Source organism: Kosakonia pseudosacchari, assembly GCF_900184035.1.
In the GTDB taxonomy this organism is placed as follows: Bacteria; Pseudomonadota; Gammaproteobacteria; order Enterobacterales; family Enterobacteriaceae; genus Kosakonia; species Kosakonia pseudosacchari.
Window position 1 is genome coordinate 57,672 of the sequence record NZ_FXWP01000023.1, and the last position, 55,289, is coordinate 112,960.

Genomic DNA, 55,289 nt, shown 5'->3' on the forward strand with positions numbered 1-55,289 from the left:
CCGCGCATCGCTGTTACCCGCATCTTCCTGCTGGCTGCTTTTACGCAATAACACCAGCAACTGCATAAACAGGATCTCACGGTTGGCAATGTCATGGGTTGCCACTTCACTGCCCATCTCTTCCATCTGGCTAATGATGCCGCGCACCTGCCCCAGCGTGTGCTGGCTTACCCGCCAGTGCGACGGGTAATGCCCGTCCTGCTCCTGCGGCAGCAACTGGTTCAACCCGGCAAGGAACTGGAACGCATCCGGCGAGCGGTACAGCACATTGGTCAAACAGAGATTATCGGTATGTTCATACAAATGGCGGTCATGATCGCGCACAAAACAGACCGTGCCGCCGCTGATGGTATAAGGCTGGCCATTAAATACATGAATCCCCGTTCCGTGTTCGACAATCACGATTTCATGAAAATCATGGTGATGTTCCGGAAACGCGGCCTGGGGCAATCGCGGTTCAATGGCAACGGGTGATTTACCTGTCGGAAAAAAATCCACGCTATGCAGTACGGTCATGATTGCCCCGGTCTTGAGAAATGTTCTCAAAATAGTAATTAAGGGTTTTCGACCTCACCTTAAATTTTCGACGCCAATTCGCGCATAGCCTGCCGTTTTTTCAAGAAACGCCCGGAAAGATCGGGAAATGTGGTGAGGGTCACAATGGCCGAAAACCGCGCGATTACTGGAAACTGTGAACTCTCTCACGTTCACCTTTGCTTTCTTGCCAGCGCGAAATCGCCGCTGTCAGTAGCAAGAAGGTACGGCTGTCGCGCCCTTTTTAGACTGTCCGCAATGACTCTAAGAAGGACCCGATCATGACTTTTCGCCATTGTGTTGCGGTGGATTTAGGCGCCTCCAGCGGACGCGTCATGCTGGCGCGCTATGACCGCCAGAACCGCACGCTTTCGCTTCGCGAAATTCACCGTTTTGTGAACTGTCTGCAAAAAGTGGACGGCTTTGATTGCTGGGATATCGACGGCCTGGAAGCTGAAATCCGCCTTGGACTGAACAAGGTTTGCGCCGAAGGTATACAGCCAGACAGCATCGGTATTGATACCTGGGGTGTTGATTACATCCTGATTAACCGCGAAGGCCAGCGCGTCGGGTTGCCGATAGCCTACCGCGACAATCGCACCGATGGCGTGATGCACCGGGCGCTGCAAAATCCTGGCAAAGCCGATATCTATCGTCGTAGCGGTATTCAGTTTTTACCCTTCAACACCCTGTACCAGTTGCGCGCACTGGCAGAACAGCAACCGCACTTGCTGGAACAGGCCGATCACGCGCTGCTGATCCCGGATTACTTCAGCTACCGCCTGACCGGCAATCTCAACTGGGAATACACCAACGCCACTACTACCCAACTGGTCAATATCAATACCGATACCTGGGATGAATCATTGCTGGGCTGGGCTGGCGTTCCGTCTCGCTGGTTTGGCACGCCAACCCATCCGGGCAATGTTATCGGCAACTGGATCTGCCCGCAGGGTAATGCCATTCCGGTCGTCGCCGTCGCCAGCCACGATACCGCCAGCGCGGTGATCGCCGCACCGCTGGAAAATCACGACGCGGCCTATCTCTCTTCCGGCACCTGGTCACTGATGGGCTTTGAGAGCAAAACCCCGCACACCAGCGATGAGGCGCTCGCTGCCAACATCACCAATGAAGGCGGTGCCGAAGGCCGTTACCGGGTACTGAAAAACATCATGGGGTTGTGGCTGCTGCAGCGCGTGCTGAAAGAGCAAAACATCTCCGACTTACCGGCGTTAATCGCACTCACCGAGCAACTTCCTGTCTGCCGTTTTGTGATTAACCCGAACGATGATCGCTTTATCAACCCGGACAACATGAGCGCCGAGATCCAGGCCGCCTGCCGGGACGCGGGCCAACCCGTACCGCAGAACGCCGCCGAACTGGCGCGCTGCATCTTCGATAGCCTCGCGCTGCTGTATGCCGATGTGCTGAGCGAACTGGCGTTCCTGCGCGGTAAGCCGTTTACCAGCCTGCATATTGTCGGCGGCGGCTGCCAGAACCAATTACTGAACCAGCTCTGCGCCGATGCCTGCGGGCTGCCAGTGGTCGCCGGGCCGGTGGAGGCCTCGACGCTGGGCAATATTGGCGTGCAACTGATGACGCTGGATGAGTTAAGCAACGTCGATGACTTTCGCCAGCTGATCACGGCTAACCACTCACTGATTACGTTTACCCCTAATCCTGATAATGAAATCGCCCGCTATGTCGCGCGCTTTCAGCCAAAACGACAGACAAAGGAGCTTTGCGCATGACCACTCAACTTGAACAAGCCTGGGACATAGCTAAACAGCGTTTCGCCGCTGTGGGGATTGATGTCGAGGAGGCGCTGCGCCAGCTCGACAGGCTGCCGGTTTCCATGCACTGCTGGCAGGGCGATGACGTTGCCGGTTTCGAAAACCCGCAAGGCAGCCTGACCGGCGGCATTCAGGCTACCGGTAATTATCCGGGCAAAGCGCGTAACGCCACGGAACTGCGCGCCGATCTGGAACAAGCGCTAAGCCTGATCCCAGGTCCAAAACGCCTGAACCTGCATGCGATTTATCACGAAGCCGAAACGCCGGTCGCGCGGAATGAAATCAAACCCGAGCACTTCAAAAACTGGGTGCAGTGGGCAAAAGCCAATAACCTGGGGCTGGACTTCAACCCGTCCTGCTTCTCGCACCCGCTGAGCGCCGATGGCTTCACGCTTTCCCACGCTAACGACGAGATCCGTCAGTTCTGGATCGACCACGTGAAAGCCAGCCGCCGCGTTTCTGCATATTTTGGCGAGCAACTGGGTACGCCGTCAGTAATGAATATCTGGATCCCGGACGGCATGAAAGATGTCACCGTTGACCGTCTCGCGCCGCGCCAGCGTCTGCTCGACGCGCTCGATGAGGTGATCAGCGAAAAACTGAATCCGGCGCACCATATCGACGCGGTGGAAAGTAAGTTATTCGGCATCGGCGCTGAGAGCTACACCGTCGGCTCCAACGAGTTCTATATGGGGTACGCCACCAGCCGCCAGACCGCGCTGTGCCTTGATGCCGGCCACTTCCATCCTACGGAGGTTATCTCCGACAAAATCTCTGCCGCCATGCTTTATGTGCCGCGTCTGCTGCTGCACGTCAGCCGTCCGGTACGCTGGGACAGCGACCACGTTGTGCTGCTCGATGACGAAACCCAGGCCATCGCCAGTGAAATTATCCGCCACAAACTGTTCGACCGCGTCCACATCGGGCTCGACTTCTTCGACGCCTCCATCAACCGCATCGCCGCGTGGGTGATTGGCACGCGCAACATGAAAAAAGCGCTGCTGCGCGCGCTGCTCGAACCGGTTGAACAACTGCGCCAACTGGAAGCGGACGGTGATTACACCGCGCGTCTGGCGCTGCTCGAAGAGCAGAAATCCCTGCCGTGGCAGGCGGTGTGGGAAATGTACTGCCAGCGCCACGATACGCCAGCCGGTAGCCAGTGGCTGGAAAGCGTGCGTGCCTATGAGAAAGACGTATTAAGCAAACGTGGCTAATCGCTGCGCATTCATCAGACCCGGTAAGCGCAGCGCTACCGGGCAATAAACGGGAAACAGAAGACTATGCAGACCATTACCGATTCCTGGTTCGTCCAGGGGATGATCAAAGCCACCTCGGACGCCTGGCTGAAAGGCTGGGATGAACGCAACGGCGGCAACCTGACGCTGCGCCTGGATGAAGCCGATATCACATCGTTCGCCGCCGATTTTCACCAGAAACCGCGCTATATCGCCCTGAGCCAGCCAATGCCGCTGCTGGCCAATACGCCGTTTATCGTCACCGGCTCCGGTAAATTTTTCCGTAACGTGCAGCTCGATCCGGCAGCAAATTTAGGCGTAGTGAAAGTCGACAGCGACGGCGCGGGCTACCACATTCTGTGGGGGCTGGAGCATGACGCGGTTCCGACGTCAGAGCTACCGGCGCACTTCCTGTCGCACTGCGAACGCATCAAAGCCACCGGCGGGAAAGACCGCGTGATTATGCACTGCCATGCCACCAATCTGATTGCGCTGACCTACGTGCTGGAAAACTCCGCCGATTTGATTACCCGCAAACTGTGGGAAGGCAGTACCGAGTGCCTGGTGGTGTTCCCGGATGGCGTTGGCATTCTGCCGTGGATGGTGCCAGGCACGGATGAAATCGGCCAGGCGACCGCCAAAGATATGCAGAAACATTCGCTGGTGCTGTGGCCCTTCCACGGTGTGTTCGGCAGCGGGCCGACGCTCGACGAAGCCTTTGGCCTGATCGACACCGCCGAGAAATCTGCCGAGGTGCTGGTAAAAATCTATTCGATGGGCGGTATGAAACAGACCATCACGCAGCAAGAGTTGATTGCGCTGGGTAAACGCTTTGGCGTGACGCCGCTGCAATCGGCATTAGATCTGTACCCATAACAACATCGCGCCCCGCTCATTGAGACGGGGCGAATCCTCACCTGCAAGCCCTACAAACACTAACTCTCGTGGAGTAAAAGCAATGAAAACAAAAGCAAGCTTAATCCTCACCGTTGCCATGCTGGCGTTGTCCGGTTCCGCTTTAGCTGAAGTAAAAATCGCCCTTGTGGCGAAATCTTTAGGTAATGGCTTTTTTGAAGCAGCAAACACCGGCGCACAGGAGGCAGCCAAAGAGCTAGGTGATGTCCAAGTGATCTACACCGGTCCCACCACCACCACGGCCGAAGCGCAGATCGAAGTGCTTAACGGGTTGATCGCCCAGGGGGTGGATGCGATCGCCATCTCCGCCAACGATCCCGATGCCGTGGTGCCGGTGCTGAAAAAAGCGATGCAGCGCGGCATCAAAGTGGTGTCGTGGGATTCCGGCGTGGCAAAAGCCGGACGCCAGATCCACCTCAACCCCTCGAATAACGCGCTGATTGGCGAAACCAACGTCAAACTGGCCGCCGATGCGCTAAAAGCGCTGAACGTTGAAAAAGGCGATGTGGCGATTCTTAGCGCCACGCCCACCTCCACCAACCAGAACATCTGGATTGCGGAGATGAAAAAGGTGCTGCCGAAGTACCCGTCGATTAACCTGGTGACCGTCGCTTATGGCGACGATCTCTCCGATAAAAGCTACCGCGAAGCGGTCGGCCTGCTGAAATCGTACCCGGACCTGAAAGTGATCGTCTCGCCGTCGTCGGTCGGCATTGTCGCGGCGGCGCAAGCGGTAAAAGACCAGGGCAAGATTGGCAAAGTGTATGTCACCGGTTTAGGGCTGCCGTCTGAAATGGCGGGCGCGATTAAGTCCGGCGCGAGCAAAAGTTTCGCCATCTGGAACCCGATCGACCTCGGTTATGCCGCCACCTATTTAGCGGATGATCTGGTGAAAGGTACGGCGACCAAAGACGAAGCCAGCATGGGCAAACTCGGCAAAGTGAAACTGGATGCCGACGGTAACGGCGCAATGGCGGAACCGTTCGTCTACGACGCCAGCAACATTGATAAGTTCTCGAAGATTTTCTGATCCCTTCCTGCCCTCTTTTGCGGGAGAGGGCAAAAACTGGAGAACTATCATGACGGCATCCACCCCTCTGCTGTCGCTCAAGGGCATCACCAAGGTCTTTCCCGGTGTGCGCGCCCTTGAGAACGTGCAGCTCGATCTCTGGCCCGGCAAAGTCACCGCGTTGATCGGTGAAAACGGCGCGGGAAAATCCACGCTGGTCAAAGTGATGACCGGTATTTACCAGCCTGAAGAGGGCGAAATTCTCTATAAAGCGATCCCGATTTCACTGCCTACGCCCGAATCGGCGCATAAAGTGGGGATCACCGCCATTCACCAGGAAACAGTGCTGTTCGACGAACTCTCGGTCACCGAAAACATCTTTGTCGGGCAGTATTTATATAAAGGGCTGTTGAAAAAACTCGACTGGCCCGCCATGCACCAGCAAGCGCAGGCGATCCTTACCCGGCTGGAAGTGCAAATTGACCCGCGCGCGACGCTGAAAACATTGAGTATCGCCCAGCGCCACATGGTGGCGATTGCCCGTGCGCTCTCCTTTGAAGCGCAGGTGGTGATTCTGGACGAACCGACAGCCGCGCTCTCGCAGCATGAAATTCTGGAGTTCTACCAAATCGTTGAGCGCCTGAAGCAGGAAGGCAAAGCGATCCTGTTTATCTCGCACAAGTTTGATGAAATTTTCGAGCTGGCGGATCACTACACCATTTTGCGCGACGGGGTGTATGTCGATTCCGGCGCCATCAATGACATCAGCGAAGAGCGAATGGTGGCGATGATGGTCGGGCGCGCCATTAACCAGAGCTGGCCGAAAGTGGCCTGCACACTCGGCGAAACCGTGCTTGAAGTGCGCGATTTATGCCATCCCACCGAATTTGCCCATATCAACTTTTCGCTGCGCAAAGGCGAGATCCTCGGCTTTTACGGCCTGGTCGGTGCCGGTCGCACGGAACTGATGCAGGCGCTTTCTGGCGTGTCGCGCCCCGCTTCGGGCGACATCATCCTTAACGGGCGAACGATGCATTTCCGCCAGCCTGCGGATGCCATCAACGCCGGGATTGTCTGTGTGCCGGAAGAGCGGCAAAAGCAGGGCGCGATTATCGAACTGTCGATTGCCCAGAACATCAGCCTGCCGCAGCTCAGCAAACTCAATAGCAACGGCGTGCTCAACGAGGCCAAAGAGTGGGCGCTGGCGGATGAGTACGCCCGGCGTTTGCAGGTGAAAGCCTTTAGCTGGAAACAGGCGGTAGAAACCCTCTCCGGCGGCAATCAGCAAAAAGTGGTGATCGGCAAATGGCTCGCCACCCATCCGGAAGTGATCATTCTTGATGAGCCAACGAAAGGCATCGATATCGGCTCCAAAGCCGCCGTACACCAGTTTATGTCTGAACTGGTGGCACAGGGGCTGGCGGTGATTATGGTCTCTTCCGAACTGCCGGAAGTGATGGGCATGGCCGATCGGGTGATCGTTATGCACGAAGGGCTGATGGTCGCCGAATACCAGGCCGGTGAAGCGACGGCGGAAACCATCGTCAGCGCCGCCAGCGGTGCCGGGGAGGAGGCAGCATAATGTGGCAACAACTGCTTAAACATCGCGAAGCGCTGCTCGGCGGCGTGATTGTGCTGCTGGTGCTGGCTATCGGCAGCCGTGTCCCTTCGTTTATCAGTCCCGGTAACCTGGTGGAGATGTTCAACGATACCGCCATTCTGATAATCCTCGCCCTCGGACAAATGATGGTGCTCCTGACCAAAGGTATCGACCTGTCGATGGCGGCCAACCTGGCGCTGACCGGCATGATTGTCGCGTTGATCAACTTCCATCACCCGGATGTGCCGGTCTGGTCGTTGCTGCTGCTGGCAACAGTGCTCGGACTGGTGATGGGCATCATCAATGGTCTGCTGGTATGGAAACTCGGTATCCCGGCGATTGTCGTCACGCTTGGCACCATGAGTATTTATCGCGGGATGATCTTTTTGCTCTCCGGCGGCGGCTGGGTGAACTCGAACCAGATGGGCGCAGATTTTCTCGGCCTGCCGCGTGCCTCGGTGCTGGGTTTGCCAGTACTGAGCTGGTGCGCCATCGCCGTATTGCTGCTGGTGGGCTACTTCCTGCGTTATAGCCGCACCGGGCGAGCGCTCTATACCGCGGGCGGCAACGCCACGGCGGCGTATTACACCGGTATCAACGCCGGGAAAATGCAGTTTGTCAGCTTCTGCCTTTCTGGCGCACTGGCAGGTTTTTGCGGCTATTTGTGGATTTCACGTTTTGCCGTGGCCTATGTCGACGTGGCTAACGGGTTCGAACTGCAAGTGGTTGCCGCCTGTGTGATTGGCGGCATCAGCACCATGGGCGGCACCGGGCGCGTGCTCGGCTGTTTGTTCGGCGCACTGTTCCTTGGCGTTATCAATAACGCGTTGCCGATAATTGGCATTTCGCCGTTCTGGCAGATGGCGATTTCCGGCACGGTGATCGTCATCGCGGTGCTGCTCAACGAGCGCGGTAACAAACGCAAAGGCCGCCTGATCCTGCGTGACGCGGCGCTGGCGCGACAAAAACAGGCGGTGAAACCATGAGCAAAATATTGACTTCTGAGCCCGTGAAAAATACCCCTGCCGCAACACCACTCTTTAAGCGCTTGTTGTGCTGGGAAGGTTTTTTACTGGCGGTGACGCTGGCGGTGTTTGTGGTAAACGCCCTCGCGTCGCCCTATTTCCTCAATATCTGGAATCTTTCCGACGCGACGTTCAACTTCACCGAAAAAGCGATCATCGTGTTGCCGATGGCGATGCTGATCATTGCCCGCGAAATTGACCTTTCTGTCGCCGCCACCATCGCGCTCAGCTCAACGGCGATGGGCTTTTGCGCCCAGGCGGGTATGGATACGCCGCTGCTGGTGGGCGTCGGTTTGGGCGTTGGACTGCTGTGCGGATTGTTCAACGGCATTCTGGTCACGCGCTTTAACCTCTCTTCGATTGTGATCACCATCGGCACCATGAGCCTGTATCGCGGCATTACCTACATTCTGCTGGGCGATCAGGCGCTTAATACCTGGCCTGCGAGTTTTGCGTGGTTTGGTCAGGGTTACGTGTGGGGCGCGCTGTCATTTGAGTTTGCCTTGTTCATCGTGCTGGCGCTGCTGTTCGCTTTTCTGTTGCACAAAACCAACTTTGGCCGCCGCACGTACGCCATCGGCAATAACCCGACCGGCGCGTGGTATTCCGGCATCAATGTGAAACGCCATAACCTGCTCCTCTTCGCGCTGGTGGGGCTGATGGCGGGCCTGGCCTCGGTGCTGCTGACGTCGCGTTTGGGCAGCACACGCCCGACGATTGCGCTCGGTTGGGAACTGTCGGTAGTGACGATGGCGGTGCTCGGCGGCGTCAATATTCTCGGCGGTTCCGGCAGCATGGTCGGCGTGATTATCGCCGCCTTCCTGATGGGGCTGGTGACCTTTGGCCTGAGCCTGCTCAATGTGCCGGGCATTGTGATGTCGATTATCGTCGGCGCGATGCTGATTGTGGTGATTTCGCTGCCAATCATTACCCGCCGCATGATGCAGCGCAGGCGTTTATGAATCCCTCCGGCGACAGGGCGTTTCGTCGCCGGTAAAAATCAAACAAAATAAAGGAGTGATGTATGAGCTTTATGTTAGCACTACCCAAAATCAGCCTGCACGGTGCGGGCGCTATCGGCGATATGGTCACTATGGTGGCGAACAAACAGTGGGGAAAAGCGCTGATTGTCACCGACGGGCAACTGGTCAAACTGGGTCTGCTGGACAGCCTGTTTGCCGCGCTGAAAGCGCATAACATGCCGTATCACCTGTTTGATGAGGTATTCCCGAACCCAACGGAAGCGTTGGTGCAACAAGGCTATGCGGCGTTTCAAAACGCCGCCTGCGATTACATTATCGCTTTCGGCGGCGGCAGCCCGATCGATACCGCCAAAGGGGTGAAAATCCTCACCGCCAACCCCGGCCCGTCGACCGCCTATTCCGGCGTCGGCAAAGTGAAAAACCCCGGCGTACCGCTGGTCGCCATCAATACTACCGCCGGTACGGCGGCGGAGATGACCAGTAACGCGGTGATCATTGATTCCGCGCGTCAGGTGAAAGAAGTGATTATCGACCCGAACATTATTCCTGATATCGCCGTCGATGATGCCAGCGTGATGCTGGCGATCCCCGCTTCTGTTACCGCCGCAACCGGCATGGATGCGCTGACCCACGCCGTTGAAGCGTATGTCTCGGTGGGCGCGCACCCGTTGACCGACGCCAATGCGCTGGAAGCGATTCGCTTAATTAACCTGTGGCTGCCAAAAGCGGTTGATAACGGTCACAACCTTGAAGCGCGTGAGCAAATGGCGTATGGCCAGTATCTTGCCGGTATGGCCTTTAACAGCGCCGGTTTGGGTCTGGTGCATGCGTTAGCGCACCAGCCGGGCGCCACGCATAATCTGCCGCATGGCGTGTGCAATGCCATCCTGTTGCCAGTTATCGAAAACTTTAACCGCCCGAACGCCGTTGCCCGCTTTGCCCGCGTGGCGCAGGCGATGGGCCTGAATACCCGCGGGATGAGCGATGAAGCCGCCAGCATGGAAGCCATCAATGCCATCCGCACCCTGAGCGCGCGTGTTGGTATTCCTTCTGGTTTCAGCAAACTCGGCGTTACCAAAGCGGATATCGAAGGCTGGCTGGATAAAGCGCTCGCCGATCCGTGCGCACCGTGCAACCCGCGTACCGCCAGCCGTGATGAAGTTCGCGAGCTGTATCTGGAGGCATTATGATCCGCAAAGCCTTTGTGATGCAGGTAAATCCCGATGCGCACGAAGAGTATGAACGCCGCCACAATCCGATCTGGCCGGAGCTGGAAGCGGCGCTGAAAGCCGGTGGTGCGCACCATTACGCCATTTTTCTCGATAAACAGCGCAATCTGCTGTTCGCCACCGTTGAGATTGAATCGGAAGCACGCTGGAACGCCGTCGCGAAGACAGAGGTGTGCCAGCGCTGGTGGAAACATATGCGTGATGTGATGCCGGCCAACCCGGACAACAGCCCGGTCAGCGCGGAATTAAAAGAAGTGTTCTACCTGGAGTAAGCGGTTCCCCCCTTCGCAAAGAAGGGGGGGATTAACGGACGGGAAATGTCTGTTCGGCAACCAGGCCGCTGTCATTAATCAGTTTGGCCTGGATACGCAGCGGTAAAACCGTGGGCTGCAGAACTTTTGCAACCACGGTGTATCGCTTCTCACCGTAGGGCGCCACCATCATGTCCGGCTGCTGCTCCACAGCGTAGTTTTTTTCGCCGTAGCGTAACGATAATCCGCCAAATGAGAGATGCCACGGCGATGCGTTATGGCAGACGATCTCCATATTTTTGCCGCTGTTGACCACACTGAAACGGATTTTTTTCGCTATATCCACCGGCGCGCCAATTTTTTTTGGTCGCCAGAAGATTTTCATTTGCGTATTCATCGTCAGGATCACGCTGCGCGCGTCTGGCGCGGAAGCGGTTGATTTTGGCGGCATTTCGTACAGATTGAGCCAAAAGACCGACTCCCGATCCTGTGGCAGCGTTTGCTGGTTATACAGCAGCCGCAACCCCTGCATCCCTTTGGGTTCGAGTGAAAACAGCGTCGGAACCGCCACAAACGGCGCTTTAAAACGGGCTGGCGCATCGACATCCGCTTCGCCGTTATCGACCCAGGTTTGCACCATCACCGGCCAGTTGTTGGTGTTGACCAGCATCAGGCTTTGCTGGGTCTGCCCTTCGTTAAAAATCACCCGCGTCGAGGCGGCGATAAGCCCGGCGCGGGTGGAAAAGGCGGTCATCAACAAAGAGGTAAGCATCGCGAGGGCAAGGCGGGATCTCATTGGACTTTCACCAGCACTTCAGCACTGGCATCAACCTTACCCGCCGTGACCGTTTCGCCCGCGATACGGGTCAGATAAGCATTGAAATTAACCACATATTCGTTGATCGCGGTTGAACCGTTATTTGTCACTTGCGTCGCGCCATCACGCACCGCGTACCAGCCGCCGTTACCGCCGGGTTGGCAAGTTGCGGCCAGGCAGCGAGACCAGCCAATAAAATTACGCAGCACACCGTCATTGCTGTTGGCTATCTGAATACCGACTCCGCTGGCGTAACCCGGTTGACCATATTTTTCGGAAAGCAGATGGCTCACCCCGCCTGACGCATTCACCAGGTTGAGTTGCTGCGCCGTCAGGTAACTTTCATAGGGCACCTGTAGCCCCATCGCCGTCATCCCCTGCGTTTCACCGCTTGTCGACTGCCCTTCACAGAGGATATGCACGTTAAAGCTACTTTGAGCGGTTTGGCCATTGTTCAGATCGTTAATGGAAATGGTGGGGAAAAAGACCATCGGTGTGACGCTTTTCGCGACGCAGGTAGGTATCGATACCAGGTTGGCAGGATAGCCCGTGGAAATGCCCATATTAATGGCCATCCAGTTATCGTAATACCAGCCATCAAAGGTGAAAGCGGAGTCGCCGGAATCACAATAGGCATCCGGGCTGCCGGGTGAGCAGAAAGAGACATAACCGTTGGGCTGATTGCAGCTATAACTGCCAGATGTTAACTGCGACGCGCGGGCGCAATAGTTAAATGGCGCTCCGGTAGTCGGCGTTGTCGAACTCACCCGAATCAGATCCGCGCGGATAGGGCTAAAATCTTTCACCCGAATGTAGATTTGGCTGCCATCCGGTGAAACCTGGTAATTCTTCATCGGGATACGCTGGTATTGGCGCGTAAACACCGTGCCCGAATTCATGTGTGTCAGACGTAACGCAACATGCTCAAACAACGTGCCGTAGAATTCGGGGTAACCATCCGTTTTCCCCAAATCGAAAAAACCGCTGTTACGGTCATCACCATTGGTGGCGATGATTTCAAAGATGTTGTTCTGATCCGCAATATCGCACACCCACAACACGCTATCCGGGCCTTTGTAACGCGGGTTCTGCGAGAAGGTCACGATATTCGAACCCAGCGGGGAACCTATCGGTTGGATCTCAAGGCTGGAAACGTTGACGGTTCCCATCGCCAGGCTAAGGCCATAGTCATCTAACTCGGTACGAACGAAATCTGGCCCTTTTTTGCACAGCGCGCTCGCAGACAGGCTGGTTAATAAAACAATATTCAGCAAAATAATGCGTATAAGTGACATACAAAAACTCCGTCGATTAACGACATGGCAAGCTCATCAGAAGCAGAGGTTTGCGCGGCGGCGTAATACGCCATGAGATATGGCAGATTTCCTGGGCGTTATTTCCCCACTGAACGCGCAACGTTCCGTTGTCGTCACTCGAACGCAGGTAAATTTGGTTGGCCTGGCCGACCATGCCGACGTAATTGCCGTAGCTGTCATAGACGGCGGAACCCATCGGGATGGGCGTATTGTTCTGCGGTTGCGCGGTGATCAGCATGGCCTGGCCGCTTAGCGTGTTAAAACGAACCCGCACCGTCGCGCCCGCATAAGGTGCAACACGCTGAAGTGACGTTTGCAGTTCAACATCTTCGCTCATATTGCGGGGATCCAGACCGATGTTGTTGAACTGATAAGCCCCCAGCGACGGCGCAATCGCATAGCCAAAGGCGTCAATGCGCGCCCCTTGGCCACCAATCACTTCCGCACCTTTGGCTCCGGGTGCATCGACCAGTACAAAGCTGTCGCCCACCCAGTGACCGAGCGTTACGCCACCTTTATGCGCCACCAGGGCGCCCTGAAGCGAACCAGACGCTTGCCAGTAATTTTTCGAAGAGGACCATGAGAGACCAGCATTGGCATACGGGAAACTGCGCTGGAGCCCGCCGCCCCAAACGGATTGTTCACCTTTGCTGTCGGTCGAGTAATTCAGGTTGTAGTTCAGCGGGTTCTGCTCGCCATACACCCCGCTCAGCGTCGACTGGTAGCCACCATCGCGGCTATTGCTGCCGTTTGATCTGTTCGCGCTGGCCGACAAAACCGGGGCATAGCGCGTCCTGCCAAGCGGCACGGATACAGAGAGCGACCACATGGTTTGTATGCGATCACGCAGGAAAATCGTATGTTCGTTACCGCTGCTTTGCCATGGCGTACTGTTCATGCCAGGCACGACGTTGTACGTCCTCGCCACGCCCAGATTCAGCGAGATGCCATGGCTGAAGGTTTTACTCCAGTTGAACTGAAGCTGTTTGTCGCGCTTTTTACCGTCACGGTAATCCTGTGATGACGCAGAGAGGGTGATATCCCCCAGTACGCCAATGCGCTGACCGGCGGAAATCTCAATGCGGCTACGTTGTTTCCAGCTCAACGACTGCCATTTTTGCCCATGATTGCGCGCTTCACGCGAACCCAGGGCGTCGTAAAGTTCTGAATAACCTTCCGTTGAATACCGATAACCCGCCAGCGTAAATGAGGTGCCGGTACGCGGAATAAATTTGCTGTAGTTCGCGCGCAGCGTCCAACCGCTCTTGTTACCTTCGCTGCCCATGTTTGCGCGTGAAAACATACTGTTCAGGCCAAACGCTCCGGCCGCGCTGCTGTAAACAGCCCCCAATGAATAGCTCATATAACCCGCGGCGAGCTGATTACCGAGGTTGAGGGTGAGGGCGTTCGTCAGCCCCTGACGCCAGACCGCTTCGCTAAAGACATTGTTATCGCCAACGTCGCGCGCTCGCCCGACGGTGAAAACATAGTCGGAAGCGCCTGGACGCATAGATTCCGCCAGCGCGGAGAAAGGCACGCTAAAGGTGTTTTCACTGCCGTCAGCCTCGCTGACAACAACGGTTAAATCCCCGGCAAAATTGGTGGGATAGAGATCATTTATGGTGAACGGGCCGGGGGCAACGGTTGTTTCGTATAGCGTGGTTTTGCCTTGCAGGATGGTCACTTTGGCGTTGGTTTTGGCAATCCCACGCACGACCGGCGCATAGCCTCGTTGGGAATTAGGCAGCATTCGCGTATCCGATGAGATCTGGAAGCCGCGAAAACTCATGCCGGAGAAGAATTGCCCGTTGGTGTAGCCTTCGCCGATCAATACTTCGCTACGTAAAGGATAAATCGCGCGCTGGATATAACGGCGGCTGGTGCTCCAGCGGCTGCCGTTATATTTGCTGTAACTGAAGTTGGATTGCTGGCGATAACGCCATAGCCCCAAATTAATTCCACCATTGAAACTCAGCCAGGTGGAATCCATGCCACCAGCGCTACCCTGCCGCGACTCAACATGGTACTGGTTAGCCATATAATTGAGAAATAGCATACTTTCCCCGGCGCTGAGACTTGCTTCGCTTACGCTGCCACGGGGAACCGATTTCAATAACGCCTGCGGCGCGGTGAAATCCATTCGCAATTGCGCCATGTCATCTTTACGGGTGATACCGTTCAACGCCTTATCGTCTGGCCAATAACATGATGGCGCAGCGTCGTCAGACAATGCGTTAAAACCCAACGTTGTTAATAAATCATGGGGCAGACAAGGCTCGACTTTTTTACCCCGGCGGGAAAACTCAACCTCGCGGTGGGTAGTAAATTTCCCATTGAGATAAATATCAAGAGAATGTCGACCGGGCGTAATTAATTCATCCTTATTTAAGCGCTGAAGATCTTCATTAGATAATCCACTATTTCGTAGCAATGATGAGTCAAAATAAAATTCATTATCTTTCGCTGATGCTGTCAACGATACAACAGAAATAAACCCTATGAGAATACGAAAGCATGAGGAGCGCAGATGCATCAGTACCATCCGAGTTGAATAATGTTTTATATTTCCGGGCGGAAGATTTATTTAACTAAAGAATACGACTTACTAAATACTCCACCATAATCATTTATTGCATTAATCGTTAATTTATCCCCGCCTTGCGTCGGGAGAGTCCACTGCGTAGTGGATCGTGGCGCAATCATTCCCTTGAATTTTATTGGATGCTTCTTTTCCCGTTCTTCAGTGAACGCGCTAATCACAGAAATATGGTAAGCACTCGTATTATTCACTTCGACAATTTGACCATGTAATGTCACTTTTACATTGTCCAGAGAATGGTTAGCATCTCCTGTAATACCGTCGGGGCGGTAAAAAATTTTTAGTCGGCTTTTTATCAGCATGGTTAAACTATTCTGCCCACGTTCAGACGTTTTCTTTGCCGGATATTGTAAAAAATTCAACCAAAAAAGAGATTCCCGATCCTGAGGAAGTTGTGCCCCGGTAAATTTCAGCCGTAATGTGTGCTCAGTAGCTGGATTAATACGGAAAATCGATGGCATCAAAAGAAATGGCGCATCAGCCGTTTCCGGTGTTGACTGTGGATTATTTTTATCCGCCCAAACTTGCACTAAAACAGGTTCATTGCCCGTATTAGTAAAAGCTAATCCCTTTTCTTTTATGTCAGCAGGATAAATAATTCGCGTCCCGACCATCGTCACACTGGCGCAAACATTTCCGACAATAAAAAATAATAATGCTGTCAGTGATATATATTTCGACATACTGATATAAGCCGCATAGAAGCGCTGCATAATGCAGCGCTTTAAGAAAGATTATTGATAAGTCACAGCAAATTGCGCTTGTGCTTCAACTGCGCCAGGCGTTGCCTGCCCGGTCGCGTAATAACGTGCTGCCAGGTCATAAGTTACGGTAGTGTTGGCTCCGCCGACAGATTGCGTCGCGGTTTGGGCTTTATTTCCCGTAAAGTCCAGCGCACTCGCCCCTTCCATCAGCTGAATCGCAACGTTTGTTGCCGGTGAAGTGCTCGCGGTATTTTTCAAATTCGTACCATCAATATCGTTGGCAACAAAAACAATACCGGCATTGGATGCTTGTGCGCCGCCACAGCCAGAAAGCGTCACGGTGAACGGCGTATCACCTGTTGTTGAACCGGAAGACGCTAATTGACTGTCACTGACGGTAGGTAAAAGTACAATCGGCGATGTACTACTACCATTAATATTAATATCACAGGTCTGTTCGCTAACTTCACCCATAAAACGCACGGTGTTATTTGATGTCGCTGCAAAAGCAGAACTGCTTAACGAAAAAATAGCCGTCGCTGCAAACACATTTATCAACTTATTCATAAACTCGCCTCACTATTAATATTAACAACCCCAAAACACTTGATTGATATATATTCAATCAATTTAATATCGCGAGTAAATTACACTGGCTTAATATTGATGTAAAGGTATTAAGAGAGGGCGTTTAATGGAACTAATCTATAACATAAAAATAATAAATAACACTCAAACAACCATTCGTAAGAACTATAAAAAACAAATTAAAAACCTAATTAAAACAGCAATATAGTTTAATATGGATTTAAGTAACTCGATGATTTAATTCATTAAAATCAGTGTTTAATCAGAATATTCACAAAGAAAAATAAAATGAAGAATCTTAAAAATATTAAAACATGTAAAGGGAACAATTAAATTGTTCCACTCTCTGTTATCTTTATCCGTTTTTATTATTGTTGGGTGGAATTAAAGCGGATTAATTTTGTTCAGCCACCAGAATGGCCTGTGTATCTGCTTCCAGCGCTTTAAAGATATGTTCCCTGTCCGCCGGATAACAAATGTAATCCCCTTCACCTAACTCTTCCGGTGCTTCCGTCAGCCCTACCAGCGCGCGCCCTTGTGTCACAATAATGTGCTCCACTGAACCTGTCGGATGTGGATTCGAGATCCGATCGGCGCCAGGTTGCGTGAACAATAAATAGATATCGCGTCGTGCGCCGGGCGGGCAGGCGGCAAGCAATATCGCCTGGTAATTTGCCCCTTCGGCGGTCACTTTTGTGCCTTCGCCACGACGGATAACCTGCGTGGTTGGTTTCTGCGGTTCCAGCAGGCGAGCAAAGGGAATATCCAGCGCGACGCAGAGCGCCCAAAGCGTTTCCAGACTAGGATTACCGTTACCCGCTTCCAGTTGTGAAAGCGTGGATTTGGCGATACCCGCCCGGCGGGCAATCTCCGCCAACGAAAGCCCGGTTCGCAGTCGCTCACGCACCAGACTTTTGGCAATGATGCTAATTGGCTGTGTCATAAACACCCCACTGTTCATTTAATCGAACGAATCGTTCTTGTTGAAAAACGATTCTGGTGTGTTCATTATAATGGATAAACGTTCGATATGGGTAAAGAGAGATGTTCACCAGACACTTCGCCTCGCTGAAAGGCGACACCGTAAAAGCTATCTTCCTGGTCTGCCTGGCAGTGGGCGTCGTCGGCGTCTCTTACGGATCGCTGGCCATGGCTTACGGCTTTCCTTTATGGGTGCCGCTGGCGCTCTCCACCCTGGTGCTGGCTGGCGCATCCGAGTTTATGTTTATCGGTATTGTCGCCAGCGGCGGCAATCCACTGGCTGCGGCTCTGGCGGGTCTGCTCGTTAACGCCCGCCATATCCCATTTGGCGTCACGGTGCGTGAACTGGTAGGTCAACGTGCGGCCAGTTTTCTCGGCTGCCACATCATGAATGATGAAAGCGTCGTGTTCGGCTTATCACAGCCCACCGCCGAGCAACGTAAAGCCGCTTACTGGCTATGTGGTTTAGGGGTAGCGCTATTGTGGCCCGCTGGCGTACTGGTGGGTGCGGCGGTGGGTAAATTGCTGCCCGCACCGGAAACCATCGGTCTGGATGCGGTTTTCCCGGCAATTTTGCTGGCGCTGGTATTGCCGGCGCTGAAAAAGCGCACCACGCTGATCCGCGCCTCGAGCGGCGCGGTATTGTCGCTCGCCGCCGTTCCCTTTGCGCCAGTGGGATTACCGGTGCTGCTCTCTTTACTTGGCTTACTGACGAGGAAGAAATAATGGCCAGCGTTGCGCTCATTATCGGCGGTATCGCCATCCTTTCTATCGGCACCTATTTGATGCGCCTTGGTGGCGCAAAACTCGGCAGCCGGCTGGCGCTTTCCGAGCACTCTCAGGCACTGCTGTCGGATGCGGCAACCACCCTGCTTTTCGCGGTCGCGCTGGCATCGATGCTCTATGAAGGCGGGCATTTCGCTGGCATGGCGCGCGTACTGGGTGTGCTTTTCGCGTTGTTTCTCGCCTGGCGCAAAATGCCGCTGATTGTGGTGATCCTCTCCGCAGCGGTCGTCACCGCGCTGCTGCGCCTTGCCGGAATCGCATAAGGAACGGGCGCGTTAATGGATACTCACGGAAACCGGGTTAGCCGAACCGCCCTGCGCGCCCATTTCAACGCGCACTTCCCCCGCGTCAATCCCGTGGATTTCCACCCCCTGCGCCACCGTCTGCCCGGTGGTAACCACCACTTTGCGCGGTGTCGCACCGGACGAGGCTCGCCAGAGCACCCAACGCGAACCCGATTGCGGATCGACATGTAACGCCTGAGCAGGCACCGCGAATCCGTGTTCGTTCTGCCAGGTGATCACCGCCAGCCGGGCGCTCATCCCCAGCCGAATATCTTGCTGTAAATCCGCCAGCGGCGTGTTTACCGACACCGTGACATCGTAATAAGCGCCCTGCGTCTCTGCCGCGCTGCTCTGAACGCCAATTTCGCGGATCTGCCCGCTGAGCGTTTTGCCAGCAAACCCTTCACCGGTGATGTTAACCGGCATCCCCTCTTTTAACTGGTGGAGATCCGATTCCTCGACGCGAGTCACTACCTGTATCGTGTCCAGCCCTGTCACCGTTAACAACGCCGCACCCTGGCTCACTGACAAACCCGGCTGAAGAGTCACCGGTTTACCGCTATCCGGCGCGACCGGGCGCACGATAAAACCGGCATAGGGCGCACGTATTGTTTGTCGCTCCACCTGCGCTTTCAGTGTTGCGTAGCGAGCCTGCGCATTTGCCAGTTCCATATCGGCAATTTTGCTGTCCTCGCCTTTACCCCGCGCTTCCATCGTGTGTAACTCTTCCTGCGCGGCCGCCAGATCCTGCTGCTGCGTTTGTGCCTGCTGCGTCAGCGCATCGACTTCCATACGGGCGACAATCCCGCGCTTAAAAAGCGCAGTGGTATCGCGAAGATTGGCCTGCGTATTGGAAAGCGTCGCGCGTGCGGTCTGCACCACGCGCCTGGCACGTGAAACATCCGGGCTGCTGCTCCAGTTGCGAAACAGCGCCACCTCTTTTTGCGCTTTCAAAAGATCCGCCTGCGCCTGGCGAAGTTGGATCTCAATCTGTCCGGGATCAAGCACTACCAGCACTTGCCCCTTTTCAACGCGCTGCCCTTCGTGAACCGCGATTTCACGGATCACCCCGTCAAACGGCGCGGCAAGGGTTTGCTGGCGAGCCGCCTGAATACGCCCCACCAGCCCCAACTGGTTTTCAAGCCGCTGTGGCTGAACCGACAGCCAGACTTCCTGCGCAGCGCGACTTTCCGGTTCGCGTGAGACTACCCACCATAAGAGCGAGCCGCCAACCACTACCGCAAGTGTCAGCAGTAAAAGCAGGCGTTGCTTGTGCGTAAGAAACTTAATCATTGAGCGAAATATCCCAACTTTGCAGCGTGGTTCCCAGCGTTTGATCTAGCCCGGCCTGCGCATTCAAATAGCTGATAAGCGCATTTAGCCTGGCGTTTTCCGCGTTGCGAAGATCGTTTTCAAAGCTCAGTACCTGGAAGTTGCTGGAGCGGCCAGCGGTGAGTTTTTCCCGTTCAATTTCCAGTTTGCGGCGTGACAAATCCCGTGCGCGTTGGGCTATCTCAAACTGCCGCCAGCGGGTGCCCATATCGCGCACGGCGTTGGTGACATCACGGTCAAGCTGCTGGTGCGCTTCCGCCAGCTGGATTTGCTGATTTTGCACATTAACCTGCGCTTGCACTTCCGCCTGCCGGGCGGTCATGTCGCCGATGGGGATCTCCACCTGAACCCCAACATAGTTATCCCAGTTGCGCGCGCCATCGCCTCGCGCCGCACGGTTACGCTGCTGCGTTGCGCCGCCGACCAGCGAAACATCCCACAACCGGTCATTACGGGCGACGGCGAGGTTAATCGCAGCCTGTTCACCAACAAGCAACTGCGCCAGATAAGCGGGCTGCGACGCCTCCGCCTGTTTCAACGCGCGATCGGCCTGCACCTCGACAGGCTTTGCCTGTAGCGCTTCGGTCGCGACAATTGGCGCATGCAGATCCAACGCCAGCAGTTGCAACAGCGCCAGCCGCGCCATATCCACCCGATTTCGCGCCTCTTCATGCGCCAGTTCTTGTGAGGCCACTTCGGCCTCGGTTTGCACAATTTCAAACTCCGCCATGCGCCCGGCGCTGATCATCGCCTGGTTCACTTCCACCAACTGGCGCGCCCGCGCCAGCGAATCCTGAGCAATCTTTAACTGCTCCTGCGCCAGCAACAAATCGCGATAAGCGGTGATAATTTGGGTGATCGTCTGCGAAACGGTGGACTTCAAATTCAAGCGGTTGATTTGCTCAGTCATCTGCGCAAGGCGAACCGGCGCGGTGGCAATATCTTTACCCGCACCGCGCAACAGCGGCTGAATAACAGAAAAGTTCGCGCCATCGTTGTGGGATAACCCCGCCACATTGGCGTCGGTGTGTTGATATGTCCAGCCGAGGCTAACGCGCGTGCCGTAAGGGGTGAGCAGCGTGGAGGTCGGCGTCAGGTTTCCCTGCCGGTAGCGGTCATCCTGGTTGCGCGTGGAGAGATAATTACCGGAGAGTACCAGTTTTGGCGTGAAGCGATCTTCGGCCACGCGCAGGTCAAATTTCTGCGCAACCCTGTCGAGATACGCGCTACGAATGGCGCGGTTATCACGCAGTCCAAGATAGATGGCATCACTCAGGGTGAGATCGATACTGTCGCCTTTCAGCGCAATACGCGCTGTCTCGCCGTCTCGCGTGGCGTGGGAAGGGTTCACCGGCATTTCCGCACGCGCCGGGCAAACGCTCAGGCTTGCCAGGAATATCAGCCAGACATTTTTACGCATCGCGCAACGCCTCCACCGGCTCCAGCCGGGACGCCGCCAGTGCGGGAGATAAGCCAAAAAACAGCCCAATAACAATGGCGCTGCCAATGCCCAACGGCAACGCCGCGGCGGATAAGGCAAAATCAGACCAGCCAGAAAACCAGACAAACAGCCACGCCACCGCGAAACCCGCCGCCGCGCCAAGCAGCGCGCCTGCCGTCGCTAGCACAATGGCTTCCAGCAAAAAGAGCATCGCGATATCGCGCGGACGCGCGCCCAGCGCCATGCGCACACCAATTTCCCGGCGGCGCTCCGACACATTCATCACCATCACATTCATCACGCCCACCCCGCCAACCAACAGCGAGATGCCGCCAAGCCCGGCGAGCAACCCTGAAAACAGGCGCGACTGCTGCTCAATGCCTTCCAGCAGCTGCTGAGGAACCTGCACATTGACCTCGAAGCCGGGCATCTTTTCGTTGAGCCACGCCTGTAGCCTGGGCGCGATGTGCTCCAGTTGTTCACCGCTGCGGCTACGCGCCGCGACGCCAGTGATTTGCGGAAAATCGATCACCCGGCGCATACCGGTTATCGGCAGCAAAATGGCATCATCTATGGAGACAGGAATGATCGGGTTTGGTCCTTGCGCGCGCAGAATGCCAACTATCTCAAAGAGATAACCACCAATCTGAATGCGGTCGCCCAGCAGGACGGGGCGGTCGGGCTGGGCCCATTGTGCGGCGACATTGGCCCCGAGAACGGCGTAGGTGCTCTGCGCATCAAAGCGGCTCAAAAAGCGGCCTTGCTCCAGTTGCAGTCGCAACACAGAAGGCAGTTCAGCGCCGCTACCGACCAGCGTTGCCGCTGCCGTTCGGCCATTAAAACGCGCTTGTGTGTTACTGGGAACGAGCGCAGAGGCCGCGTCAATCTCCGGTATCTGTTGATGCAAGGCATCAATATCCAGATCGGCGGGCGCGACCAGCGGTTTTCTGCCGGAACCGACAGGCTGCTGAATATTGGCAACCAGTAACTCACTACCCATACCGCGAAAAATGCTCATCGCCTCACGTTCGGCGTTGTAGCCAATGTTCAGCAACGCCACCACCGCCGCGCAGCCCACTGCGATGCCCAACAGCGCCAGCACCGCGCGGCGACCTAACAGCCGCAGGTTATCCAGCGACTCCAGCAAAAGTTGCAGCCACGGCATTCCGTAGCGTGAAGACAGAGAAACACGGATTGCGGCGGGCAGACGAAGATCAGACATGCGTTGCCTCGTTGATCCGTCCGTCAGCCACCTGAATGCAGCGCGACATGCGGCGGGCAATGGCATCGTCATGCGTTACCAGCACCAGCGTGGTACCACTGTCGCGATTCAGGGCCAGCAGTAAGTCGATGATGTCAGCGGCGTTTTGGCTATCAAGGTTACCGGTGGGTTCATCGGCGAGCAGCAACGCCGGTTCGCCAACCAGCGCGCGGGCAATGGCCACACGCTGGCGCTGCCCGCCGGACAAATCCGCAGGGCGGTGGTGCGCGCGTTCACTTAACCCCACGCGCTGAAGCTGTTTGCGGGCAGCGTCCTGTGCTTCATGACGCAGTACGCCTCGATAGAGCAGCGGCAAAGCAACATTGTCCAGCGCGGTAAGCCGGGGCAGTAAATTGAAACTCTGAAAGACAAAACCAATGATGTGATTACGCGCCGTCGCGCGAGCGTCTGCGCCGCAGCGGGACATATCTTCGCCATGAAACATCACGCGCCCGGAGGTGGGCGTATCAAGCAATCCCAGCAGATTAAGCAGCGTGCTTTTCCCCGAGCCAGACGCGCCAACAATGGCGCAACTTTGCCCGGAGGGGATAGATAACGAAATGTTGTGCAGGATAGTCTGCCGCGCGGCACCAGCGGCGTAGGAATAAGTCACCGAATCCAGGCGTATCAAATCAGCGCCAGATGTCGTGTGGTGAGTTTCGCTTATCCCTGAGTCGTGCAACCGTTCCATGTTTGCCAATCATTCATCCTGAAGAACACGGATATGGTGTGAACTACATATCAATATTAACGGCCAGAAAAACGAAACCTTTAGTGTTTTTGCCGTGAATGCATTTCAACAAAACCTACCAAAATTGATATCTAAAGAATTAACCGCAATCGCCGATAGGTATTTGGCACACTTTACCCAACATATTTAAATATTAAACAGCAATTAAGCCACACTTAATTAAAACAATAAGCATTGACAAAAATAAATATATTATCTAGCTTTCCACGGGCAAACGGAAATTAGAGCTGGCAAATAAGAATTATTGAGTTACCTTGTGTTCACGCAGGGCAACTCAATAATTCCCATGATTTAAGGTAAATATCATGGATATAAGTTAGCTTACTCTTTAATGAGGCTTTAAATGAAACGGAAATCGATCCTGCTGGCTTTATCAGGTTTAATGTTTATCTCTTCAAGCGCATTCGCAACGGGTGGCACTTCAGTCGGCTCAATGCTTGCACCCTCAGTTTCAGTAAAAAACCAATGGTATAACAAAGCCTTCCCGGTTACAGCCGGAACGCCGTCAACCGGTAAAGTCGGCATGGTTTATTACACATGGACTTACAGCTATTACCCGGCGGGTATGCAGGTTTATTTATGCTATAACAACGGTAATACTTGCATGGACGTTTCTAATGCACGTTCAGGCAACGTTGACTTCACGCCTTATAATATCGCACCGAACCAACCAATCAGTCTATATGCTCGCGTAAATGGCACCGGTAAAATGCTGACGGCAAATGGGCAATCAAGCCAGGTTATTGTTAACTACACATTTAATCAATAATTCACTTACCGCGTAATTTTATTATTACTGATAACGCATGGTAATAATAAGGATGTGAATTTAATTCGCCCATAATAATAATGCCCGACGACATTTTTATATGTCATTGGGCATTTCAGTCATCTATGGATCTTTTAAAAACACTTCAGGTAATTACTGCACACACCTACGTCCCCGGTAATACGCTATTATCCCATCGCAGAAATAAAAAAAGCGCCCGCAGGCGCTCTTTCGACAGGACAACATTACTTATTTGCTCAGTTCAGCGGTCATGTGAACCTGGTTGCCGGTATAGGCTTCAGTGATCTGGTAAGAAGATGCACCAGCCTGTTGAGCCTGCGCAGCAATTTTCGCTTCGGCGCCGGCAAGTGTGGTGTCCGTTGCGGTCACAGACTGTGCAGCGAAAGAACCAAAAGAGGTAGCCAGAACGATAACTGCGACAAAAGTTTTGATGCTTTTCATGATATAAACCCTTACGTTAATTTGTTTGAGTGAGGCGTTCTGCCTCAATGAAATAAATAATAGGCCTGTTTGCTCACAACAAAAAGCGGAAGTATTTGCCGTTAAAATTCAAAATTACTGAACAAACGAGTTTCCGATGATAGCGACTGAATTAGCACCGCTGCTGGCGGGTCGAAAAACGATACAGGTCAGCCCGACAACAACCCTGCTCAGGCAGGGTGACAGGCAACAAAACATGTTTGTCTTGCAGGAGGGTATTGCCAGGGCGGTCTGGCATTCACCGGAGGGGAACGAACGGATCAAAGAGTTTTATTTCCCCGGCGAGTGCTGCTTTCTCTATCTCAGTTGGCTAACCGGGAGCGTGGCGGATTACAGCCTGCAAATGCTGACGTCAGGCGCGCTCTGCGAAGTACCGCTGCGTTTACTGGAACAAGAAGAACATCAGGCCGCCAAAATAGCGCTCCTGCGCCAGCAACTGATCTTTAAAGAGAAGAAGGAGCAGATGTTTTTGCTCAATAACCCGGAGCAACGCTATCGCTATGTGCAGACCCATTTCCCGGCATGGGAGGCACAATTAACGCAAAAAGATCTCGCCAGTTATATCGGGATCTCGCCGGTGAGCTTGTCGCGCATCCGCGCGCGTCTTAACAAAGGTTAACGAAAGCCTGCCGCCGGGTCGCTACTATCGCCGTCATCTCGCACCCGAGGAGACGATGATGAGCGCTTTTTGGTTATCACAAATGCTGGCTGGCTTTTCTTTCATTTTTGATTTGTTGGCGTTTCAGTTTGCCCGCCGGCGGATCACCCTGGCGATACTTGCCGCCTCCACCAGCCTGCTGGCGATACATTTTTGCTTGCTGAACGCACCTGTAGCCGCGAGTTTGATGGCGCTGGCCGCATGCCGTTATCTGACCGCCATCATGACGACCGCGCGGAAAATGAAGATTGGATTTATTGTCGCAACCTGCTTGTGCAGCGCGCTAAGCTGGCAGCAACCCACCGATGTTTTACCGCTACTCGGTAGCCTGCTGATGACCAGCGCCGCTTTTCACCCGGCGGCAAAAAATATGCGGCGGCTCACCCTCTGCGGGAGCGGCTGCTGGCTGGTGAATAATATGGTGATCGGATCGCCCGTGGCTGTTGCCATGGAGAGCGCCTTCATTCTCAGTACGCTGGTGTCGTGCTGGCGGCTCACCCGGCAGGCGGAATAACAGGCAAAAAAAAAGCGCCCGCAGGCGCTCTTTCGACAATACAGCGTGACTTATTTGTTCAGTTCGGCGGTCATATGAACCTGGTTGCCGGTATACGCTTCAGTGATCTGGTAAGAAGATGCGCCAGCCTGCTGAGCCTGCGCGGCGATTTTCGATTCTGCGCCACTCAGGGTTAAATCAGTTGCGGTCACAGACTGTGCAGCGAAAGAACCAAAAGAGGTAGCCAGAGCGATAACTGCGACAAAAGTTTTGATGCTTTTCATGATATAAACCCTTACGTTAATTTGTTTGAGTGAGGCGCCGTGCCTCGATGAAATAAATAGTAGACCTGTTTACTCACAACAAAAAGCGGAAGGATTTGTTCTCAATATTCAATTTTTTTGACCAATTTACACGCCAATTAATCGCTGCGGATGGGTATAAATTGTCGCTCTGCCCGGCTTGCAAAAACCCACCAACGTCAGGTTATAGCGCTGCGCCACTTCTACCGCCAGCGTTGTCGCGGCAGAGACGGCAAACAGGATCTCAACGCCGCACATGGCGGACTTTTGTACCATCTCATAACTGGCACGGCTGGAAACCAGCACCGCACCGCGCGCCCAGACTTGCGCTTCGCGGGCGCGATGACCAAGCAGCTTATCCAGCGCAACATGACGCCCGACATCTTCATGTCCCCCCGCTAACTCACCGGATGGCAGCATCCAGGCAGCGGCATGTGTGCAACCAGTTAGCTGACCAACAGGTTGAAAATCGGTTAAATGCGCCAGCCCGGCATCCAGCGCCTGCAAATCAAATGTCTGGGTAAAAGGCAGTGGCGCAACGGGTTTACCGATATCATTAAGCTGCTCGACGCCACAAACACCGCAACCGGTGCGCCCGGCCAACGCGCGTCGCCGCTCTTTTAACCCCATAAAACGGCGGCTGGAGAGCTCAATTTGCACTTCAAGGCCGTTACAGGAGTGGACCACATCCATCCCGTAAATGTCTGATGCGTTTTCGATAATCCCTTCGGATAAGGAGAAGCCGATTGCGAAGAGTTCAAGATCTTTTGGCGACGCCATCATCACCACATGCGAAATACCGTTGTACACCAGCGCGACAGGCACTTCCTCCGCCAGCATGTCCGGCACGGCGTGCTGCAAATCAGCACGTTTCCACAGGCTAACCTCGCGGGCTCCTGTGACTGATGTTGCATTTTTGTGCTTTTTTGTCTGTAAATCGTTCACTTTGTCTTAACCGTTATCGAACAAGCGTATCAACATTATGGTATTCTCCGCGCATATCCCTTGGGGAAAAGAGGGAATAGCAACAGTTCTGAACCTTCCACGGCAGAATGAGCATACCTACATTGTGGTATTCTTCGTTGCTAATCCCCCTGGATATGAGGGATTAACAGCAATTCTGAACCTTTGCGAAAAGCACCGCAAAGAAAAAAAACGATAAGAGTAATGTCGAACCAGGAGCAAACCATGCAGGTCAGCAGAAGGCAGTTCTTTAAGATCTGCGCTGGCGGTATGGCAGGAACCACGGCAGCGGCGCTGGGCTTTGCCCCGAGTGTTGCGCTCGCGGAAACACGGCAGTATAAGCTGCTGCGTACCCGCGAAACCCGTAATACCTGCACATATTGTTCCGTCGGCTGTGGGCTGTTGATGTACAGCCTCGGCGATGGAGCAAAAAACGCCAAAGCGTCAATCTTCCATATCGAGGGTGACCCCGATCATCCGGTAAACCGTGGGGCGCTGTGCCCGAAAGGCGCAGGTCTGGTGGATTTCATCCACTCAGAAAGCCGCCTGAAATACCCGGAATACCGCGCGCCAGGCTCAGATAAGTGGCAACAAATTTCGTGGGATGAAGCCTTTACCCGCATTGCCAAACTGATGAAAGCGGATCGTGACGCCAACTATATCGCGCAAAACGCGGAAGGGACGACCGTCAACCGCTGGCTGAGCACCGGTATGCTGTGCGCATCCGCATCCAGTAATGAAACCGGCTATTTAACGCAAAAATTCACCCGCGCACTCGGCATGTTAGCCGTCGACAACCAGGCGCGTGTCTGACACGGACCAACGGTAGCAAGTCTTGCTCCATCTTTTGGTCGCGGTGCGATGACCAACCACTGGGTCGACATGAAAAACGCCAACCTTATCGTTGTGATGGGGGGGAACGCGGCAGAAGCGCATCCGGTGGGATTCCGCTGGGCGATGGAAGCCAAGATCCACAATGGCGCGAAGCTGATTGTTATCGATCCGCGCTTTACGCGTACCGCCTCTGTGGCGGATTTCTATGCGCCGATTCGTTCCGGTACTGACATTGCCTTCCTGTCAGGCGTGTTGCTGTACCTGATGACCAACGAAAAATATCAGCGCGAATACACCGAGGCCTACACCAACGCCACGCTTATTGTGCGTGAAGATTTTGGCTTCGAAGATGGCCTGTTCACCGGCTATGACGCGGAAAAACGTAAATACGACAAAACCAGCTGGAACTACGAACTGGATGAGAAAGGTTTCGCCAAACGCGATACCACGCTCACCCATCCGCGTTGCGTGTGGAACCTGCTGAAAGCGCACGTCTCCCGCTATACGCCGGACGTGGTGGAAGACATCTGCGGGACGCCAAAAGCGGACTTCCTGAAGGTGTGCGAATACATCGCCGAAACCAGCGCCCGTGATAAAACCGCGTCGTTCCTGTATGCACTTGGCTGGACGCAGCACTCCGTTGGCGCGCAGAACATCCGCACCATGGCGATGATTCAGTTGCTGCTCGGCAACATGGGGATGGCGGGCGGCGGCGTGAACGCCCTGCGCGGTCACTCCAACATTCAGGGGCTGACGGATCTTGGCCTGTTGTCACAAAGCCTGCCGGGCTATATGACGCTGCCAAATGAAAAACAGACCGATCTCCAGACCTATCTGACCGCCAACACGCCAAAACCGCTGCTGGAAGGCCAGGTAAACTACTGGGGCAACTACCCGAAATTCTTCGTTTCGATGATGAAATCCTTCTTTGGCGACAAAGCGACAGCGGAAAATAGCTGGGGCTTTGACTGGCTGCCGAAGTGGGACAAGGGTTACGACGTCCTGCAGTACTTCGAGATGATGAACCAGGGCAAGGTCAACGGCTATATCTGCCAGGGCTTTAACCCGGTAGCGTCGTTCCCGAACAAAAATAAAGTGGTCGCCTCACTGTCAAAACTGAAGTTCCTGGTAACGATTGACCCGCTCAATACGGAAACCTCGAACTTCTGGCAGAACCACGGCGAATTTAACGACGTCGATCCGTCGAAAATTCAGACCGAGGTGTTCCGTCTGCCGTCGACCTGCTTCGCAGAAGAGAACGGTTCTATCGTTAACTCAGGCCGCTGGTTGCAATGGCACTGGAAAGGCGCGGACGCCCCGGGCGATGCGCTGAACGACGGCGAGATCCTGGCGGGCATCTTCCTGCGCATGCGTAAAATGTATGCGGCAGAAGGCGGAGCCAACCCGGAACAGGTGCTGAACATGACCTGGAACTACTCGACGCCGGAAAACCCGTCGCCTGAAGAAGTGGCCATGGAAAGCAACGGTAAAGCGCTGGCGGATATTATCGATCCGGCAACCGGCACCGTGCTGGCGAAGAAAGGCGAGCAACTGAGCACCTTCGCTCACCTGCGCGATGACGGCACAACCGCAAGCGGTTGCTGGATTTTCGCCGGGAGCTGGACGCCGAAAGGCAACCAGATGGCGAACCGCGATAACGCTGATCCGTCGGGCCTCGGCAATACGCTGGGTTGGGCATGGGCATGGCCGCTTAACCGTCGCATTCTCTACAACCGCGCCTCCGCTGATCCGCAGGGCAACCCGTGGGATCCGAAGCGTCAGTTGCTGAAATGGGACGGCGCGAAGTGGGGTGGCGTGGATATTCCGGACTACAGCGCAGCCGCACCTGGCAGCAATGTCGGGCCGTTTATCATGCAGCAGGAAGGCATGGGCCGCCTGTTCGCACTCGATAAGATGGCTGAAGGGCCGTTCCCGGAACACTACGAGCCGTTTGAAACGCCGCTGGGCACCAACCCGCTGCACCCGAAAGTGGTTTCCAACCCGGCCGCCCGCGTGTTTAAAGGCGATCTGGAAGCGATGGGTAAAGCGGATAAGTTCCCGTATGTCGGTACGACTTACCGTTTAACCGAGCACTTCCACTACTGGACCAAGCACGCGCTGCTTAACGCAATCGCGCAGCCGGAGCAGTTTGTGGAAATTGGCGAAAAACTGGCGAACAAGCTGGGCATCACGCAGGGCGATACGGTGCGCGTCTCCTCCAACCGTGGCTATATCAAAGCCAAGGCGGTGGTGACCAAACGTATTCGCACGCTCAACGTGCACGGTAAGGAAGTCGATACCATCGGTATTCCGATCCACTGGGGTTATGAAGGTGTGGCGAAGAAAGGCTTTATCGCTAATACGTTAACGCCGTTTGTCGGCGATGCGAACACCCAAACGCCGGAGTTTAAGGCGTTCCTGGTGAATGTGGAAAAGGTGTAACGGAGACGACTTATGGCTTATCAATCGCAAGACATCATCCGTCGTTCCGCGACTAACGGTTTCACTCCCGCGCCGCAGGCGCGGGATCACCAGCAGGAAGTGGCGAAGCTTATCGACGTCACCACCTGTATTGGCTGTAAAGCCTGTCAGGTGGCCTGTTCCGAGTGGAACGACATTCGTGATGAGGTGGGACATAACGTCGGGGTGTATGACAACCCGGCGGATTTGACCGCCAAGTCGTGGACGGTCATGCGCTTCTCGGAAGTGGAGCAGAACGACAAACTGGAGTGGCTGATCCGTAAAGATGGCTGCATGCACTGCGCCGATCCTGGCTGTCTGAAAGCATGTCCGTCAGAAGGGGCTATCATTCAGTATGCTAACGGTATTGTCGACTTCCAGTCCGAGCAGTGCATCGGTTGCGGTTACTGTATCGCCGGCTGTCCGTTCGACGTGCCGCGCATGAACCCGGAAGACAACCGCGTCTATAAATGTACGCTGTGTGTTGACCGCGTGACCGTGGGTCAGGAACCGGCGTGTGTGAAAACCTGCCCGACCGGCGCTATCCACTTTGGCTCTAAAGAGGATATGAAAACGCTGGCCGGCGAGCGCGTGGCGGAACTGAAAACCCGTGGTTACGACAACGCGGGCCTGTACGATCCGGCGGGCGTTGGCGGTACGCACGTGATGTATGTGCTGCACCACGCCGACAAGCCGAATCTGTATCACGGCCTGCCGGAGAACCCGGAAATCAGCTCTACCGTGAAGTTCTGGAAAGGTATCTGGAAACCTCTTGCGGCGGTCGGCTTTGCCGCGACCTTCGCTGCCAGCATCTTCCACTATGTCGGTGTCGGTCCGAACCGCGCAGAAGAGGAAGACGATAACCTGCATGAAGAGAAAGACGAGGTGCGCAAATGAAAAAACGTGACACCATCGTGCGCTACACGGCGCCAGAGCGCATCAACCACTGGGTCACCGCCTTCTGCTTCGTGCTGGCGGCGGTGAGCGGGCTGGGGTTTTTCTTCCCCTCCTTCAATTGGTTGATGGGGATTCTGGGTACGCCGCAGCTGGCGCGCATTCTCCATCCGTTTGTCGGTGTGGTGATGTTCGCGTCGTTTATAATCATGTTTTTCCGCTACTGGCACCATAACCTCATCAATAGGGATGATATCTTTTGGGCGAAGAATATTCGTAAGATCGTCGTCAATGAGGAAGTGGGTGACACCGGGCGCTATAATTTCGGTCAGAAATGTGTTTTCTGGGCGGCGATTATTTTCCTGGTGTTGCTACTGGTAAGCGGCGTGGTTATCTGGCGCCCTTACTTCGCGCCAGCGTTTCCCATTCCGGTGATCCGATTAGCGTTGATGGTGCATTCATTTGCCGCGGTCGCGTTAATTGTGGTTATTATGGTGCATATTTACGCCGCCCTGTGGGTGAAAGGCACGATAACCGCAATGGTGGAAGGCTGGGTTACCAGCTCGTGGGCGAAGAAACATCACCCGCGCTGGTACCGGGAAGTTCGCAAGACAACGGAAAAATCGACTGAATGAGTATTCGCATAATCCCGCAAGATGAGCTGGAGAAGAGCGATAAACGCACGGCGGAAGTGATTCCGCCGTTATTATTCCCCAGACTGAAAAATCTCTATAACCGCCGCGCAGAGCGTTTGCGTGAGCTGGCAGAGAGTAACCCGCTGGGTGATTATCTGCGTTTTGCTGCGCTTATCGCCCATGCCCAGGAAGTGGTGCTTTACGACCACCCTCTGCACCTTGACCTGACTGCGCGCATTAAAGAAGCCGCTGAACAGGGCAAACCGCCGCTGGACATTCATGTGCTGCCGCGTGATACGCACTGGCACAAGCTGCTGCATTCGCTGATCGCCGAGCTGAAGCCGGAGATGAGCGGCCCGGCGCTGGCGGTCATTGAGAACCTGGAAAAAGCCTCAGCCCAGGAACTGGAGGCAATGGCCAGCGCGCTGTTTGCCGCTGATTTCGCCTCCGTAAGCAGTGATAAAGCGCCTTTTATCTGGGCTGCGCTATCGCTCTACTGGGCGCAAATGGCCAGCCTTATTCCTGGCAAAGCGCGCGCGGAATATGGTGAACAGCGCCAGTTCTGCCCGGTGTGCGGCGCAATGCCGGTCTCCAGCATGGTGCATATTGGCACGACGCAAGGGTTGCGCTATCTGCACTGCAATCTGTGCGAAACCGAGTGGCATGTGGTGCGCGTCAAATGCAGCAACTGCGAGCAAACCCGTGATCTGCACTACTGGTCGCTGGATAACGAGCAGGCGGCAATCAAAGCGGAAAGCTGCGGCGACTGCGGCACTTACCTGAAGATCCTGTATCAGGAAAAAGACCCGAACGTCGAGCCGGTCGCGGACGATTTGGCCTCGCTGGTGTTAGATGCTCGCATGGAGCAGGAAGGTTTCGCCCGCAGCTCCATCAACCCGTTCTTATTCCCCGGCGAAGGGGAATAATACCCTTCAACCCTTGCCTTTCTGGCAAGGGTTGCCAGCCTGCCTGGTTCTCCACGTGTTTATCTCCGTCCTGCTTTTTGCCACACATTGCTAAAAAACGACCATTCCCATTCCGCATAAACCAGGCTATAAAGCTGGATATTTATACAGATAAAAGGTTAACGGAATGGCACTGGAAAAAGGTATTGCCGGGCTGGTAAGTGACTTTATTGCCGCAGGTCGCCCGTCTGCGCGGGCGAAGAGTATTGATGACCGGCGCAGTGGATATGTCGCCAGCACAGTGCTGGCAGGGGAAACGGAAACACGCGTTCAGGTTGAAGAGATGACGCTTGAAGGCATAACGTTTCGTCTGTTTTCGCCGCAGGACGCCAGCGGCCATCTTCCCGCGTTAATTTACTACCACGGCGGCTGCTTTATTAGCGGCGGCTTCGACACGCACGATAAGCAACTGCGTCAGCTGGCCTTTTATAGTGGCTGCCGGGTTGTTGCTGTGCAGTACCGTTTAGCGCCGGAACATCGCTGGCCTGCCGCACATGATGATGCACAATCTGGTGCCGATATGGTGTGGAAAAACGCCGATAAACTCGGTATCGACAAAGAACGCATCACGCTTGCAGGGGATAGCGCGGGCGGTCACCTGGCGCTGGTGACGGCGCTACGGCTGAAAGCCGCGGCGACATGGCAACCAGCACAACTGGTGCTGATTTACCCGATGCTCGACGCCACCGCCTATTTCGATAGTTATACCTTTAACGGTTCCGATTATGTGATTACCCGCGAGGCGCTGTTATCGGGCTACGAAATGTATCTCGGCGATACCGACCGCCTGTTACCGGATGTCAGCCCGCTGTGGCGCGATGATTTTTCCGGTCTGCCGCCAGTGCACATCATTACCGCCGAGTTCGATCCGTTATGCGATGAAGGTGAAGCACTGTTCCAGCACATGACCGAGCAGGGCGTCACCTGTACTTGTTCACAATATCAGGGCGTGATCCATGGCTTCTTCCAGCTTGCCGGGATCAGCCAAAGCGCAAGAGACGCGATAAGAGACGTGGCCGCACGGGTGGCCAGAATATAACCGCGCATAAAAAGGGGAGCCGGTGTCTGTCGTAAGTCCTGTGGAAAAGCAGTTCGCTGCTTACAATGCCCATGATATTGAGGCATTTACCGCCTGTTTTAGCGAGGATTTTATCGCTTATCGCTTGCCATCCACTGAGCCGTCGCTGCAGGGGCGTGAAGCATTACGCGCCTTTTATGCGACGCATCGTTTTAACAACCCCGCGTTACGTGCCGAGTTACTCTCACGCACGGTGATGGGTAATAAGGTGTTCGATCACGAAAAAATCTACGGCATAGGCGAGTCAGCCATTGAAAATATGGCGGTCTATGACGTGCAGGATGGGCTGATCAAAACCGCGTGGTTTTTCTTCGCGCAGTAGGGGTGGTTCGCAGGACGTTGCGCGCCCGCATTAGCAGGCGCGCAGCGGCTTACTCTTCCTCGTTACCGCCCTCTTCGAACGAGCCGAAGGGTTTGGCGGGCAACACGATATAAATGCCTTCGAAAATTGCGCCCTGCTTATCTTCGCCAAACAGTTCAACCTGTAGCTGAACGCGCGCTTTGCGCCCGCGCGCCAGGCGATCCAAATCGCCGCTTAGCGAGCCAAGATCGGCGATAGCGCTCGGCTTACCGGTGATCGGCGTACTATAGCGGATATGCGCATCGGCAAGAATGATGGTGCCGCCGAGATGGCGTTCGCGCAGCATCAGCCAGATCAGCCCCCAACCGGTGAGTGTCGCGAGGGAAAACAGGCTACCGGCGAACAGCGTGTGGTGCGGATTCTGGTTGCCGGTCTCCGGCATGGTGGTGATAAATTTCTGCCCGGTGTACTGCTGAATGCGCACACCCATCTTTTCACTCAGCGGAATATGTTGATACCAGGCCTGCTGCAGCTGCCCGCACCAGTCGCCGCGATGCAGAATATCATCAAGCGTGGCGATCGGTTTGATCATCAAAAAGTGGCGTACCGGCGTGGTTTGCGGCGCGGTGATTTCCCCTTCGTTGACGAAGCCCAGTTTCGCGAAGAACGCCACCGCATCTTCGCGGGCGCTACAGGTCACGCGTTTTACCCCTTCCTGGCGGGCCACGGACTCCAGCGTCATCGCCATCAGCGTGCCGAGGCCTTTTTCCTGCACGTCCGGGTGTACCGCCATAAAGCGAATAGACCCTTCGTTATCCGCGTTGATATACAACCGCCCGATAGCGACAATGTTGCCCTCTTCATCGACAACCATCTGGTGATGTGCCATCGCATCCCAGCCATCACGCTCGGAACCTTTCGGTTGATGCAGCGGTTTACGCAGCATTTCCCAGCGGAACTGGTAATAGAGTTCTAACTCTTCTTCCGTTTGCGGTACGCGAAGGTGGTACATAGCAGCACTCTCTCTTGTAACCAGGGGCCACGCCGCAAGCTGGCTCATACTTGCAACCAGAACGTGACGGGGCCGTCGTTGACCAGCGAAACCTGCATATCGGCAGCGAATCGCCCGGTTTGCGTTTCCATTTGCTGGCTGCGGCAACGTTCAACAAAATAGTGGTACAGCGCCTCGGCTTTTTCCGGCGCAGCGCCCCGGGAAAAGCCCGGACGCATTCCACGTTCTGTATCCGCCGCCAGCGTAAATTGCGACACCACCAGCACTCTCCCACCCGCCTGCTGGACGTTAAGATTCATCTTCCCTTCCGCGTCGCCAAAAATACGATACCCCAGCACACGTTCGCACAGGCGGTTCGCTTTTTGTTCATCGTCTTCCCTTTCGACGCCCAACAACACCAAAAGTCCAGGGCCGATTTCGCCCGTCACCTCACCCGCCACGCTAACGCTCGCGCGGGAAACACGTTGAATTAATGCAATCATGGTTGGTCTGCTTCTTCTTGCTGTGCGGCTATTTTGAGTTTTCGGTATTCACCGAGAGTGACAGTTATTTCAGCGCCAAGCAAGACGATACACCAGGTCCAGTAGACCCAGAGGAACAAAATGGGGATGACAGCCAGCACGCCATAAATCAGCTGGTAAGACGGAAACATGGTGATGTAGAGGCCAAAAATCTTTTTACCTAACTCAAACAGCAGCGCCGCGATAAACGCGCCGACAATGGCATCGCGGTTCGGCACGCGCGTTGTTGGCACAATGCTGTACAGCAGCCAAAAAGAGAGCCAGGAGAGGATCAGCGGAAATATACGCAGCACATCATCAATCACGCTATCCAGCTCGCTGGCCCAGCGCAGCGACAGCAAATAGGAGCTTATTGCCAGGCTGGCACCCGCCAGCAGCGGGCCGAGCGTCAGGATCATCCAGTAGACGGCAAAAGAATAAACATGCGGGCGTACACGCGTACTGCGCCAGATAGTATTTAACGCCGAGTCGATGGAGTACATCAGCAGCAGCGATGTCACTATCAGCCCGCATGCGCCCACCGCCGTCATTTTGGTGGAATTGGCAACAAACTGCTCAATATAGTTTTGGATCACATCGCCGGTGGTGGGAATGAAATTGGCAAACACAAAGTGGCGCAACTGGATGCTAATGTCAGAAAACATAGGAAAAACAGCGAACAATGCAAACACCACCGCGATCAGCGGCACCAGCGAAAGCAAAGAGACATAGGCGAGATTCCCCGCCAGCGTCGTCATATGGTCTTCATCAATGCGCCGCCATAGCAGCCGCAACCAGGCAACAAGCGGGCGCGTGCGATGTTTTGCATGATGCCGCAGATTTTTTAGCATAGCTGTTTCGCGAAATAGTCCGGGATGGTGGTTTTATCCGTTACCAGGATGCTGGTAATGCCCAGTTGTTCCGCACCGGCGATATTGTCGGCATTGTCGTCGAAAAAGACGCTATCTTCGGCAGAAAAACCTTCGCGCGCCAGTACCTGCTGATAAATTCGCGCTTCGGGTTTGCGCATTCCCATCTCCTGGGAAAGATAAATATGGTCAGCCGCCGCCTGAATTTCCGGATATTGCTCCGGCCAGTATGTGGTGTGCAGACGGTTAGTATTCGACAGCACGACGACCCGATGCCCCTGCTCACGCAATTTGTACATGATGTCGACGACTTCTTTGCGCAGCGCGACAAACACCGCCTGCCAGCCGGTGGAAAACTGCTCGTAGCTGAGCGGGAGTTCCATTTCATGACACAGCGCTTTGGCGAAATCTTCGTCACTGATTTCCCCACGTTCATGCTGATGAAACGGCTCGCCCATGGTGAAACTTTGCTTTAAGGTCGCCAGCGGCACACGGCTAAAATCGCTCCAGGCACCCAGCACCCTGTTGAAGTCGATGTCGACAATCACGTTACCTAAATCAAAGATATAGAGCATTTCTCTCTCCTTGCCAGCCGTGGAGAGTTAACTGTAGCGGGAAAGTTCTGACTTGAATAGTTCGCGGCTTCACGCGAAGAGGATACGGGCATAAAAAAAACCGCTGATTTTCAGCGGCTTTTTACAGGCAAATAAAGCGGGATTACTCTTCTTTCGCCCCGCGCATTGCGCGTTTACGGTCGTTTTCCGTCAGGTGACGTTTACGAATACGGATAGAGAGCGGGGTCACTTCTACCAGTTCGTCGTCATCGATGAACTCCAGAGCTTGCTCCAGCGTCATTTTCACCGGCGGAACCAGAACCGTGGCTTCGTCTGTACCAGACGCACGCATGTTGGTCAGTTTCTTACCGGTCAGGCAGTTTACCGTCAGGTCGTTGGAACGGCTGTGAATACCGATGATCTGGCCTTCATACACTTCCGCGCCGTGACCGAGGAACAACTTACCGCGATCTTGCAGACCGAACAGGGCGAACGCAACCGCTTTACCCTGACCGTTGGAGATCAGCACGCCGTTGTTACGCTGGCCCACTTCGCCCGGACGAACATCGTCGTAATGGCTGAAGGTGGAGTACAGCAGACCAGTACCGGAAGTCATGGTCATGAACTCAGAACGGAAGCCGATCAGACCACGGCTTGGGATCACGTAGTCGAGACGTACGCGGCCTTTGCCGTCCGGATTCATATTTTTCAGATCGCCTTTACGCTCACCCAGCGCCTGCATCACAGAACCCTGGTGCTGCTCTTCAACGTCCAGCGTGACGTTTTCGAACGGCTCTTGTTTGCGGCCATCGATTTCACGGAAGATAACTTTCGGACGGGAAACCGCCATTTCGAAACCTTCACGACGCATATTCTCGATAAGCACGGACAAGTGCAGCTCACCACGGCCGGAAACGCGGAATGCGTCAGCGTCTTCGGTCTCTTCAACGCGCAGCGCAACGTTGTGCACCAGCTCTTTGTTCAGGCGGTCGAGGATTTGACGTGAAGTCACGTACTTACCTTCTTTACCACAGAACGGAGAGGTGTTGACGTTGAAGAACATGGTCACGGTCGGTTCATCAACAGACAGCGCCGGCAGCGCTTCGACGTTCTGCGGATCGCAGATAGTGTCGGAGATGTTCAGCTCGCCCAGACCGGTGATCGCAATGATGTCGCCCGCTTCTGCGATTTCGCTATCAATACGCTCCAGCCCCAGGTGGGTCAGCACTTTACCGACTTTACCGTTACGGGTTTTGCCTTCGCTATCAATGATAGTGACTTGCTGGTTCGGTTTTACTTTACCGCGCTTGATACGACCGATGCCGATTACACCAACATAGTTGTTGTAGTCGAGCTGGGAGATCTGCATCTGGAACGTGCCGTCGAGATCGACGTTCGGTGCAGGGACATGGTCAACAATCGCCTGGTACAGCGGGGTCATGTCTTCAGCCATGTCTTCGTGGTCCATACCCGCGATACCGTTCAGCGCAGAAGCGTAAACGATCGGGAAGTCCAGCTGCTCGTCGGTCGCATCCAGGTTTACGAACAGGTCGAACACCTGATCGACAACCCAGTCCGGACGCGCGCCAGGACGGTCAACTTTGTTGATTACCACAATCGGTTTCAGGCCATGGGCAAATGCTTTTTTGGTCACGAAACGCGTTTGCGGCATAGGGCCGTCAAATGCGTCAACCACCAGCAGCACGGAATCGACCATGGACATCACACGCTCAACTTCACCACCGAAGTCGGCGTGCCCTGGGGTATCAACGATGTTGATACGGTAATCATTCCATTTGATAGCGGTGTTTTTAGCGAGGATGGTAATCCCACGCTCTTTCTCCAAATCGTTGGAGTCCATCACACGCTCTTGAGTTTCAGCACGTTCGTCGAACGTACCGGATTGCTGCAGCAGCTTGTCAACCAGGGTCGTTTTACCGTGGTCAACGTGAGCAATGATGGCGATGTTACGCAGATTTTCGATCACAACTTTGCCTCAGGCATTAGAAATAGCGCGTTATTGTACACGTATTAATCGAAGGACTAAACAGGATCACAAACATCCTCCGCAAACAAGTATTGCAGAGTTGCTTTGTGATCGCTTTCACGGAGCGTTAAAAGGGGCATTTAACGAAAATTGCACCAATATAGTGCCCAATGTTCACATAAAGGCACTATATTGGTGCAACATAACCATCATGGTGCAGCCCTTTTGCACTATACCGAGCATGATAACGCCTTTTTAGGGGCATTTAAAAGTTGGCATAGATTTCGCTTTAACGATTGTACGATAACTACGCCAGCTTACGTAGTAATTAGAAGACCTCGTTACCACGACGACAATGACAAATCCGGGAGAGTTTAAGTATGTCCGCTGAACACGTTTTGACGATGCTGAATGAGCACGAAGTGAAGTTTGTCGATCTGCGCTTCACCGATACCAAAGGTAAAGAACAGCACGTCACTATCCCAGCCCATCAGGTAAACGCCGACTTCTTTGAAGAAGGTAAAATGTTTGATGGTTCTTCGATTGGTGGCTGGAAAGGCATCAACGAATCAGACATGGTGCTGATGCCGGACGCGACTACCGCTGTCATTGACCCGTTCTACGAAGAGTCTACTCTGATTATTCGTTGCGATATCCTCGAGCCAGGCACCATGCAGGGCTACGATCGTGACCCGCGCTCCATCGCTAAACGCGCTGAAGAGTACCTGCGCTCCACCGGTCTGGCAGACACCGTGCTGTTCGGGCCAGAGCCGGAATTCTTCCTGTTCGACGACGTGCGCTTCGGCAGCTCCATTTCCGGTTCCAGCGTTGCTATCGACGATATCGAAGGCGCATGGAACACCTCCACCAAATACGAAGGTGGTAACAAAGGTCACCGTCCGGCAGTGAAAGGCGGTTACTTCCCGGTTCCGCCGGTAGATTCATCACAGGATCTGCGTTCCACCATGTGTCTGGTGATGGAAGAGATGGGCCTGGTTGTTGAAGCTCACCACCACGAAGTGGCAACGGCTGGTCAGAACGAAGTGGCTACTCGCTTCAACACCATGACCAAAAAAGCGGACGAAATTCAGATTTACAAATATGTGGTGCACAACGTTGCTCACCGCTTCGGCAAAACCGCGACCTTTATGCCGAAACCGATGTTCGGTGATAACGGTTCCGGTATGCACTGCCACATGTCTCTGTCCAAGAACGGCACGAACCTGTTCTCTGGCGACAAGTACGCTGGCCTGTCTGAAATGGCGCTGTACTACATTGGCGGCGTAATCAAACACGCAAAAGCGATCAACGCCCTGTCTAACCCGACCACCAACTCTTACAAGCGTCTGGTCCCGGGTTATGAAGCACCGGTCATGCTGGCTTACTCTGCACGTAACCGTTCTGCTTCTATCCGTATTCCGGTTGTGGCTTCACCGAAAGCGCGTCGTATCGAAGTGCGCTTCCCGGACCCGGCTGCTAACCCGTACCTGTGCTTCGCAGCGCTGCTGATGGCCGGTCTGGATGGTATTAAAAACAAAATCCACCCGGGCGAAGCAATGGACAAAAACCTGTATGACCTGCCGGCTGAAGAAGCGAAAGAGATCCCGCAGGTTGCAGGCTCTCTGGAAGAAGCGCTCAACGCGCTGGATGCCGACCGCGAGTTCCTGACTGCCGGTGGCGTGTTCACCGACGACGCTATCGATGCTTACATCGCGCTGCGTATGGAAGAGAACGACCGCGTTCGTATGACGCCGCACCCGGTAGAGTTCGAACTGTACTACAGCGTTTAATATTAAGACTCGGCAGAAGTCTTGTCGCAGCAAGGCGGCAACCGAAGATGTCCCGATGAGCTTAGTCGATAAGTGATTCGGGCGAATGAGGGCAGCCAACGCCGCTACGGTGAGAAAGAGGCCAGAGGATTTTTAGTTGCCGTGGAACTTTTAGCCCATCCCTGGATGGGCTTTTTTCTCCACCAACAACCTGATCTAACGCGCTTTTTACCAATAAAACGCTATACTGCACTAAATTGGTGCACACCTCCGGGAGACTGCTAAATGGCAAGCGGCGTGCTGCCCGATGCTGGGCAGATCCTCAATTCTTTGATCAACAGCATCTTGCTGGTTGATGACGACCTGGCGGTACATTACGCCAACCCTGCGGCACAGCAACTGCTGGCGCAAAGTTCTCGTAAGCTATTCGGCACACCGCTCCCCGAACTGCTGAGTTACTTTTCACTGAACATCGATTTGATGCGGGAAAGTTTGCACGCCGGGCAGGGGTTTACCGATAACGAAGTGACACTCGTTATCGACGGGCGCTCACACATTCTTTCGCTGACGGCGCAACGTCTGCCGGATGGTTTGATTCTGCTGGAAATGGCGCCGATGGATAACCAGCGCCGTCTTAGCCAGGAGCAACTCCAGCACGCCCAACAAGTTGCGGCGCGCGATCTGGTACGCGGTCTGGCGCATGAAATTAAAAACCCGCTTGGCGGTTTACGCGGCGCGGCGCAGTTGCTGAGCAAAGCTCTGCCCGATCCGGCACTGCTGGAATACACCAAAGTGATCATTGAGCAGGCTGACCGCTTGCGTAACCTGGTGGATCGCCTGTTGGGGCCGCAACAGCCGGGGATGCATGTTACCGAAAGCATTCACAAAGTGGCCGAGCGCGTGGTGAAACTGGTTTCAATGGAGCTGCCGGATAATGTCATCTTAACCCGTGATTACGATCCGAGTTTGCCGGAGCTCGCGCACGATCCCGACCAAATTGAGCAGGTTTTACTGAATATTGTGCGTAACGCTTTGCAAGCGCTGGGGCCGGAAGGGGGCGAAATCATTCTGCGCACCCGTACCGCCTTCCAGCTGACGCTGCACGGTGTGCGTTATCGCCTTGCGGCGAGAATAGATGTGGAAGATAACGGCCCGGGTATTCCGTCGCAGCTCCAGGATACATTGTTCTATCCGATGGTGAGCGGGCGCGAAGGCGGTACCGGGCTTGGATTATCTATCGCACGCAGTTTGATTGATCAACATTCTGGCAAAATTGAATTTACCAGTTGGCCAGGCCATACCGAATTCTCGGTATTTCTGCCTATTCGGAAGTAGAGGTGTTTATGCAACGAGGGATAGTCTGGATCGTTGATGACGATAGCTCCATCCGTTGGGTGCTGGAACGCGCGCTCACCGGGGCAGGCTTGAGTTGTACAACGTTTGAAAGTGCCAATGAAGTGCTAGATGCACTCACCACCAAAACCCCGGATGTACTGCTTTCGGATATTCGTATGCCAGGGATGGATGGTCTTGCGTTACTGAAACAGATCAAACAGCGCCATCCGATGCTCCCGGTCATCATTATGACCGCGCATTCCGATCTTGATGCGGCGGTAAGCGCGTATCAGCAAGGGGCATTCGATTATCTGCCCAAACCGTTTGATATCGACGAAGCTGTTGCGCTGGTTGAGCGCGCTATCAGCCATTATCAGGAACAGCAGCAGCCGCGCAATGTGCAAGCCAGCGGCCCGACAACAGACATTATCGGCGAAGCACCGGCGATGCAGGATGTGTTTCGCATTATCGGTCGCCTGTCGCGCTCGTCGATCAGCGTATTGATTAATGGTGAATCGGGGACCGGTAAAGAACTGGTGGCACATGCGCTGCATCGCCACAGCCCGCGCGTGAAAGCGCCCTTTATCGCCCTCAATATGGCCGCCATTCCGAAGGATTTGATTGAATCGGAACTGTTTGGTCACGAAAAAGGGGCGTTTACCGGCGCGAATACGATTCGTCAGGGACGTTTTGAGCAAGCCGATGGCGGGACACTGTTTCTGGACGAAATAGGCGATATGCCGCTGGATGTGCAGACACGTTTGCTGCGCGTACTGGCCGATGGTCAATTTTACCGCGTTGGCGGCTATGCGCCGGTGAAGGTCGATGTCCGCATTATCGCCGCCACGCACCAGAATCTGGAACAGCGCGTTCAGGAGGGCAAATTCCGTGAGGATCTGTTCCACCGCCTGAACGTGATCCGCGTCCATTTGCCGCCGCTGCGCGAACGCCGGGAAGATATTCCACGTTTAGCACGCCACTTTTTGCAAGTCGCCGCACGTGAACTGGGTGTGGAAACGAAACAATTGCATCCGGAAACTGAAACCGCGTTAACGCGTCTGGCATGGCCGGGGAACGTCCGCCAGCTGGAAAACACCTGCCGCTGGTTAACGGTTATGGCCGCAGGCCAGGAAGTGTTGATTCAGGATTTACCAAGCGAGTTGTTCGAAACCACCGTGCCGGACAGCCCTTCGCAGAGTCTGCCGGACAGTTGGGCAACACTGCTGGCGCAATGGGCGGATCGCGCATTACGTTCCGGTCATCAAAACCTGCTTTCAGAAGCGCAACCGGAAATGGAGCGTACCTTACTGACTACGGCGCTGCGTCACACACAGGGCCACAAACAGGAAGCGGCGCGACTGCTCGGATGGGGTCGTAACACCCTGACGCGTAAGTTGAAAGAGCTGGGAATGGAATAGCCGGCAGGTGAAGTGTAAAGAATGAACCGCGATCGCAAATTGCCGTTATTTTGCGCTTTACTGTTACCGGCAGTGACGTATGATCTTGCCCGTTCATGGGAGAGGTCATCATGCTGGAATCATTAATCAATGTGGTCACTGCAGGCGTAGAAGCAGGCGCGTCGGCAAGCCACACACCGCAAACGGCCATCGCGGCTGTTCTGTGTGCCGCGTTGGTTGGGCTGTTTAGCTAACCTTCGCGTTATACTGCGCTTATCAGGCCTACAGAACGTGTTTTGTAGGCTTGATGCGCCGTCTTCGTTAAATCACTCGTGAAAACTGCTGCAAACGCGCTTTGCGACGCAGATAAGCATCGAAACACATGCAGATATTGCGGATCAGCAAACGCCCTTTCGCTGTGACCTGCAACCCTTGCTCGCTCATCGCCACCAGCCCGTCCTCCACCAGCGGCGCCAGCAGGCGCAAATCCTCGGCAAAATAGTCACGGAAGTTAAGATCCCAGGCGCGCTCCACCGCAGCGAACTCGAGGCGGAAGTTGCAAATCAGCCCTTTGATCACATCGCGGCGAATACAGTCGTCACGGGTTAATGCGATACCGCGCCACAGCGCATTTCCGCGCTCGTCCACTTGCTGATAATAGTGTTTCAACTCTTTTTGGTTTTGCGCGTAGCTATCGCCGATCATACTAATGGCAGAAACACCCAGCCCCAGCAGATCGCTGTCGCCCTGCGTGGTGTACCCCTGGAAATTACGGTGCAATACACCTTCACGCTGAGCAATAGCGAGCTCGTCGTCCGGGCGGGCAAAGTGATCCATGCCAATAAACTGGTAACCGGAACCGGTCAGCGAAGTGATAGTTTGCTGCAAAATGTCGAGCTTCTGCTGCGCCGTTGGCAAATCAACGTCTTTAATTTTGCGCTGCGCGGCGAACAGTGTCGGCAAATGCGCGTAGTTAAAAACGCTCAGGCGATCCGGGCTAAGCGCCGCCACGCGTTGTAACGTAAAAGCGAAGCTTTCCGGCGTCTGTTTTGGCAGGCCGTAAATCAGGTCAATATTGGTCGAGGTAAAACCAATATCGCGGGCATGATTGAGCAGCGCGAAGATAAACTCTTCATCCTGCTCGCGGTTGACCAGACGCTGAACCTCTTTGTTGAAATCCTGCACGCCCATGCTCAGGCGATTAAAGCCTTCGCTGCGCAGATGATCGAGCACATCCAGTTCGATTTCCCGCGGATCAACTTCGATCGAGATTTCCGCATCAGCATTAAACGCAAAATGACCGCGCAACAGGTTCATCAGACGGCTGATTTGCGCTTTGTTCAGATAGGTCGGCGTACCGCCGCCCCAGTGCAACTGGCTGACGTGGCGACCAGAAAAAAGCGGTGCGCGGTGAATAATTTCCTGCTCGAGCGCGTCCAGATACTGATCGGCTTTATGCTGCTGACGGGTGACAATCTTATTGCAGCCGCAGAAGTAGCACAGCTTGTGACAAAACGGGATATGCACATACAGCGACAGCGGTCGCTCAGGATAACGCGCCACAGCCTGGCGAAAATCGTCTTCGCCGTAAGCGTCGGAAAACTCCAGCGCGGTAGGATATGAGGTGTAACGCGGCCCGGAATAGTTATATTTCTGGATCAGGGCCAGGTCCCAGTCGATGACTTGCTCAGACATTGTTTACTCCTTCCGATGACGCTGCTGGCGGTTCCGGCGGCCCGGCCTGACCTCGTTTCTGGTCATAAGCCGGTTGCGCAGCCACAGTTTGCGCCGCGACAACCGCTGTAGTTTAACGAATAACCACACCAGATAACATATAACCGGAAGGGTTATAAGCAGGACAGAAAGCCCCATAGAAAAGGATTAGTTGCCGCCCTTCAGCAGACGCATCATATCTTCTTTGCCTTCTTCTTCCTCTTCTTCGTCATCATCGTAAGAGAGGCCGAGTTTCTGCATCAGTTCATCAATGCGATCCAGTTTGGCATCGACCCACGCCTGATCGTCAGCGCTCAGGGTTTCCCCCTCTTCCAGACGTTCCAGTAGCGCGTCCAGGCGCTCATCCGTTTCCAGCATTTCCAGCTCAGCCTGCGGTGAAAGCATAGGTTTCTCGCTCTTAGGTTTGTGCTGCTTGTTGACCGGCGTGTCGGTGACACCCAGCGGGATCGGTTTTTTACTGCCAATACGCGGATCTTTTTGCTGTTTACTCCTTCCGGAGCCAGAAGCGCCGTCGCCACCGTTCGCACGGCTACCTGAAGCATTACCGCGGTGCTTTTTCTCACGCTTACGATCGCGGCCTTCCTGATTTAACTCTTCACGGGTTTTACGGCGCACTTTACCGCGCGGATTGGTGGACGGTTTTTTCATATTAGTGATCTTAAGTCGTTTTTCATCAGTATAGAATTGCGGCGGAATCTAGCAGAAAGCAAGCAAAGAAAAAAGGCGACAGTGCAAACTGTCGCCTTTTTTCTTGACCCTTCACCCGTAATGGGTTTTACATTCCGTGTTCGCTATCAACTTGCCCTGTTTATCCGTTAGCGTAGAACGTTCCCTGTTACGGTTCCTTTTCCTTGTTCAACGTCTTCTGACGTTAGTCTCCGGTCTTCGCCTCCTGGCGCTCCTGACCCCTCATTCCGTGAGTTATCCTTCCACAAGCAGCATCCGGCCTTGGTGGGTTACTTTACCCTTCTGAGCTAAACTGACAAGCAGGAAAAGCCCCAGAACCCGCAGTTTAAGAAAATTCTATATAGATAACCCTTTGATTAGAGACATTTTAGCCATTTTTTAATCTGCAACTTCTCCGAAAGTTCGTATAACGAAAAGGGCAAATATCTTACATATCGCACGGTAATGGCTCACAGCAGAGTTTCTGGCGAGAAAAACAGCCTTTTGCGTGGGTTCAGGTATAATCGCCGCATGCCTTGACGATGGAGACGACCATTTTGACTAACTGGAATTACCAACAGACGCACTTTGTCACCAGTGCGCCTGATATTCGCCACTTACCCGCCGATACTGGCATTGAAGTGGCTTTTGCTGGCCGCTCCAACGCAGGTAAATCGAGCGCACTTAATACCCTGACCCACCAGAAAAACCTGGCGCGGACCTCGAAAACGCCCGGCCGTACGCAGCTGATCAACTTGTTTGAAGTCGCTGATGGCAAACGTCTTGTCGACTTGCCGGGCTACGGTTACGCGGAAGTGCCGGAAGAGATGAAACTCAAATGGCAACGCGCGCTGGGTGAATACCTCGAAAAACGCCAGTGCCTGCAAGGTTTGGTAGTGCTGATGGATATTCGTCATCCGCTGAAAGATCTTGATCAGCAGATGATCCTGTGGGCAGTCGAGAGCAATCTGCAAGTGCTGGTGCTGCTGACCAAGGCGGATAAACTGGCCAGCGGCGCGCGGAAAGCGCAGCTGAATATGGTGCGTGAAGCCGTGCTTGCTTTTAACGGCGACATACAGGTTGAAACTTTCTCGTCGCTGAAGAAACAGGGCGTGGACAAATTACGTGAGAAACTGGATGGCTGGTTCAATAACCTGCCGCCAGTGGAAGAAGCAACCGGCGAGTAACCTTTATCTCAAGCGTGGCATTCGCCGCGCTTTTTCTTTCTTTTGCACAATAAAAAACGCCCCAGTCATTTCTGACTGGGGCGGCTAAATATTCAGCCAAATCCGATTACGTGAAGTAAAAGGTCTGAAAGATAGAACATCTTACCTCTGTACCCTACGCGAATAACTCTACTCCCTTTTTAGATCCGGACAAAGCACTTTTTGTAATTTCTTTTCAATTTTTACATAGGGAATTCTAATGATTGTCACAAAACTGACGGCTATTTGTTGCTTACTTACAGAAAAAGCCCTTTACCCGCCGTATACTTAGTGCGCTTGATCCCAGTTTTGACCGCTCCCGACTTCCACCAGCAACGGCACATCCAGTTTGGTGCTGCTCTCCATCAGTTCATGGATCTTTTTCGACACAGCCTCGACATCATCTTTGTGCACTTCAAATACCAGTTCATCGTGCACCTGCATGATCAACCGCACGCGCGGTTTCTCGCTTTGCAACCAGCTATCTACAGCAATCATCGCGCGTTTAATGATGTCCGCTGCCGTGCCTTGCATCGGCGCGTTGATCGCCGCACGTTCTGCCCCCGCTCGTCTGGCCCCATTGCTGGATTTAATGTCCGGCAGGTAAAGACGGCGCCCGTCCAGTGTCTCAACATAGCCACGCTCTTTCGCCTGTGCGCGGGTACGCTCCATATATTCCAGCACGCCAGGATAACGCTCGAAGTAGAGATCCATGTACTTCTGCGATTCTTTACGCGGAATATTGAGCTGGCGCGACAAGCCAAAGGCGCTCATGCCGTAAATCAGCCCGAAGTTGATCGCTTTCGCGCTGCGACGCTGTTCGTTACTGACACTTTCCAGTGGCAAACCAAATACTTCTGCCGCCGTTGCGCGGTGAATGTCTTTACCTTCGGCAAATGCAGACAGCAGACCTTTGTCGCGTGACAGATGCGCCATAATACGCAACTCAATTTGCGAGTAGTCCGCCGAGACAATGACGTAATCTTTCGGCGCGACAAAGGCCTGGCGAATACGGCGGCCTTCCTCATTACGCACCGGAATATTCTGCAGGTTCGGATCGGTTGAAGATAAACGGCCCGTTGCCGTCACCGCCTGATGATACGAGGTATGCACGCGCCCGGTTTTCGGGTTGATCATCAGCGGCAACTTATCGGTATAAGTCGATTTCAGTTTTGCCAGCCCACGGTGTTCGAGAATAACTTTTGGCAACGGGTAATCCAGCGCGAGCTCTTCGAGCACCTCTTCCGACGTCGACGGCGCGCCACCAGGCGTTTTCTTCAGCGGTTTAATACCCTGCTTCTCAAAGAGAATGGTTTGCAACTGCTTGGTTGACGAGAGGTTAAACGGCTCACCCGCGATTTCATGCGCCTTTTTCTCCAGCTCAGCCAGACGCAGCGTCAACTCTTCGGAGTGCTTGTGTAACACGGCGGGATCGATATTGACGCCGTTACGCTCGATACGCGAAATTACCGGCACCAGCGGCATTTCAATGTTCTGGAAGACGTTCAGCGGCCCGGCATTATTTTGCAGCTCCGGCCACATCTTCAGATGCAGTTGCAGCGTGACATCGGCATCTTCCGCCGCATAACGCCCGGCCTGCTCGAGATCAATCTGATTAAACGTCAGTTGGTTTTTACCTTTTCCGGCAATCTCTTCAAAGGTTATGGTTTTGTGCTTCAGCCAGCGCTCGGAGAGGCTGTCCATATCATGACGGCCTGCGACGCTATCCAGCGTGTAGGATTCCAGCATGGTATCGAAGGCAATGCCGCGCAGTTCAATGCCGTAGTTTTCCAGCACACCACGATCGTATTTGAGGTTCTGTCCCACTTTACGGACATTTTCATCTTCCAGCAGCGGTTTCAGTAATTCCAGCACGCGCTCGCGCGGGATTTGATCCGGTGCGTCAAGATAATCATGCGCAACAGGCACATAAGCCGCGATACCTGGTTCAGTCGCAAAAGAGAGACCAACCAGGTTGGCGCTGATATTATCGAGGCTGTCGGTTTCAGTATCGAAAGCAAAGAGCGGTGCACTTTTCAGTTTGCCGATCCATGCTTGTAACGTCTCTTCATCGAGAATAGTGACATAATTTTCCGCCGACAGCGCAGCTGCGGGAATATCAGCTTCTGCCGCAATCTCAATGGTTTCCTGCGGTTTCGCCGCCGGTTTACCGCCTTTCGCCTGAAGCCATTTACCCGCTTCTACATCTGCGCTCCAGCGTTTGAATTCATATTTCTTAAACAGCTCAAGGAGCGACTGCGCCGCAGGCTGCTGAACTTCCAGCTGTTCGCAGGTCAGTTCCAGTTCGACATCAGTTTTAATCGTGGCCAGTTGGTAAGAGAGGTAGGCCACTTCTTTATTCTGTTCAAGTTTCGCCGCCATGGTTTTGGCACCGCGGAAAGTAAGCCCGGCGATTTTATCCGACTCGGCATAGAGCGTATCCAGGCCACCCAGCCCTTGTAGCAGCGCCTGCGCCGTTTTCTCGCCAACGCCCGGCACGCCTGGAATGTTATCTGAGGAGTCACCCATCAGGGCGAGGAAATCGATAATTAACTCCGGTGGGACACCATATTTTGTGACGACTTCATCCGGTCCGAGGATCGTATTGGTCATAGTGTTGATAAGCGTAATATGCGGCGTCACCAGCTGTGCCATATCTTTATCGCCGGTGCTTATCAGCACGGGCCGACCCGCTTTTTCGGCTTCACGCGCCAGCGTGCCGATGACATCATCCGCTTCAACGCCGGAGACCGCCAGTAACGGCAACCCCATCGCTTTTACCATGGCGTGCAGCGGCTCTATTTGCGCACGCAAATCGTCCGGCATTGGCGGGCGATGTGATTTGTAATGCTCAAACAGTTCATCACGGAAGGTTTTGCCTTTCGCATCAAACACCACCGCAGCATGTGTCGGCTGGTATTGCAAAATCAGGCTGCGCAACATGTTGAGTACGCCGTACATGGCGCCAGTAGGCTCACCGGCGCTGTTAGTCAGCGGCGGAAACGCATGATACGCGCGATAAAGGTAAGACGAGCCGTCAACAAGGATAAGTGGGTTTTCTGGGATCTGAACCATGATGTCCATGCCTGTTTATCAAATTATGGTTAAAGGATGCCACAGACAGGGAGAAAACATGAGTTTTTCGCGGAAAATGCCGAAAAGATTTCGCGATCGTCGGGATCGCTCGCATAAACATCCTGTGGATAAGTTTGTGAATAGTTTTTGTCAGGCTGGACTTTTGTGCCATTCCGTCGATCGCAGGATTATACAAACCATTTATATTCAATGGCTTATACGATAAAAGATGATCGTTATTGCTGTTTGCTGGCAATTTACGCTATGTGGATATAAGTAATTTTGATTTTATTTATTGCCGATAATTTCTCAGGTATTACCAGCAAGGTTTACGCATTCCTGATAACAGTTTTCTGTTAAGATCTGCGCCTTGCGCTTTTATTAGTGTGCTTTTACCAGCTAACTTTCTGAATAATAAAACTATGTCGAGATTTCTTGCGGTAACCACTTTATTTTTGAGTGTCCTGCTCACCATATTGGTTACCATTATTTGCTCCGTGCCCATTATTATCGCTGGAATGCTCAAGTTGTTAATTCCTGTTCCTGCGGTATGGCGCGCGATCTCCACTTTCTGCAATTTTATGATGTATTGCTGGTGTGAAGGGCTTTCATGGCTATTGCACCTCAACCCTTATTTAAAATGGGATGTCGAGGGGCTGGAAGGCCTGGATAAGAAGAACTGGTATTTGCTGATCTGCAATCATCATAGCTGGGCGGATATTGTGGTGTTATGTGTGCTGTTTCGTAAACATATTCCCATGAACAAGTATTTCCTTAAACAGCAATTGGCATGGGTACCTTTTATTGGCCTTGCCTGTTGGGCGCTGGATATGCCTTTTATGCGCCGTTATTCCAGAAGTTATTTGATTCGCCACCCTGAACGTCGGGGTAAAGATGTCGAAACCACACGCCGTTCTTGCGAGAAATTTCGCTTTCACCCCACCACCATTGTGAACTTTGTCGAAGGTTCACGTTTTACGGAAGAAAAGCGCCAACAGACACGCTCTTCTTTCAAAAACCTGCTGTCGCCAAAAGCTGCAGGTATTGCCATGGCGCTAAATGTGTTAGGTAAACAGTTCGATAAATTGCTTGATGTTACGCTCTGTTATCCGGAAAACGACCGGACGCCGTTCTTTGATATGCTCAGCGGTAAGCTGACGCGTATTGTCGTGCGAGTCAATTTATTGCCGGTGGATGAAGCGCTACATGGGGATTACGTAAACGATAAGAATTTTAAACGGAGCTTCCAGCAGTGGCTAAATAAACTGTGGCTTGAGAAAGACGAACTGATTGATACCATCAAAGCAGAATACAAAAACGCCGGTCAGTGACCGGCGTTATTTTTACTTCTTCTCAACCAGATATTTCACGGTGTTTGCGTAATCCTGAACGAAGGCGTCCAGGCTGCTGCCGTCCATGCCCTGCTGGTTAACCTGGTATTTTCCGTTAACAAACATGGCTGGCACACCCTGAAGTTGTAAATCCGCAGCTGCTTTTTCTTGCTGAGCAACCAGTGATTTCACCACGAAGCTGTTCCACGCAGCATCATACTCTTCGCCTTTCACGCCCGCGCTGATGAAGACATCGCGAATATCGGCAACAGACTGCACGGTTTGCGTTTTCTGCACCGCTTCAAACAGTGGAGAGGTGATTTTATCCTCTACACCAAGCGCCATGGCCACAGCCCACGCTTGCGTCATCTCCTTACCCAGTGGGCCTAAGAATTCCACGTGGTATTTGGTCATTTTTGTGCCTTCTGGCAGCTTCTTCTTCACTGCGTCAGCAATATGCCAAACCTGTTCAAAGTCGTAGCAGTGCGGGCAATAAAACGAGAAGAACTCAAGCACCTGCGGCTCACCCGCCACTGGCTTATCAAGTGTAATAAATTGCTTACCGTCTGTAGGTTGTGCTGCTGAGGCGCTAAAAGCCAGAATCATTCCTGCCAGCGCCAGCCAAATCTTCTTCATGGTCAACTCTCTCCATTTAATACATTGGTGTTAATGCTAAAGGTGGTTCTTGAAGAACTTTCACCTGTTCAAGAAAAATCAATATCTGTCTGTGCCAGTGATCTTCACTGCTCAGCCACGGAAAATTTTTGGGAAATGCCGGGTCGTCCCAACGACGAATCAGCCATGCCAGATAGTAAACCAGGCGCATGGCGCGTAGCGGCTCTATTAATCCCAGCTCAGCCACGTTGAATTCACTGAACTCTTCGTAGGCCTCGACGATCATCTCCAGTTGCATACGCTGTTCGGCTTTATCGCCGTGTAGCAACATCCACAAATCCTGTACGGCAGGGCCATTACGGGCATCGTCTAAATCAACAAACATTGGCCCGTCACGCCAGAGAATATTCCCTGCGTGGCAATCACCGTGCAGGCGCAGAAGATTAAAACGGTTATGCCATTGCGCCATTACAGCATCGATAAGCTTATCGGCTGCACGCAAAAATTCATCTTTTAAACCAGAAGGAATGAGCGTTGATGTTTCAAAGAGGTGGCGTGGCTCAATCAGATATTCTTTAACACCTATTTCCGGACGGCTTGTAAAACGCTTTTTACTGCCGGTTTGATGCATACGGCCAAGGTAGCGGCCCACCCACTCCATTTGATCCAAATTGTCGGCTTCAAACTGACGGCCACCAACGCTTGGGAAAACAGCGAAAAAGAAGTCCTGATGAGTAAGTAAGGTTTGATTGTTGAAAGCAAGCGGTGCCGCGACCGGAACGTCATCACGATGCAAATCTAAAGCAAATTCATGCTCTTCAAGAATTTGTTCTGCAGACCAACGCTCCGGGCGATAAAACTTCACCACATAACGTTTGCGATCTTCATCCTGAAATTGATAAACACGGTTTTCATAGCTGTTAAGCGGGGTAAGCCCGGAATCCACCCGAATCCCCTGCTCAAACAGCGCATCCATAATGGTATCCGGGTGTAATGTCTGGAAGGTAAAAGCGTTGCAGGTCATCCTGGGATCCGAAAATACGACGAATAACTCAGGATATCATTTCGTAGCGTATTCGGTTGCGTCGCTTACAAGCTTTTACTCTTTAATAACGCCGCGCGCGCGCAGCAGCGCGGTTTTAAAATCCTCTTCATAATCTTTCTGAATGCCAGGGATCACCGCATCTTTCGAGGAGTCGCGCATTTTCAGGTGATAGATCAGGATGTCATCACTTAAATCCACAAGGTCGCCTTGATAACCTGACTCTTGCGCCAGTTTCTGCAAAAATTGCACTAAATTAAGCTCTGGCTCTTTTTGCCATGCGGGCTGGAGAAGTTCGATAACTTCATTCAGGCGTTTACATTTCATAATTGTGCTCCTTACTCTGGGTACAGACACGGTAGCAGGGTAAAACCCACAATAAAAGAGGCGATAAGGGTGACGGACAGTCATGCAGTAAGAGGTGTGGTGCTGGCGGGAGGAAAAGCCTCGCGGATGGGTGGGAAAGATAAAGGGCTGCAGGAATTAAATGGTAAACCGCTGTGGCAACATGTTGCCGAACGGCTGGCACCACAGGTATCCAGCTTAGTTATCAGCGCCAATCGAAACCTTGAAATTTATCGCGCCAGTGGCTTACCGGTCCTCACAGATACGCTGAATGATTTTCCCGGCCCGCTGGCGGGAATGCTCTCCGTTATGCAGCAAAGCGATGGAGAGTGGTTTCTGTTTTGTCCGTGCGATACGCCACGTATACCAACGGATCTTATGACACGGTTACAAAAGAACCGGCAGCATAATGCGCCGGCAGTGTGGGTTAATGATGGCGAGCGGGATCACCCGGCAATTGCGCTGGTACACCGCAGCGTTTTACCATTTTTGCAGGATTATCTCGCCAATGGCGAACGTCGAGTGATGGTATTTATGCGACAAGCAGGAGGGCATGCGGTCGATTTTAGTGATGTGAAATTCGCATTCACCAATGTGAACACCCCTGATGATCTTGCACACTGGCAGGAGAGAATATGATCCCATTACTTGCCATTGCCGCCTGGAGCGGAACCGGGAAAACAACACTACTTAAGCAGTTGATTCCGGCGCTCTGTGAACAAGGTATTCGCCCCGGGTTAATCAAACATACTCATCACGATATGGATGTCGATAAGCCTGGTAAAGACAGTTATGAATTACGTAAAGCAGGTGCGGCGCAAACGTTGGTAGCCAGTTCACAACGGTGGGCGTTAATGACAGAAACGCCGGATGAGGTAGAGTTAGATTTGGCCTATCTGGTTAGCAGAATGGATGCGACAAAACTGGATCTGGTACTGATCGAAGGTTTTAAACACGAGTCTGTGCCCAAAATACTGCTCTGGCGGCATGACTGTGGTCATGATTTAGCAGAGTTGACGCTGGACGAGCATGTTATCGCCATCGCCAGTGATATCCCTCTTAGGCATGGTGTGCCGGTACTAAACCTGAATGATATTGAGCAGATAGTAACGTTTATTTTGCGCTGGATTAGGAAAGTGGAGTAGCTTCTGGTACGCACTGCCTGTTCCGCATGAAGCTTTCTGAACGTGAGCAGGTTCCGGCAGGCAGTCTGTTTTTTCCGTCACTCACAGAGTGACTGCTGGATACCAGCAACCTGTTTCGCAAGCAGAAGTTTCGCTGCATAAAAACGCAAAAAGGCCATCCGTCAGGATGGCCTCTTCACTTAATTGATGCCTGGCAGTTCCCTACTCTCGCATGGGGAGACCCCACACTACCATCGGCGCTACGGCGTTTCACTTCTGAGTTCGGCATGGGGTCAGGTGGGACCACCGCGCTGTTGCCGCCAGGCAAATTCTGTCTGTCAGAACGTTCTCACGCCCTGACCTAATCTGTATCACGCTGAAAATCTTTTCTGTCTCTCACGCCAAAACACCTTCGGCGTTGTAAGGTTAAGCCTCACGGTTC

54 protein-coding genes and 1 rRNA gene (1 of these 55 only partly in view) are annotated in these 55,289 nt (G+C 53.7%); 28 read left to right on the forward strand and 27 right to left on the reverse strand.

What is annotated here, in order from left to right:
* Positions 1-516: the 5' portion of an HTH-type transcriptional activator RhaS gene (gene rhaS, locus BN2591_RS18305; protein WP_086873312.1), read on the reverse strand. 321 nt of this gene lie to the left of the window's left edge; the window shows 516 of its 837 coding nt (coding positions 1-516); its start codon is at positions 514-516; its stop codon lies beyond the left edge, outside the window.
* 299 nt (positions 517-815) lie between these two features.
* Between rhaS (BN2591_RS18305) and rhaB the strand changes: the two genes are divergently transcribed.
* From rhaB to rhaM, 9 genes are all read left to right on the forward strand, one after another.
* Complete coding sequence (gene rhaB, locus BN2591_RS18310) at positions 816-2,285, forward strand: rhamnulokinase (RefSeq protein WP_086873313.1); 1,470 nt, start codon at positions 816-818, stop codon at positions 2,283-2,285.
* The gene (rhaA, locus tag BN2591_RS18315; RefSeq protein WP_086873314.1) at positions 2,282-3,541 is read left to right on the forward strand and encodes an L-rhamnose isomerase; all 1,260 of its coding nucleotides are present in this window, start codon (positions 2,282-2,284) and stop codon (positions 3,539-3,541) included. The genes rhaB and rhaA overlap by 4 nt, the downstream gene beginning before the upstream one ends.
* A 66-nt stretch (positions 3,542-3,607) precedes the next feature.
* Positions 3,608-4,438, forward strand: coding sequence for a rhamnulose-1-phosphate aldolase (gene rhaD, locus BN2591_RS18320; protein ID WP_086873315.1), 831 nt, complete (start codon positions 3,608-3,610; stop codon positions 4,436-4,438).
* Between the two features lie 82 nt (positions 4,439-4,520).
* On the forward strand, positions 4,521-5,507 hold the full coding sequence (gene rhaS / locus BN2591_RS18325; RefSeq protein ID WP_086873316.1) for a rhamnose ABC transporter substrate-binding protein: 987 nt from the start codon (positions 4,521-4,523) through the stop codon (positions 5,505-5,507).
* A 49-nt stretch (positions 5,508-5,556) separates the two neighbouring features.
* Positions 5,557-7,068: a sugar ABC transporter ATP-binding protein gene (locus BN2591_RS18330; protein ID WP_086873317.1), complete on the forward strand. Its 1,512-nt coding sequence runs from the start codon at positions 5,557-5,559 to the stop codon at positions 7,066-7,068.
* Positions 7,068-8,072 carry an ABC transporter permease gene (locus tag BN2591_RS18335; RefSeq protein WP_086873318.1) on the forward strand — a complete coding sequence of 335 codons (1,005 nt, stop codon included), beginning with the start codon at positions 7,068-7,070 and terminating at the stop codon, positions 8,070-8,072. Before BN2591_RS18330 ends, BN2591_RS18335 begins: the two co-directional genes overlap by 1 nt.
* Positions 8,069-9,073, forward strand: coding sequence for an ABC transporter permease (locus tag BN2591_RS18340; protein WP_086873319.1), 1,005 nt, complete (start codon positions 8,069-8,071; stop codon positions 9,071-9,073). Before BN2591_RS18335 ends, BN2591_RS18340 begins: the two co-directional genes overlap by 4 nt.
* A 62-nt stretch (positions 9,074-9,135) precedes the next feature.
* Positions 9,136-10,284 carry a lactaldehyde reductase gene (gene fucO / locus BN2591_RS18345; protein WP_086873320.1) on the forward strand — a complete coding sequence of 383 codons (1,149 nt, stop codon included), beginning with the start codon at positions 9,136-9,138 and terminating at the stop codon, positions 10,282-10,284.
* Complete coding sequence (rhaM, locus tag BN2591_RS18350; protein ID WP_017459671.1) at positions 10,281-10,595, forward strand: L-rhamnose mutarotase; 315 nt, start codon at positions 10,281-10,283, stop codon at positions 10,593-10,595. Before fucO ends, rhaM begins: the two co-directional genes overlap by 4 nt.
* A gap of 31 nt (positions 10,596-10,626) precedes the next feature.
* Here the strand turns inward: rhaM and BN2591_RS18355 are convergent, their stop codons facing one another.
* The 6 genes from BN2591_RS18355 to BN2591_RS18380 all read right to left on the reverse strand — a co-directional run bounded on the left by BN2591_RS18355 (position 10,627) and on the right by BN2591_RS18380 (position 17,541).
* Entirely contained in the window at positions 10,627-11,370 is a 744-nt protein-coding gene (locus tag BN2591_RS18355; protein ID WP_025263776.1) for a fimbrial biogenesis chaperone, read from the reverse strand.
* Positions 11,367-12,686 carry a fimbrial protein gene (locus BN2591_RS18360; protein WP_086873321.1) on the reverse strand — a complete coding sequence of 440 codons (1,320 nt, stop codon included), beginning with the start codon at positions 12,684-12,686 and terminating at the stop codon, positions 11,367-11,369. Before BN2591_RS18360 ends, BN2591_RS18355 begins: the two co-directional genes overlap by 4 nt.
* Before the next feature lie 16 nt (positions 12,687-12,702).
* Entirely contained in the window at positions 12,703-15,249 is a 2,547-nt protein-coding gene (locus BN2591_RS18365; RefSeq protein WP_244173027.1) for a fimbria/pilus outer membrane usher protein, read from the reverse strand.
* Between the two features lie 38 nt (positions 15,250-15,287).
* Complete coding sequence (locus BN2591_RS18370; protein WP_086873322.1) at positions 15,288-16,019, reverse strand: fimbrial biogenesis chaperone; 732 nt, start codon at positions 16,017-16,019, stop codon at positions 15,288-15,290.
* Between the two features lie 21 nt (positions 16,020-16,040).
* The gene (locus tag BN2591_RS18375) at positions 16,041-16,577 is read right to left on the reverse strand and encodes a fimbrial protein (protein WP_086873323.1); all 537 of its coding nucleotides are present in this window, start codon (positions 16,575-16,577) and stop codon (positions 16,041-16,043) included.
* Positions 16,578-16,992: 415 nt separating this feature from the next.
* The gene (locus BN2591_RS18380; RefSeq protein ID WP_086873350.1) at positions 16,993-17,541 is read right to left on the reverse strand and encodes a helix-turn-helix domain-containing protein; all 549 of its coding nucleotides are present in this window, start codon (positions 17,539-17,541) and stop codon (positions 16,993-16,995) included.
* A gap of 101 nt (positions 17,542-17,642) precedes the next feature.
* Here BN2591_RS18380 and BN2591_RS18385 point away from each other — a divergent pair, with 101 nt between their 5' ends.
* Positions 17,643-18,305 carry an AzlC family ABC transporter permease gene (locus BN2591_RS18385; protein WP_017459678.1) on the forward strand — a complete coding sequence of 221 codons (663 nt, stop codon included), beginning with the start codon at positions 17,643-17,645 and terminating at the stop codon, positions 18,303-18,305.
* Positions 18,305-18,628 (forward strand): AzlD domain-containing protein, encoded by a 324-nt coding sequence (locus BN2591_RS18390; protein ID WP_017459679.1) that lies wholly within the window; start codon positions 18,305-18,307, stop codon positions 18,626-18,628. The genes BN2591_RS18385 and BN2591_RS18390 overlap by 1 nt, the downstream gene beginning before the upstream one ends.
* Before the next feature lie 12 nt (positions 18,629-18,640).
* Here BN2591_RS18390 and BN2591_RS18395 read toward each other — a convergent pair whose 3' ends face one another.
* Genes BN2591_RS18395 through BN2591_RS18410 form a run of 4 tightly spaced genes read right to left on the reverse strand, consistent with a single transcriptional unit; the run spans position 18,641 to position 23,374 of the window.
* The gene (locus BN2591_RS18395) at positions 18,641-19,942 is read right to left on the reverse strand and encodes an efflux RND transporter periplasmic adaptor subunit (RefSeq protein ID WP_086873324.1); all 1,302 of its coding nucleotides are present in this window, start codon (positions 19,940-19,942) and stop codon (positions 18,641-18,643) included.
* Complete coding sequence (locus BN2591_RS18400; RefSeq protein ID WP_086873325.1) at positions 19,935-21,401, reverse strand: TolC family protein; 1,467 nt, start codon at positions 21,399-21,401, stop codon at positions 19,935-19,937. Before BN2591_RS18400 ends, BN2591_RS18395 begins: the two co-directional genes overlap by 8 nt.
* Positions 21,394-22,644 (reverse strand): ABC transporter permease, encoded by a 1,251-nt coding sequence (locus tag BN2591_RS18405; protein WP_086873326.1) that lies wholly within the window; start codon positions 22,642-22,644, stop codon positions 21,394-21,396. Before BN2591_RS18405 ends, BN2591_RS18400 begins: the two co-directional genes overlap by 8 nt.
* Positions 22,637-23,374 (reverse strand): ABC transporter ATP-binding protein, encoded by a 738-nt coding sequence (locus BN2591_RS18410; protein WP_244173030.1) that lies wholly within the window; start codon positions 23,372-23,374, stop codon positions 22,637-22,639. The genes BN2591_RS18405 and BN2591_RS18410 overlap by 8 nt, the downstream gene beginning before the upstream one ends.
* A 403-nt stretch (positions 23,375-23,777) precedes the next feature.
* Between BN2591_RS18410 and BN2591_RS18415 the strand changes: the two genes are divergently transcribed.
* On the forward strand, positions 23,778-24,203 hold the full coding sequence (locus tag BN2591_RS18415) for a flagellar protein FlhE (protein WP_017459684.1): 426 nt from the start codon (positions 23,778-23,780) through the stop codon (positions 24,201-24,203).
* Between the two features lie 249 nt (positions 24,204-24,452).
* Here BN2591_RS18415 and BN2591_RS18420 read toward each other — a convergent pair whose 3' ends face one another.
* Positions 24,453-24,665, reverse strand: coding sequence for a YdgH/BhsA/McbA-like domain containing protein (locus tag BN2591_RS18420; protein ID WP_086873328.1), 213 nt, complete (start codon positions 24,663-24,665; stop codon positions 24,453-24,455).
* A 136-nt stretch (positions 24,666-24,801) separates the two neighbouring features.
* On the opposite strand from BN2591_RS18420, the gene BN2591_RS18425 reads away from it, so the two are divergent.
* Together BN2591_RS18425 and BN2591_RS18430 are read left to right on the forward strand one after the other, a co-directional pair.
* Positions 24,802-25,323: a Crp/Fnr family transcriptional regulator gene (locus BN2591_RS18425; protein WP_025263778.1), complete on the forward strand. Its 522-nt coding sequence runs from the start codon at positions 24,802-24,804 to the stop codon at positions 25,321-25,323.
* 58 nt (positions 25,324-25,381) lie between these two features.
* On the forward strand, positions 25,382-25,876 hold the full coding sequence (locus tag BN2591_RS18430; protein WP_086873329.1) for a YgjV family protein: 495 nt from the start codon (positions 25,382-25,384) through the stop codon (positions 25,874-25,876).
* A gap of 50 nt (positions 25,877-25,926) precedes the next feature.
* On the opposite strand, the gene BN2591_RS18435 is transcribed toward BN2591_RS18430, so the two are convergent.
* Together BN2591_RS18435 and fdhD are read right to left on the reverse strand one after the other, a co-directional pair.
* Positions 25,927-26,139, reverse strand: coding sequence for a YdgH/BhsA/McbA-like domain containing protein (locus tag BN2591_RS18435; RefSeq protein ID WP_086873330.1), 213 nt, complete (start codon positions 26,137-26,139; stop codon positions 25,927-25,929).
* Positions 26,140-26,265: 126 nt separating this feature from the next.
* A complete protein-coding gene (gene fdhD, locus BN2591_RS18440; protein ID WP_086873331.1) occupies positions 26,266-27,102 on the reverse strand; it encodes a formate dehydrogenase accessory sulfurtransferase FdhD in 837 nt (278 codons plus the stop codon).
* A 243-nt stretch (positions 27,103-27,345) separates the two neighbouring features.
* On the opposite strand from fdhD, the gene fdnG reads away from it, so the two are divergent.
* The 6 genes from fdnG to BN2591_RS18475 all read left to right on the forward strand — a co-directional run bounded on the left by fdnG (position 27,346) and on the right by BN2591_RS18475 (position 34,308).
* Complete coding sequence (gene fdnG, locus BN2591_RS18450; protein ID WP_139164783.1) at positions 27,346-30,396, forward strand: formate dehydrogenase-N subunit alpha; 3,051 nt, start codon at positions 27,346-27,348, stop codon at positions 30,394-30,396.
* A gap of 12 nt (positions 30,397-30,408) precedes the next feature.
* Positions 30,409-31,311: a formate dehydrogenase subunit beta gene (gene fdxH / locus BN2591_RS18455; RefSeq protein WP_017459689.1), complete on the forward strand. Its 903-nt coding sequence runs from the start codon at positions 30,409-30,411 to the stop codon at positions 31,309-31,311.
* Positions 31,308-31,943: a formate dehydrogenase cytochrome b556 subunit gene (gene fdoI / locus BN2591_RS18460; RefSeq protein ID WP_017459690.1), complete on the forward strand. Its 636-nt coding sequence runs from the start codon at positions 31,308-31,310 to the stop codon at positions 31,941-31,943. The genes fdxH and fdoI overlap by 4 nt, the downstream gene beginning before the upstream one ends.
* Entirely contained in the window at positions 31,940-32,869 is a 930-nt protein-coding gene (gene fdhE, locus BN2591_RS18465; protein ID WP_086873332.1) for a formate dehydrogenase accessory protein FdhE, read from the forward strand. Before fdoI ends, fdhE begins: the two co-directional genes overlap by 4 nt.
* Positions 32,870-33,035: 166 nt before the next feature.
* A complete protein-coding gene (locus tag BN2591_RS18470) occupies positions 33,036-33,947 on the forward strand; it encodes an alpha/beta hydrolase (RefSeq protein WP_086873333.1) in 912 nt (303 codons plus the stop codon).
* A 22-nt stretch (positions 33,948-33,969) separates the two neighbouring features.
* Positions 33,970-34,308: a nuclear transport factor 2 family protein gene (locus tag BN2591_RS18475; protein ID WP_086873334.1), complete on the forward strand. Its 339-nt coding sequence runs from the start codon at positions 33,970-33,972 to the stop codon at positions 34,306-34,308.
* A 49-nt stretch (positions 34,309-34,357) separates the two neighbouring features.
* Here BN2591_RS18475 and fabY read toward each other — a convergent pair whose 3' ends face one another.
* The 5 genes from fabY to typA all read right to left on the reverse strand — a co-directional run bounded on the left by fabY (position 34,358) and on the right by typA (position 39,209).
* Positions 34,358-35,299: a fatty acid biosynthesis protein FabY gene (fabY, locus tag BN2591_RS18480; protein WP_020455892.1), complete on the reverse strand. Its 942-nt coding sequence runs from the start codon at positions 35,297-35,299 to the stop codon at positions 34,358-34,360.
* A gap of 44 nt (positions 35,300-35,343) precedes the next feature.
* Complete coding sequence (gene dtd / locus BN2591_RS18485) at positions 35,344-35,781, reverse strand: D-aminoacyl-tRNA deacylase (protein ID WP_086873336.1); 438 nt, start codon at positions 35,779-35,781, stop codon at positions 35,344-35,346.
* Entirely contained in the window at positions 35,778-36,650 is an 873-nt protein-coding gene (locus tag BN2591_RS18490; protein WP_086873337.1) for a virulence factor BrkB family protein, read from the reverse strand. The genes dtd and BN2591_RS18490 overlap by 4 nt, the downstream gene beginning before the upstream one ends.
* Entirely contained in the window at positions 36,644-37,243 is a 600-nt protein-coding gene (gene yihX, locus BN2591_RS18495; RefSeq protein WP_086873338.1) for a glucose-1-phosphatase, read from the reverse strand. The genes BN2591_RS18490 and yihX overlap by 7 nt, the downstream gene beginning before the upstream one ends.
* A gap of 142 nt (positions 37,244-37,385) precedes the next feature.
* A complete protein-coding gene (gene typA / locus BN2591_RS18500; protein ID WP_086873339.1) occupies positions 37,386-39,209 on the reverse strand; it encodes a ribosome-dependent GTPase TypA in 1,824 nt (607 codons plus the stop codon).
* 380 nt (positions 39,210-39,589) lie between these two features.
* On the opposite strand from typA, the gene glnA reads away from it, so the two are divergent.
* The 4 genes from glnA to BN2591_RS24365 all read left to right on the forward strand — a co-directional run bounded on the left by glnA (position 39,590) and on the right by BN2591_RS24365 (position 43,964).
* Positions 39,590-40,999 carry a glutamate--ammonia ligase gene (gene glnA, locus BN2591_RS18510; RefSeq protein WP_020455889.1) on the forward strand — a complete coding sequence of 470 codons (1,410 nt, stop codon included), beginning with the start codon at positions 39,590-39,592 and terminating at the stop codon, positions 40,997-40,999.
* Between the two features lie 264 nt (positions 41,000-41,263).
* Positions 41,264-42,313: a nitrogen regulation protein NR(II) gene (glnL, locus tag BN2591_RS18515; protein WP_086873340.1), complete on the forward strand. Its 1,050-nt coding sequence runs from the start codon at positions 41,264-41,266 to the stop codon at positions 42,311-42,313.
* Positions 42,314-42,321: 8 nt separating this feature from the next.
* Entirely contained in the window at positions 42,322-43,731 is a 1,410-nt protein-coding gene (gene glnG, locus BN2591_RS18520; RefSeq protein WP_086873341.1) for a nitrogen regulation protein NR(I), read from the forward strand.
* 110 nt (positions 43,732-43,841) lie between these two features.
* Complete coding sequence (locus BN2591_RS24365) at positions 43,842-43,964, forward strand: YshB family small membrane protein (protein ID WP_141399381.1); 123 nt, start codon at positions 43,842-43,844, stop codon at positions 43,962-43,964.
* 67 nt (positions 43,965-44,031) lie between these two features.
* Here the strand turns inward: BN2591_RS24365 and hemN are convergent, their stop codons facing one another.
* Positions 44,032-45,405: an oxygen-independent coproporphyrinogen III oxidase gene (hemN, locus tag BN2591_RS18525; RefSeq protein ID WP_086873342.1), complete on the reverse strand. Its 1,374-nt coding sequence runs from the start codon at positions 45,403-45,405 to the stop codon at positions 44,032-44,034.
* 186 nt (positions 45,406-45,591) lie between these two features.
* Positions 45,592-46,092: a Der GTPase-activating protein YihI gene (gene yihI / locus BN2591_RS18530; protein ID WP_086873343.1), complete on the reverse strand. Its 501-nt coding sequence runs from the start codon at positions 46,090-46,092 to the stop codon at positions 45,592-45,594.
* 575 nt (positions 46,093-46,667) lie between these two features.
* Here yihI and yihA point away from each other — a divergent pair.
* On the forward strand, positions 46,668-47,297 hold the full coding sequence (yihA, locus tag BN2591_RS18535; protein ID WP_086873351.1) for a ribosome biogenesis GTP-binding protein YihA/YsxC: 630 nt from the start codon (positions 46,668-46,670) through the stop codon (positions 47,295-47,297).
* Positions 47,298-47,389: 92 nt separating this feature from the next.
* Here the strand turns inward: yihA and spfP are convergent, their stop codons facing one another.
* Positions 47,390-47,437, reverse strand: a complete 48-nt coding sequence (gene spfP / locus BN2591_RS25055) for a small protein SpfP (protein ID WP_071892919.1) — start codon at positions 47,435-47,437, stop codon at positions 47,390-47,392.
* A gap of 166 nt (positions 47,438-47,603) precedes the next feature.
* Entirely contained in the window at positions 47,604-50,390 is a 2,787-nt protein-coding gene (gene polA / locus BN2591_RS18540; protein ID WP_086873344.1) for a DNA polymerase I, read from the reverse strand.
* 422 nt (positions 50,391-50,812) lie between these two features.
* Between polA and BN2591_RS18550 the strand changes: the two genes are divergently transcribed.
* Positions 50,813-51,721: an acyltransferase gene (locus BN2591_RS18550; RefSeq protein WP_086873345.1), complete on the forward strand. Its 909-nt coding sequence runs from the start codon at positions 50,813-50,815 to the stop codon at positions 51,719-51,721.
* A 12-nt stretch (positions 51,722-51,733) separates the two neighbouring features.
* Here the strand turns inward: BN2591_RS18550 and dsbA are convergent, their stop codons facing one another.
* From dsbA to BN2591_RS18565, 3 genes are all read right to left on the reverse strand, one after another.
* Positions 51,734-52,357: a thiol:disulfide interchange protein DsbA gene (dsbA, locus tag BN2591_RS18555; RefSeq protein ID WP_017460093.1), complete on the reverse strand. Its 624-nt coding sequence runs from the start codon at positions 52,355-52,357 to the stop codon at positions 51,734-51,736.
* A gap of 16 nt (positions 52,358-52,373) precedes the next feature.
* A complete protein-coding gene (locus BN2591_RS18560; RefSeq protein WP_086873346.1) occupies positions 52,374-53,360 on the reverse strand; it encodes a serine/threonine protein kinase in 987 nt (328 codons plus the stop codon).
* A 75-nt stretch (positions 53,361-53,435) separates the two neighbouring features.
* Positions 53,436-53,705, reverse strand: a complete 270-nt coding sequence (locus tag BN2591_RS18565; RefSeq protein WP_017460091.1) for a YihD family protein — start codon at positions 53,703-53,705, stop codon at positions 53,436-53,438.
* A 69-nt stretch (positions 53,706-53,774) separates the two neighbouring features.
* Between BN2591_RS18565 and mobA the strand changes: the two genes are divergently transcribed.
* Both mobA and mobB read left to right on the forward strand, forming a co-directional pair.
* On the forward strand, positions 53,775-54,362 hold the full coding sequence (mobA, locus tag BN2591_RS18570; RefSeq protein WP_086873347.1) for a molybdenum cofactor guanylyltransferase MobA: 588 nt from the start codon (positions 53,775-53,777) through the stop codon (positions 54,360-54,362).
* Complete coding sequence (gene mobB / locus BN2591_RS18575; protein ID WP_086873348.1) at positions 54,359-54,868, forward strand: molybdopterin-guanine dinucleotide biosynthesis protein MobB; 510 nt, start codon at positions 54,359-54,361, stop codon at positions 54,866-54,868. Before mobA ends, mobB begins: the two co-directional genes overlap by 4 nt.
* Before the next feature lie 188 nt (positions 54,869-55,056).
* On the opposite strand, the gene rrf is transcribed toward mobB, so the two are convergent.
* Positions 55,057-55,172, reverse strand: a 5S ribosomal RNA gene (gene rrf, locus BN2591_RS18580).
* Between the last annotated feature and the right edge of the window lie 117 nt (positions 55,173-55,289).

Excerpts from the sequence above, each read along its gene's own strand:
- rhaB (WP_086873313.1), top strand. The coding sequence starts at position 816 with ATGACTTTTCGCCATTGTGTTGCGGTGGATTTAGGCGCCTCCAGCGGA.
- rhaA (WP_086873314.1), top strand. The coding sequence starts at position 2,282 with ATGACCACTCAACTTGAACAAGCCTGGGACATAGCTAAACAGCGTTTC.
- rhaD (WP_086873315.1), top strand. The coding sequence starts at position 3,608 with ATGCAGACCATTACCGATTCCTGGTTCGTCCAGGGGATGATCAAAGCC.
- rhaS (WP_086873316.1), top strand. The coding sequence starts at position 4,521 with ATGAAAACAAAAGCAAGCTTAATCCTCACCGTTGCCATGCTGGCGTTG.
- BN2591_RS18330 (WP_086873317.1), top strand. The coding sequence starts at position 5,557 with ATGACGGCATCCACCCCTCTGCTGTCGCTCAAGGGCATCACCAAGGTC.
- BN2591_RS18335 (WP_086873318.1), top strand. The coding sequence starts at position 7,068 with ATGTGGCAACAACTGCTTAAACATCGCGAAGCGCTGCTCGGCGGCGTG.
- BN2591_RS18340 (WP_086873319.1), top strand. The coding sequence starts at position 8,069 with ATGAGCAAAATATTGACTTCTGAGCCCGTGAAAAATACCCCTGCCGCA.
- fucO (WP_086873320.1), top strand. The coding sequence starts at position 9,136 with ATGAGCTTTATGTTAGCACTACCCAAAATCAGCCTGCACGGTGCGGGC.
- rhaM (WP_017459671.1), top strand. The coding sequence starts at position 10,281 with ATGATCCGCAAAGCCTTTGTGATGCAGGTAAATCCCGATGCGCACGAA.
- BN2591_RS18355 (WP_025263776.1), bottom strand. The coding sequence starts at position 11,370 with ATGAGATCCCGCCTTGCCCTCGCGATGCTTACCTCTTTGTTGATGACC.
- BN2591_RS18360 (WP_086873321.1), bottom strand. The coding sequence starts at position 12,686 with ATGTCACTTATACGCATTATTTTGCTGAATATTGTTTTATTAACCAGC.
- BN2591_RS18365 (WP_244173027.1), bottom strand. The coding sequence starts at position 15,249 with ATGGTACTGATGCATCTGCGCTCCTCATGCTTTCGTATTCTCATAGGG.
- BN2591_RS18370 (WP_086873322.1), bottom strand. The coding sequence starts at position 16,019 with ATGCAGCGCTTCTATGCGGCTTATATCAGTATGTCGAAATATATATCA.
- BN2591_RS18375 (WP_086873323.1), bottom strand. The coding sequence starts at position 16,577 with ATGAATAAGTTGATAAATGTGTTTGCAGCGACGGCTATTTTTTCGTTA.
- BN2591_RS18380 (WP_086873350.1), bottom strand. The coding sequence starts at position 17,541 with ATGACACAGCCAATTAGCATCATTGCCAAAAGTCTGGTGCGTGAGCGA.
- BN2591_RS18385 (WP_017459678.1), top strand. The coding sequence starts at position 17,643 with ATGTTCACCAGACACTTCGCCTCGCTGAAAGGCGACACCGTAAAAGCT.
- BN2591_RS18390 (WP_017459679.1), top strand. The coding sequence starts at position 18,305 with ATGGCCAGCGTTGCGCTCATTATCGGCGGTATCGCCATCCTTTCTATC.
- BN2591_RS18395 (WP_086873324.1), bottom strand. The coding sequence starts at position 19,942 with ATGATTAAGTTTCTTACGCACAAGCAACGCCTGCTTTTACTGCTGACA.
- BN2591_RS18400 (WP_086873325.1), bottom strand. The coding sequence starts at position 21,401 with ATGCGTAAAAATGTCTGGCTGATATTCCTGGCAAGCCTGAGCGTTTGC.
- BN2591_RS18405 (WP_086873326.1), bottom strand. The coding sequence starts at position 22,644 with ATGTCTGATCTTCGTCTGCCCGCCGCAATCCGTGTTTCTCTGTCTTCA.
- BN2591_RS18410 (WP_244173030.1), bottom strand. The coding sequence starts at position 23,374 with ATGGAACGGTTGCACGACTCAGGGATAAGCGAAACTCACCACACGACA.
- BN2591_RS18415 (WP_017459684.1), top strand. The coding sequence starts at position 23,778 with ATGAAACGGAAATCGATCCTGCTGGCTTTATCAGGTTTAATGTTTATC.
- BN2591_RS18420 (WP_086873328.1), bottom strand. The coding sequence starts at position 24,665 with ATGAAAAGCATCAAAACTTTTGTCGCAGTTATCGTTCTGGCTACCTCT.
- BN2591_RS18425 (WP_025263778.1), top strand. The coding sequence starts at position 24,802 with ATGATAGCGACTGAATTAGCACCGCTGCTGGCGGGTCGAAAAACGATA.
- BN2591_RS18430 (WP_086873329.1), top strand. The coding sequence starts at position 25,382 with ATGAGCGCTTTTTGGTTATCACAAATGCTGGCTGGCTTTTCTTTCATT.
- BN2591_RS18435 (WP_086873330.1), bottom strand. The coding sequence starts at position 26,139 with ATGAAAAGCATCAAAACTTTTGTCGCAGTTATCGCTCTGGCTACCTCT.
- fdxH (WP_017459689.1), top strand. The coding sequence starts at position 30,409 with ATGGCTTATCAATCGCAAGACATCATCCGTCGTTCCGCGACTAACGGT.
- fdoI (WP_017459690.1), top strand. The coding sequence starts at position 31,308 with ATGAAAAAACGTGACACCATCGTGCGCTACACGGCGCCAGAGCGCATC.
- fdhE (WP_086873332.1), top strand. The coding sequence starts at position 31,940 with ATGAGTATTCGCATAATCCCGCAAGATGAGCTGGAGAAGAGCGATAAA.
- BN2591_RS18470 (WP_086873333.1), top strand. The coding sequence starts at position 33,036 with ATGGCACTGGAAAAAGGTATTGCCGGGCTGGTAAGTGACTTTATTGCC.
- fabY (WP_020455892.1), bottom strand. The coding sequence starts at position 35,299 with ATGTACCACCTTCGCGTACCGCAAACGGAAGAAGAGTTAGAACTCTAT.
- dtd (WP_086873336.1), bottom strand. The coding sequence starts at position 35,781 with ATGATTGCATTAATTCAACGTGTTTCCCGCGCGAGCGTTAGCGTGGCG.
- BN2591_RS18490 (WP_086873337.1), bottom strand. The coding sequence starts at position 36,650 with ATGCTAAAAAATCTGCGGCATCATGCAAAACATCGCACGCGCCCGCTT.
- yihX (WP_086873338.1), bottom strand. The coding sequence starts at position 37,243 with ATGCTCTATATCTTTGATTTAGGTAACGTGATTGTCGACATCGACTTC.
- glnA (WP_020455889.1), top strand. The coding sequence starts at position 39,590 with ATGTCCGCTGAACACGTTTTGACGATGCTGAATGAGCACGAAGTGAAG.
- glnL (WP_086873340.1), top strand. The coding sequence starts at position 41,264 with ATGGCAAGCGGCGTGCTGCCCGATGCTGGGCAGATCCTCAATTCTTTG.
- glnG (WP_086873341.1), top strand. The coding sequence starts at position 42,322 with ATGCAACGAGGGATAGTCTGGATCGTTGATGACGATAGCTCCATCCGT.
- BN2591_RS24365 (WP_141399381.1), top strand. The coding sequence starts at position 43,842 with ATGCTGGAATCATTAATCAATGTGGTCACTGCAGGCGTAGAAGCAGGC.
- hemN (WP_086873342.1), bottom strand. The coding sequence starts at position 45,405 with ATGTCTGAGCAAGTCATCGACTGGGACCTGGCCCTGATCCAGAAATAT.
- yihI (WP_086873343.1), bottom strand. The coding sequence starts at position 46,092 with ATGAAAAAACCGTCCACCAATCCGCGCGGTAAAGTGCGCCGTAAAACC.
- polA (WP_086873344.1), bottom strand. The coding sequence starts at position 50,390 with ATGGTTCAGATCCCAGAAAACCCACTTATCCTTGTTGACGGCTCGTCT.
- BN2591_RS18550 (WP_086873345.1), top strand. The coding sequence starts at position 50,813 with ATGTCGAGATTTCTTGCGGTAACCACTTTATTTTTGAGTGTCCTGCTC.
- dsbA (WP_017460093.1), bottom strand. The coding sequence starts at position 52,357 with ATGAAGAAGATTTGGCTGGCGCTGGCAGGAATGATTCTGGCTTTTAGC.
- BN2591_RS18560 (WP_086873346.1), bottom strand. The coding sequence starts at position 53,360 with ATGACCTGCAACGCTTTTACCTTCCAGACATTACACCCGGATACCATT.
- BN2591_RS18565 (WP_017460091.1), bottom strand. The coding sequence starts at position 53,705 with ATGAAATGTAAACGCCTGAATGAAGTTATCGAACTTCTCCAGCCCGCA.
- mobB (WP_086873348.1), top strand. The coding sequence starts at position 54,359 with ATGATCCCATTACTTGCCATTGCCGCCTGGAGCGGAACCGGGAAAACA.